At 67.6% G+C, this 55,871-nt stretch carries 55 protein-coding genes and 1 riboswitch (2 of these 56 cut by a window edge); of the genes, 32 read left to right on the top strand and 23 right to left on the bottom strand.

Annotated elements, in window-relative coordinates; all coding sequences use genetic code 11:
* A protein-coding gene (locus AC5Y36_RS00860) for an SDR family NAD(P)-dependent oxidoreductase (RefSeq protein ID WP_500038975.1) crosses the window boundary here: on the bottom strand, nucleotides 1-124 show its 5' portion. 578 nt of this gene lie to the left of the window's left edge; 124 of the gene's 702 nt are visible here — the first part of the coding sequence; its start codon is at nucleotides 122-124; its stop codon lies off the left edge, out of view.
* A 241-nt stretch (nucleotides 125-365) separates the two neighbouring features.
* Between AC5Y36_RS00860 and AC5Y36_RS00855 the strand changes: the two genes are divergently transcribed.
* The 10 genes from AC5Y36_RS00855 to AC5Y36_RS00810 all read left to right on the top strand — a co-directional run bounded on the left by AC5Y36_RS00855 (nucleotide 366) and on the right by AC5Y36_RS00810 (nucleotide 12,660).
* Entirely contained in the window at nucleotides 366-1,868 is a 1,503-nt protein-coding gene (locus AC5Y36_RS00855) for an aldehyde dehydrogenase family protein (protein WP_500038974.1), read from the top strand.
* Nucleotides 1,865-3,070, top strand: coding sequence for a CaiB/BaiF CoA transferase family protein (locus AC5Y36_RS00850; protein ID WP_500038973.1), 1,206 nt, complete (start codon nucleotides 1,865-1,867; stop codon nucleotides 3,068-3,070). Before AC5Y36_RS00855 ends, AC5Y36_RS00850 begins: the two co-directional genes overlap by 4 nt.
* A 196-nt stretch (nucleotides 3,071-3,266) precedes the next feature.
* Nucleotides 3,267-4,079 (top strand): MlaE family ABC transporter permease, encoded by an 813-nt coding sequence (locus AC5Y36_RS00845; protein ID WP_500038972.1) that lies wholly within the window; start codon nucleotides 3,267-3,269, stop codon nucleotides 4,077-4,079.
* A 4-nt stretch (nucleotides 4,080-4,083) separates the two neighbouring features.
* A complete protein-coding gene (locus tag AC5Y36_RS00840) occupies nucleotides 4,084-4,941 on the top strand; it encodes an MlaE family ABC transporter permease (RefSeq protein ID WP_500038971.1) in 858 nt (285 codons plus the stop codon).
* Between the two features lie 8 nt (nucleotides 4,942-4,949).
* Nucleotides 4,950-6,230 (top strand): MCE family protein, encoded by a 1,281-nt coding sequence (locus tag AC5Y36_RS00835; RefSeq protein ID WP_500038970.1) that lies wholly within the window; start codon nucleotides 4,950-4,952, stop codon nucleotides 6,228-6,230.
* Complete coding sequence (locus AC5Y36_RS00830; RefSeq protein ID WP_500038969.1) at nucleotides 6,227-7,255, top strand: MCE family protein; 1,029 nt, start codon at nucleotides 6,227-6,229, stop codon at nucleotides 7,253-7,255. Before AC5Y36_RS00835 ends, AC5Y36_RS00830 begins: the two co-directional genes overlap by 4 nt.
* Entirely contained in the window at nucleotides 7,255-8,370 is a 1,116-nt protein-coding gene (locus AC5Y36_RS00825) for an MCE family protein (protein WP_500038968.1), read from the top strand. The genes AC5Y36_RS00830 and AC5Y36_RS00825 overlap by 1 nt, the downstream gene beginning before the upstream one ends.
* Nucleotides 8,370-9,803 (top strand): MCE family protein, encoded by a 1,434-nt coding sequence (locus AC5Y36_RS00820; protein ID WP_500038967.1) that lies wholly within the window; start codon nucleotides 8,370-8,372, stop codon nucleotides 9,801-9,803. Before AC5Y36_RS00825 ends, AC5Y36_RS00820 begins: the two co-directional genes overlap by 1 nt.
* Entirely contained in the window at nucleotides 9,800-11,047 is a 1,248-nt protein-coding gene (locus AC5Y36_RS00815) for an MCE family protein (RefSeq protein ID WP_500038966.1), read from the top strand. The genes AC5Y36_RS00820 and AC5Y36_RS00815 overlap by 4 nt, the downstream gene beginning before the upstream one ends.
* A complete protein-coding gene (locus tag AC5Y36_RS00810) occupies nucleotides 11,047-12,660 on the top strand; it encodes an MCE family protein (protein ID WP_500038965.1) in 1,614 nt (537 codons plus the stop codon). Before AC5Y36_RS00815 ends, AC5Y36_RS00810 begins: the two co-directional genes overlap by 1 nt.
* Before the next feature lie 13 nt (nucleotides 12,661-12,673).
* On the opposite strand, the gene AC5Y36_RS00805 is transcribed toward AC5Y36_RS00810, so the two are convergent.
* The 4 genes from AC5Y36_RS00805 to AC5Y36_RS00790 form a co-directional block, all read right to left on the bottom strand.
* Entirely contained in the window at nucleotides 12,674-13,192 is a 519-nt protein-coding gene (locus tag AC5Y36_RS00805; protein WP_500038964.1) for an Rv2253/PknI dimerization domain-containing protein, read from the bottom strand.
* A 111-nt stretch (nucleotides 13,193-13,303) separates the two neighbouring features.
* Nucleotides 13,304-13,753, bottom strand: a complete 450-nt coding sequence (locus AC5Y36_RS00800) for a cupin domain-containing protein (RefSeq protein WP_500038963.1) — start codon at nucleotides 13,751-13,753, stop codon at nucleotides 13,304-13,306.
* 29 nt (nucleotides 13,754-13,782) lie between these two features.
* Complete coding sequence (locus tag AC5Y36_RS00795; protein WP_500038962.1) at nucleotides 13,783-14,370, bottom strand: twin-arginine translocation pathway signal; 588 nt, start codon at nucleotides 14,368-14,370, stop codon at nucleotides 13,783-13,785.
* The gene (locus AC5Y36_RS00790; protein ID WP_500038961.1) at nucleotides 14,367-15,122 is read right to left on the bottom strand and encodes an Rv1363c family protein; all 756 of its coding nucleotides are present in this window, start codon (nucleotides 15,120-15,122) and stop codon (nucleotides 14,367-14,369) included. The genes AC5Y36_RS00795 and AC5Y36_RS00790 overlap by 4 nt, the downstream gene beginning before the upstream one ends.
* A gap of 251 nt (nucleotides 15,123-15,373) precedes the next feature.
* On the opposite strand from AC5Y36_RS00790, the gene AC5Y36_RS00785 reads away from it, so the two are divergent.
* Nucleotides 15,374-15,751, top strand: a complete 378-nt coding sequence (locus AC5Y36_RS00785; protein WP_500038960.1) for a hypothetical protein — start codon at nucleotides 15,374-15,376, stop codon at nucleotides 15,749-15,751.
* 3 nt (nucleotides 15,752-15,754) lie between these two features.
* Here AC5Y36_RS00785 and AC5Y36_RS00780 read toward each other — a convergent pair whose 3' ends face one another.
* A complete protein-coding gene (locus AC5Y36_RS00780; protein ID WP_500038959.1) occupies nucleotides 15,755-16,177 on the bottom strand; it encodes an Rv2576c family protein in 423 nt (140 codons plus the stop codon).
* A gap of 99 nt (nucleotides 16,178-16,276) precedes the next feature.
* Here AC5Y36_RS00780 and AC5Y36_RS00775 point away from each other — a divergent pair, with 99 nt between their 5' ends.
* From AC5Y36_RS00775 to AC5Y36_RS00765, 3 genes are all read left to right on the top strand, one after another.
* A complete protein-coding gene (locus AC5Y36_RS00775; RefSeq protein WP_500038958.1) occupies nucleotides 16,277-16,885 on the top strand; it encodes a TetR/AcrR family transcriptional regulator in 609 nt (202 codons plus the stop codon).
* Between the two features lie 90 nt (nucleotides 16,886-16,975).
* On the top strand, nucleotides 16,976-18,166 hold the full coding sequence (locus tag AC5Y36_RS00770) for an amidohydrolase family protein (protein ID WP_500038957.1): 1,191 nt from the start codon (nucleotides 16,976-16,978) through the stop codon (nucleotides 18,164-18,166).
* Between the two features lie 3 nt (nucleotides 18,167-18,169).
* Nucleotides 18,170-19,837, top strand: coding sequence for an AMP-binding protein (locus AC5Y36_RS00765; protein WP_500038956.1), 1,668 nt, complete (start codon nucleotides 18,170-18,172; stop codon nucleotides 19,835-19,837).
* A gap of 82 nt (nucleotides 19,838-19,919) precedes the next feature.
* On the opposite strand, the gene AC5Y36_RS00760 is transcribed toward AC5Y36_RS00765, so the two are convergent.
* Complete coding sequence (locus tag AC5Y36_RS00760) at nucleotides 19,920-21,323, bottom strand: short-chain fatty acyl-CoA regulator family protein (protein ID WP_500038955.1); 1,404 nt, start codon at nucleotides 21,321-21,323, stop codon at nucleotides 19,920-19,922.
* A gap of 122 nt (nucleotides 21,324-21,445) precedes the next feature.
* Between AC5Y36_RS00760 and prpD the strand changes: the two genes are divergently transcribed.
* Genes prpD through AC5Y36_RS00745 form a run of 3 tightly spaced genes read left to right on the top strand, consistent with a single transcriptional unit; the run spans nucleotide 21,446 to nucleotide 24,986 of the window.
* Nucleotides 21,446-22,951, top strand: coding sequence for a 2-methylcitrate dehydratase PrpD (gene prpD / locus AC5Y36_RS00755; protein ID WP_500038954.1), 1,506 nt, complete (start codon nucleotides 21,446-21,448; stop codon nucleotides 22,949-22,951).
* On the top strand, nucleotides 22,948-23,865 hold the full coding sequence (prpB, locus tag AC5Y36_RS00750; RefSeq protein ID WP_500038953.1) for a methylisocitrate lyase: 918 nt from the start codon (nucleotides 22,948-22,950) through the stop codon (nucleotides 23,863-23,865). The genes prpD and prpB overlap by 4 nt, the downstream gene beginning before the upstream one ends.
* Complete coding sequence (locus AC5Y36_RS00745) at nucleotides 23,865-24,986, top strand: bifunctional 2-methylcitrate synthase/citrate synthase (RefSeq protein ID WP_500038952.1); 1,122 nt, start codon at nucleotides 23,865-23,867, stop codon at nucleotides 24,984-24,986. Before prpB ends, AC5Y36_RS00745 begins: the two co-directional genes overlap by 1 nt.
* Before the next feature lie 87 nt (nucleotides 24,987-25,073).
* Here AC5Y36_RS00745 and AC5Y36_RS00740 read toward each other — a convergent pair whose 3' ends face one another.
* Both AC5Y36_RS00740 and AC5Y36_RS00735 read right to left on the bottom strand, forming a co-directional pair.
* A complete protein-coding gene (locus AC5Y36_RS00740; protein ID WP_500038951.1) occupies nucleotides 25,074-26,351 on the bottom strand; it encodes a cytochrome P450 in 1,278 nt (425 codons plus the stop codon).
* Nucleotides 26,352-26,620: 269 nt separating this feature from the next.
* Nucleotides 26,621-28,300, bottom strand: coding sequence for an alpha-keto acid decarboxylase family protein (locus AC5Y36_RS00735; RefSeq protein ID WP_500038950.1), 1,680 nt, complete (start codon nucleotides 28,298-28,300; stop codon nucleotides 26,621-26,623).
* Between the two features lie 81 nt (nucleotides 28,301-28,381).
* Between AC5Y36_RS00735 and AC5Y36_RS00730 the strand changes: the two genes are divergently transcribed.
* The 3 genes from AC5Y36_RS00730 (at nucleotide 28,382) to AC5Y36_RS00720 (ending at nucleotide 29,839) form a co-directional block, all read left to right on the top strand.
* On the top strand, nucleotides 28,382-28,819 hold the full coding sequence (locus AC5Y36_RS00730; protein WP_500038949.1) for an SRPBCC family protein: 438 nt from the start codon (nucleotides 28,382-28,384) through the stop codon (nucleotides 28,817-28,819).
* Between the two features lie 88 nt (nucleotides 28,820-28,907).
* Nucleotides 28,908-29,366: an SRPBCC family protein gene (locus AC5Y36_RS00725; protein ID WP_500038948.1), complete on the top strand. Its 459-nt coding sequence runs from the start codon at nucleotides 28,908-28,910 to the stop codon at nucleotides 29,364-29,366.
* Nucleotides 29,366-29,839 carry an SRPBCC family protein gene (locus AC5Y36_RS00720; RefSeq protein ID WP_500038947.1) on the top strand — a complete coding sequence of 158 codons (474 nt, stop codon included), beginning with the start codon at nucleotides 29,366-29,368 and terminating at the stop codon, nucleotides 29,837-29,839. Before AC5Y36_RS00725 ends, AC5Y36_RS00720 begins: the two co-directional genes overlap by 1 nt.
* A gap of 4 nt (nucleotides 29,840-29,843) precedes the next feature.
* Here AC5Y36_RS00720 and AC5Y36_RS00715 read toward each other — a convergent pair whose 3' ends face one another.
* Entirely contained in the window at nucleotides 29,844-31,016 is a 1,173-nt protein-coding gene (locus tag AC5Y36_RS00715) for a pyridoxal phosphate-dependent aminotransferase (RefSeq protein WP_500038946.1), read from the bottom strand.
* A 183-nt stretch (nucleotides 31,017-31,199) separates the two neighbouring features.
* Here AC5Y36_RS00715 and AC5Y36_RS00710 point away from each other — a divergent pair, with 183 nt between their 5' ends.
* From AC5Y36_RS00710 to AC5Y36_RS00700, 3 genes are all read left to right on the top strand, one after another.
* Nucleotides 31,200-32,411 carry an acetyl-CoA C-acetyltransferase gene (locus AC5Y36_RS00710; RefSeq protein WP_500038945.1) on the top strand — a complete coding sequence of 404 codons (1,212 nt, stop codon included), beginning with the start codon at nucleotides 31,200-31,202 and terminating at the stop codon, nucleotides 32,409-32,411.
* Nucleotides 32,412-32,449: 38 nt separating this feature from the next.
* Nucleotides 32,450-34,585 carry a 3-hydroxyacyl-CoA dehydrogenase NAD-binding domain-containing protein gene (locus AC5Y36_RS00705; RefSeq protein ID WP_500038944.1) on the top strand — a complete coding sequence of 712 codons (2,136 nt, stop codon included), beginning with the start codon at nucleotides 32,450-32,452 and terminating at the stop codon, nucleotides 34,583-34,585.
* A 74-nt stretch (nucleotides 34,586-34,659) separates the two neighbouring features.
* Nucleotides 34,660-34,914, top strand: a complete 255-nt coding sequence (locus AC5Y36_RS00700; protein ID WP_500038943.1) for a hypothetical protein — start codon at nucleotides 34,660-34,662, stop codon at nucleotides 34,912-34,914.
* Between the two features lie 5 nt (nucleotides 34,915-34,919).
* On the opposite strand, the gene AC5Y36_RS00695 is transcribed toward AC5Y36_RS00700, so the two are convergent.
* From AC5Y36_RS00695 to AC5Y36_RS00670, 6 genes are all read right to left on the bottom strand, one after another.
* Nucleotides 34,920-35,525, bottom strand: coding sequence for a class I SAM-dependent methyltransferase (locus AC5Y36_RS00695; protein ID WP_500038942.1), 606 nt, complete (start codon nucleotides 35,523-35,525; stop codon nucleotides 34,920-34,922).
* 103 nt (nucleotides 35,526-35,628) lie between these two features.
* Complete coding sequence (locus AC5Y36_RS00690) at nucleotides 35,629-37,242, bottom strand: FAD-binding protein (RefSeq protein ID WP_500038941.1); 1,614 nt, start codon at nucleotides 37,240-37,242, stop codon at nucleotides 35,629-35,631.
* Nucleotides 37,243-37,380: 138 nt separating this feature from the next.
* The gene (locus AC5Y36_RS00685; protein ID WP_500038940.1) at nucleotides 37,381-38,334 is read right to left on the bottom strand and encodes an LLM class flavin-dependent oxidoreductase; all 954 of its coding nucleotides are present in this window, start codon (nucleotides 38,332-38,334) and stop codon (nucleotides 37,381-37,383) included.
* Nucleotides 38,335-38,340: 6 nt separating this feature from the next.
* Nucleotides 38,341-39,090, bottom strand: a complete 750-nt coding sequence (locus tag AC5Y36_RS00680; protein WP_500038939.1) for an SDR family NAD(P)-dependent oxidoreductase — start codon at nucleotides 39,088-39,090, stop codon at nucleotides 38,341-38,343.
* 73 nt (nucleotides 39,091-39,163) lie between these two features.
* Entirely contained in the window at nucleotides 39,164-40,408 is a 1,245-nt protein-coding gene (locus AC5Y36_RS00675; protein WP_500038938.1) for an MBL fold metallo-hydrolase, read from the bottom strand.
* Complete coding sequence (locus AC5Y36_RS00670; RefSeq protein WP_500038937.1) at nucleotides 40,405-41,670, bottom strand: sulfotransferase family protein; 1,266 nt, start codon at nucleotides 41,668-41,670, stop codon at nucleotides 40,405-40,407. Before AC5Y36_RS00670 ends, AC5Y36_RS00675 begins: the two co-directional genes overlap by 4 nt.
* A 59-nt stretch (nucleotides 41,671-41,729) precedes the next feature.
* Here AC5Y36_RS00670 and AC5Y36_RS00665 point away from each other — a divergent pair, with 59 nt between their 5' ends.
* Nucleotides 41,730-42,632 carry a helix-turn-helix domain-containing protein gene (locus AC5Y36_RS00665; RefSeq protein ID WP_500038936.1) on the top strand — a complete coding sequence of 301 codons (903 nt, stop codon included), beginning with the start codon at nucleotides 41,730-41,732 and terminating at the stop codon, nucleotides 42,630-42,632.
* Entirely contained in the window at nucleotides 42,629-43,639 is a 1,011-nt protein-coding gene (locus AC5Y36_RS00660; protein ID WP_500038935.1) for a zinc-dependent alcohol dehydrogenase, read from the top strand. Before AC5Y36_RS00665 ends, AC5Y36_RS00660 begins: the two co-directional genes overlap by 4 nt.
* Nucleotides 43,640-43,730: 91 nt before the next feature.
* Here AC5Y36_RS00660 and AC5Y36_RS00655 read toward each other — a convergent pair whose 3' ends face one another.
* The 3 genes from AC5Y36_RS00655 to AC5Y36_RS00645 are packed head-to-tail and all read right to left on the bottom strand — an operon-like array spanning nucleotide 43,731 to nucleotide 48,070.
* A complete protein-coding gene (locus AC5Y36_RS00655) occupies nucleotides 43,731-45,383 on the bottom strand; it encodes a DNA repair helicase XPB (RefSeq protein ID WP_500038934.1) in 1,653 nt (550 codons plus the stop codon).
* Nucleotides 45,384-45,423: 40 nt separating this feature from the next.
* Nucleotides 45,424-45,807: a DUF1801 domain-containing protein gene (locus tag AC5Y36_RS00650; protein ID WP_500038933.1), complete on the bottom strand. Its 384-nt coding sequence runs from the start codon at nucleotides 45,805-45,807 to the stop codon at nucleotides 45,424-45,426.
* A 4-nt stretch (nucleotides 45,808-45,811) separates the two neighbouring features.
* Nucleotides 45,812-48,070 carry a helicase-associated domain-containing protein gene (locus AC5Y36_RS00645; protein WP_500038932.1) on the bottom strand — a complete coding sequence of 753 codons (2,259 nt, stop codon included), beginning with the start codon at nucleotides 48,068-48,070 and terminating at the stop codon, nucleotides 45,812-45,814.
* A gap of 108 nt (nucleotides 48,071-48,178) precedes the next feature.
* Here AC5Y36_RS00645 and AC5Y36_RS00640 point away from each other — a divergent pair, with 108 nt between their 5' ends.
* Genes AC5Y36_RS00640 through AC5Y36_RS00625 form a run of 4 tightly spaced genes read left to right on the top strand, consistent with a single transcriptional unit; the run spans nucleotide 48,179 to nucleotide 49,785 of the window.
* A complete protein-coding gene (locus AC5Y36_RS00640) occupies nucleotides 48,179-48,379 on the top strand; it encodes a hypothetical protein (protein WP_500038931.1) in 201 nt (66 codons plus the stop codon).
* A 13-nt stretch (nucleotides 48,380-48,392) separates the two neighbouring features.
* On the top strand, nucleotides 48,393-48,875 hold the full coding sequence (moaC, locus tag AC5Y36_RS00635; protein ID WP_500038930.1) for a cyclic pyranopterin monophosphate synthase MoaC: 483 nt from the start codon (nucleotides 48,393-48,395) through the stop codon (nucleotides 48,873-48,875).
* A complete protein-coding gene (locus tag AC5Y36_RS00630) occupies nucleotides 48,875-49,357 on the top strand; it encodes a MogA/MoaB family molybdenum cofactor biosynthesis protein (protein ID WP_500038929.1) in 483 nt (160 codons plus the stop codon). The genes moaC and AC5Y36_RS00630 overlap by 1 nt, the downstream gene beginning before the upstream one ends.
* Nucleotides 49,354-49,785 carry a molybdenum cofactor biosynthesis protein MoaE gene (locus AC5Y36_RS00625; RefSeq protein ID WP_500038928.1) on the top strand — a complete coding sequence of 144 codons (432 nt, stop codon included), beginning with the start codon at nucleotides 49,354-49,356 and terminating at the stop codon, nucleotides 49,783-49,785. Before AC5Y36_RS00630 ends, AC5Y36_RS00625 begins: the two co-directional genes overlap by 4 nt.
* A gap of 23 nt (nucleotides 49,786-49,808) precedes the next feature.
* On the opposite strand, the gene AC5Y36_RS00620 is transcribed toward AC5Y36_RS00625, so the two are convergent.
* The 4 genes from AC5Y36_RS00620 to AC5Y36_RS00605 form a co-directional block, all read right to left on the bottom strand.
* The gene (locus tag AC5Y36_RS00620; RefSeq protein WP_500038927.1) at nucleotides 49,809-50,675 is read right to left on the bottom strand and encodes a transglycosylase family protein; all 867 of its coding nucleotides are present in this window, start codon (nucleotides 50,673-50,675) and stop codon (nucleotides 49,809-49,811) included.
* A gap of 9 nt (nucleotides 50,676-50,684) precedes the next feature.
* Nucleotides 50,685-50,857: riboswitch (cyclic di-AMP (ydaO/yuaA leader) on the bottom strand.
* Nucleotides 50,858-51,107: 250 nt separating this feature from the next.
* A complete protein-coding gene (locus AC5Y36_RS00615; protein ID WP_500038926.1) occupies nucleotides 51,108-51,368 on the bottom strand; it encodes a MoaD/ThiS family protein in 261 nt (86 codons plus the stop codon).
* 1 nt (nucleotide 51,369) lies between these two features.
* The gene (gene moaA / locus AC5Y36_RS00610; RefSeq protein ID WP_500038925.1) at nucleotides 51,370-52,452 is read right to left on the bottom strand and encodes a GTP 3',8-cyclase MoaA; all 1,083 of its coding nucleotides are present in this window, start codon (nucleotides 52,450-52,452) and stop codon (nucleotides 51,370-51,372) included.
* Nucleotides 52,449-52,844, bottom strand: coding sequence for a YccF domain-containing protein (locus AC5Y36_RS00605; RefSeq protein ID WP_500038924.1), 396 nt, complete (start codon nucleotides 52,842-52,844; stop codon nucleotides 52,449-52,451). Before AC5Y36_RS00605 ends, moaA begins: the two co-directional genes overlap by 4 nt.
* A gap of 153 nt (nucleotides 52,845-52,997) precedes the next feature.
* Between AC5Y36_RS00605 and AC5Y36_RS00600 the strand changes: the two genes are divergently transcribed.
* The 3 genes from AC5Y36_RS00600 to AC5Y36_RS00590 all read left to right on the top strand — a co-directional run.
* On the top strand, nucleotides 52,998-53,405 hold the full coding sequence (locus AC5Y36_RS00600; protein WP_500038923.1) for a cold-shock protein: 408 nt from the start codon (nucleotides 52,998-53,000) through the stop codon (nucleotides 53,403-53,405).
* Nucleotides 53,406-53,606: 201 nt separating this feature from the next.
* A complete protein-coding gene (locus AC5Y36_RS00595; RefSeq protein WP_500038922.1) occupies nucleotides 53,607-55,553 on the top strand; it encodes an acyl-CoA dehydrogenase family protein in 1,947 nt (648 codons plus the stop codon).
* Between the two features lie 61 nt (nucleotides 55,554-55,614).
* Nucleotides 55,615-55,871, top strand: partial view of a glutathione S-transferase family protein gene (locus AC5Y36_RS00590; RefSeq protein WP_500038921.1) — the start only. 760 nt of this gene lie beyond the right edge of the window; only the first 257 of its 1,017 coding nucleotides appear in the window; the start codon lies at nucleotides 55,615-55,617; the stop codon falls past the right edge of the window.

The following is a 55,871-nucleotide window of genomic DNA, read 5'->3' as shown; positions in this document are numbered from 1 at the left end:
ACGACGAGGAGTCTTCGGATGGGTTGAGGTCGATGACGGCGACCTGGTGGCCGTCGGTGCGGAGCCGGTTGACGACGGCCGCGCCGATGCCTGAGGCACCCCCGGTTACGACAGCTGTTCTCACGAGCAGGCCGTCTCGGTCACAAAGAATCTCCCTTCCGAATATGAGAACCATACTCTCATAGCTGTGGTTCTGGCAAGGATGCCGCGAAACCGCGCTCAACTGCGCAGAAGCGGTGCCGACGGCTGTTGACGTACCGGATTCCCAGATCAGACGGGTTTGTCGATCCGCTTGAGTTCTCGTTGTCGGAATGTATGATTTGCCGCAGATGAGAATGAAATTACCAACCCCGGTAGGAGGCTGAATGCGTGCGCAGGACACGGCGGCGACCATTGCGGGCGGGAACGGAGCGTCCCCGGCAGGGCCGGCTGTGGACCGGCGGCTGCTCATCGACGGCGAGCTGATCACCACCCACGCCGTCTTCAGCTCGCTGAACCCCGCCACCGGGGAAGTCCTGGGGTATGCGCCGGACGCCGGCGTCGGCGAAGCCGAGGCGGCCATCGCCGCGGCGCGCCGGGCCTTCGACACCACCACCTGGTCGACCGACGTCGACCTGCGGATCCGCTGCATGGACCAGTTGCACCGGGCGCTGCTCGCGCACCGCGATGAACTCGCCGCCCTGACGATCGCCGAAGTCGGCGCCACCCCGGCCCTGACCCAGGGCGCCCAACTCGACCAGCCGATCGAGATCGTTCGCTTCTACGCCGACCTGCTCAAGGGCTACCCGATGACCGAAGACCTCGGGAACATCGAAAGCCGCGGAATGCAACACCACCGGTGGGTGGAGAAAGAGCCCGCCGGTGTGGTGGCCGCCATCATCGCCTACAACTACCCCAACCAACTGGCGCTGGCCAAGCTGGCCCCGGCGCTGGCCGCCGGCTGCACGGTGGTGCTCAAAGGGGCCCCGGACACCCCGCTGGTCACATTGGCGCTCGGCGAAATCATCGCCCGGCACACCGACATCCCCGCCGGGGTGGTCAACGTGCTCAGCTCGTCGGACCCGGCGGTCGGGGCCGCACTGACGACCAGTGCCGACGTGGACATGGTCACCTTCACCGGATCCACCCCCACCGGACGCGCCATCATGGCCGCCGCCAGCGACACCCTCAAGCGGGTGTTCCTGGAACTCGGCGGCAAGTCGGCGGCGATCGTGCTGGACGACGGCGACTTCAACACCGCGGCGGTGTTCTCGGCGTTCTCGATGGTCACCCACGCCGGCCAGGGCTGCGCGCTGACGTCGCGGCTGCTGGTCCCCAACAGCCACCACGACCAGATCGTCGAGCTGATCAAGGCCAACTTCGGTCATGTCCGCTACGGCGACCCGAACGACCCCAAGACCTACATGGGTCCGTTGATCAGCGAGAAGCAGCGCGACAAGGTCGACGCCATGGTGAAACGGGCGGTGGCTGCGGGAGCCACCCTGGTCACCGGCGGTGAAAAGGTCGACCCGGGCTACTTCTATACGCCGACGCTGCTGACAGGCGTCGACCCGGACGCTGAGATCGCCCAGGAAGAGGTGTTCGGGCCGGTGCTGGCGGTGATCGGTTACGACGATGACGACGACGCGGTGCGCATCGCCAACAATTCGATCTACGGACTGTCCGGCGCGATCTTCGGCAGCCAGGACCGGGCGCTGGCCGTGGCCCGTCGGATCCGGACCGGAACGTTCTCCATCAACGGCGGAAACTACTTCAGCCCGGACGCGCCGTTCGGCGGCTACAAGCAGTCCGGCATCGGCCGCGAGATGGGTGTCGCCGGGCTGGAGGAATTCCTGGAGCGCAAGACCTTCGCGGTGGTGGTGGGATGAAGCCGCTGGAGGGAATCCGGGTCCTGGAAGTCGCGATGTACGGGTTCGTCCCGTCCGCCGGGGCGGTGCTCGCGGAGTGGGGCGCCGACGTGATCAAGGTCGAGCATGCGGTGACCGGCGACCCGCAGCGCGGGCTGCGCCAAACCGGCATGCTGCGGGTCGAGGGCGACCCGAACCCGAACATCGAGCACGCCAACCGCGCCAAACGCAGCATCGGCCTGGACATGTCGGTGCCGGAAGGCCGCGAGGTGCTCTACGAGCTGGCCCGCCGCAGCGACGTGTTCCTCACCAGCTTCCTGCCCGGGCACCGGCGCAAATTCGCCATCGATGTCGACGACATCCGCGCGATCAACCCGAGCATCGTCTACGCGCGCGGAAGTGCGCTGGGCCCGCGCGGAGCGGAAGCGGAAAAGGGCGGCTACGACATGACCGCGTTCTGGTGCCGGGCCGGCACCGCGGCCACCATCACCCCGGCCGGGATGGACGGCATGATCGGCCCGCCCGGACCGGCGTTCGGCGACACCATCTCGGGCACCAACCTGGCCGGCGGGATCGCGGCGGCGCTACTGAAACGGGAGCGCACCGGCGAACCGTCGGTGGTGGATGTCTCGCTGCTGGGCAGCGGCCTGTGGGCGATGGGGCACACCGTGGCCGTGACGACCCACCTGGGCCAGCGGATGGAGGCGCTCCCGCCGGGCATCCACGGGTCGCCGATCAACCCCCTGGTGGGGCTCTACCCGACCGCCGACGGTCGCTACATCTCGCTGGTGATGATGCAGCCCACCAAATTCTGGGCCGACGTGTGCCGGCACATGGACCTCGACGACCTGATCGACGACCCGCGGTTCGCGACCGTTGAGGACATCGCCGCCAACACCCCCGCGGCGGTGGAACTGCTTACCGCGGCGATGGCCCAGCGTCCGCTGGCCGAGTGGAGCGAACGGTTCGCCACGCTGTCCGGGCCGTGGGCACCGGTGCAGGACACCCTGCAGGCGGCGGCGGACACCCAGGTCCGGGCAAATGAATACGTCGTGCAGGCCGGTGAACTCGAATTGGTCGCCAACCCGGTTCAGTTCGACGTCGCCGCCCCCGACACCGCGGCCGCCCCCGGCTTCGCCGAGCAGACCGAGGAGATCCTCGCCGAACTGGGTCTGGACTGGGACCGCATCATCGAACTCAAAGCCGCCGGCGCGGTCACCTGAGCTCGCGGGAGAATCGATGCCCCTACGCCGCAGTGGCCGCCGGTGTTGCGCCGAATCGCTGTGTGATCCGGCGTTCGGCGCTACGGTTATGCCTTCGAACCCGAGGGGTCCGAGGGGGTGCCGGCGTGACTAAGGCGGCCGCTGTGGGGTTTGACGAGACGGGCACGACCACCTGGGCCGAAAGGTCCGGGAACTGATGGGTATCAGGACGGTCGTGGACCGCTGGACGCCGGGCATTTCGATTCCGCGCGACTTCTCCGGGTCGATGCAGGCGATCGGCGGGCTGTTCGCCATGTCGGCCGACGCGGTGAAGTTCTTGTTTCGCCGCCCGTTCTATGGGCGCGAGTTCCTGGATCAGTCCTGGTTCATCGCGCGGGTCTCGTTGGCGCCCACGCTGTTGGTGGCGATCCCGTTCACCGTGTTGGTCAGCTTCACCCTCAACATCCTGCTTCGTGAACTCGGCGCCGCCGACCTGTCCGGCGCCGGGGCGGCCTTCGGCGCGGTCACCCAGGTCGGACCGATGGTGACCGTGCTGATCGTGGCCGGCGCGGGCGCCACCGCGATGTGCGCGGACCTGGGATCGCGCACCATTCGCGAAGAGATCGACGCCATGGAGGTGCTCGGCATCAACCCGGTGCAGCGTCTGGTGGCGCCCCGCATCCTGGCGGCCGGGCTGGTGGCACTGCTGCTGAACAGCCTGGTCGTCATCATCGGCATCGTCGGCGGCTACACCTTCTCGGTGTTCGTCCAAGACGTCAACCCGGGCGCGTTCGCCGCCGGCATCACGCTGCTGACCGGGGTCCCCGAGGTGATCATCTCCTGCGTCAAGGCGGCACTGTTCGGGGTGATCGCCGGGATGGTGGCCTGCTACCGCGGCCTGACGATCTCCGGCGGCGGCGCCAAGGCGGTGGGCAACGCGGTCAACGAAACGGTGGTGTACGCGTTCATGTCGCTGTTCGTGGTCAACGTGGTGGTGACCGCCATCGGTATCCGGATGACGGCCAGGTAGCGCCATGGGCAACCGCGTCACCATCAAAGCCGCCTATCCGCGCGTCGTGCGGGAGTTGCGTCGGCCCCGCAACGCGCTGGGCCGGCTCGGCGACCACACCCTGTTCTACGGCCAGTCGATCGCCGGGGCGCCGTTCGCGGCCACCCATTATCGCCGGGAGATCATCCGGTTGGTTGCCGAAATCAGTATGGGCACCGGCACTTTGGCCATGATCGGCGGAACGGTCGTGATCGTCGGGTTCCTGACGTTGGCGACCGGCGGCACCCTGGCAGTCCAGGGCTACAGCTCGCTGGGCAACATCGGTATCGAAGCGCTGACCGGCTTTCTGGCGGCCTTCATCAACGTGCGTATCGCCGCCCCGGTGGTCGCCGGCATCGGCCTGGCAGCCACCTTCGGTGCCGGGGTGACCGCGCAACTGGGTGCGATGCGGATCAACGAGGAGATCGACGCGCTGGAGTCGATGGCGATCCGTCCGGTGTCCTACCTGGTGTCGACCCGGATCGTGGCCGGCATGATCGCGATCACCCCGCTGTACTCGATCGCGGTGATCCTCGCGTTCATCGCCAGCCGATTCACCACCGTCGTGCTGTTCGGGCAGTCCGCCGGGCTCTACGACCACTATTTCCGAACCTTCCTGAACCCGATCGATCTGCTGTGGTCGTTCCTGCAGGCCATCCTGATGGCGCTGACGATCCTGCTGATCCACACCTATTTCGGTTATTTCGCCTCCGGCGGCCCGTCGGGCGTCGGGGTGGCGGTCGGCAACGCGGTGCGCACCTCACTGGTGGTGGTGGTCTCGGTGACGCTGCTGGTGTCGCTGTGCATTTACGGTTCCAACGGAAACTTCAACCTGTCGGGGTAGGGGGTGCAGTGACGGGAAACTTCGGGTCCGGCGGCGCGCACAACCGCGCCGGTCGTTCTGCTGCGCCGGAGCAGAAGTCGTCCACCAAACGTCGGGAGACCCCGGGCTGGGTGCGGCCCACGCTGGGGCTGGTGACCATCGTGGTGATCGCCGGGATCGTGGTGTTCGCGGCCGGCATGTTCAGCGGAAGTTTCACCACCACCATCCCGGTGACCGTGCTGTCGCAGCGCGCCGGGCTGGTGATGAACCCCGACGCCAAGGTGAAGATGCGCGGCGTGCAGGTCGGCAAGGTCGAGTCCATCGACAGGCGGCCGAACGGCGATGCCGAGATCCGCTTGGCGATGGATCCCAAACTGCTGCACCTCATCCCGGAGAACGTGCTGGTAGACATCGCATCCAGCACGGTGTTCGGCGCCAAATTCGTTCAACTCATCCCGCCAGCGCACCCGAGCGCAAAGCCGTTGCGGGCCAAGCAGGTTCTCAGTGGCGACCATGTCACCGTCGAAATCAACACCGTCTTCCAGCAGCTGACCGCGGTGCTGGCCAAGATCGAGCCCGCAAAACTCAACGAAACGCTGGGGGCGCTCGCGCAGGGCGTCAACGGGCGCGGCGAGAAGTTCGGCCAGATGCTGCTCGACCTGGATCATCTGCTGGCCACGCTGGATCCCAGTTTGTCCACGCTGCGCCACGAACTCTCGGTGGCTCCCGACGTGACGCGCGCCTACGGCGACGCCGCACCGGACCTGTTCGCCACCGTCGAGCATGCGACGTCGATCAGCCGGACCTTCGTCGAGGAGCAGAACAACCTCGACGCGGTGTTGGTCAGCGCCATCGGGTTGGCCGACATCGGGAACGACGTCATCGGCGGCAACCGGCAGGCACTGACCAACGTGATCCAGATGCTGACCCCGACCACCGATCTGCTCAGCCAGTACAGCGAGGGGATCAACTGCGCGCTGATGGGCATGATGCCGTTAATGAAGACCCCGCCGTCGCCCGAACCCGGCATCTACGTATCGGTGGCGCTGCCGATGGCAGCCGAACGTTACCGCTACCCGGGCCACCTGCCGAAGGTCGCCGCAACCGGCGGACCGCACTGCACCGACATGGGGCTACCCACGCTGCCCTCGGGTTTTATCCCGCCATTCCTGGTCACCGATGACGGCGCCAACCCGTCGCAGTACGGAAATCAGGGGATCGTGCTCAACTCCGACAGCCTCAAGCAGCTGCTGTTCGGGCCGATCGACGGGCCGCCGCGTAACACCGCGCAGATCGGGCAGCCGGGATGAGCGGGTCACGGTACGGCACCGCCATCAAGTTCGGCATCTACGCCACCGTCATGGTGGTGCTGACGGCTTTCCTGTTCTTCATCTTCGGGCAGTACCGCACGGGCGCGACACAAAAGTTTTCGGCGGTGTTCAACGACGCATCGCGACTGAAATCCGGGGACTCCGTGCGCGTGGCCGGAATCCGGGTGGGCACCGTCAACGGAGTCAAGCTGCGTCCGGACAAAAAAGTCGTGGTGAATTTCGACACCGACCGCGGCATCGTGCTCACCACCGGGACCAAGGCCGCGGTGCGGTACCTCAACCTGGTCGGCGACCGATACCTGGAGCTCGTCGACGGTCCGGGGTCGACGAATCGCTTGGCGACCGGTTCGCAGATCCCGCTTGATCACACCGTTCCGGCGCTTGACCTCGACCTGCTGTTGGGTGGCCTCAAACCCGTCATCAAGGGCCTCAACGCGCAGGACGTGAACGCGCTGACTTCCTCGCTGGTGCAGATCTTCCAGGGCCAGGGTCCGACGCTGGAGTCGTTGTTTGCCAAGACGTCGTCGTTCTCGACGTCGCTGGCCGACAACAACGAAACGGTGCAGGCCCTCATCGACAACCTGAAGACGGTGTTGGCCACCATCTCCCAGGACGGTCAGAAGTTTTCCGGTGCGGTCGACAAACTCCAGACGCTGATCTCTGGGCTGTCGCAGGACCGTGATCCGATCGGGGCGGCGATCGAGTCGCTGGACCGGGGCACCGCCTCGCTGGCCGACCTGCTCGGCGCGGCGCGAGGACCGTTGGCCGGCTCGGTCGAACAGCTGAGCAGGGTGGCGCCGCTGATCGACAAGGACAAGGACCAGCTCGACGAGGCACTGCGCAGAGCCCCGGAGAACTACCGCAAACTGACCCGGCAGGGCGTCTACGGCAGCTTCTACCAGTACTACCTGTGCGGGGTCAGTTGGCGCGCGACCGACCTGCAGGGCCGCACCGTGTTCTTTCCCTGGATCAAGCAAGAAGGCGGGAGGTGCGCGGAGCCGTAATGCTGAAATACCGCGGAACTCATCTCATCCGGGCCGGTTTCATCGGCCTGGTGCTGATCGTGCTGGTGATCGCCATCGGTCTGCAGCCGGAAAGGCTCGTGGAACTGGCGACCTCGGTGCGCTATCAGGCGTTGTTCTCCGAAGCCGGCGGCCTGGCGGTCGGCAATGACGTCACGGTATCGGGCATCAAGGTTGGTGCCGTAACGGAGGTCCAGCTGCACAACGGTGACGCCCTGGTGACGTTCACCGCTCCCGGCAGCGTCGAACTCGGCTCCGACAGCACTGCGCGGATCCGGACCGGTACGTTGCTCGGCGAGCGGGTGTTGACGCTGGAATCGGCCGGCGCCAACCGGATGGCCCCCAACACCGTCATCCCGCTGTCGCGCACCTCCTCGCCGTACTCGCTGACCGACGCCGTCAGCGATCTCACTGCGAGCAGCCGTGACACCGACACCGCCGAACTCAACCGGTCGCTGGACACATTGTCGGCCACCATCGACCAGGTCGCCCCCCAGCTGGGTCCGACGTTCGAGAGCCTCACCCGCATGTCACGCTCGCTGAACGAACGCAACGCATCACTGAGCGAGCTGTTCAAAGCCGCCGGTGATGTCACCGGCGTGCTTTCGGAACGCAGCCAACAGGTCAATCAGCTGCTGCTGGGCGGCAACGATCTGCTGGGTGTGCTTTCGGCGCGGCGCCAGGCGATCGTGAACCTGCTGGCCAACACCTCGACGGTGGCGCGACAGTTGTCCGCCATGGTGCATGACAACGAGTCGAAACTCGCTCCGGCACTGGAGAAAATCAACTCGGTGACGGCGATGCTGGAGAAGAATCGCGACAACATCGGCAAGGCGCTGCCCGGGCTCGGGAAGTTCGAAACCACCCAGGGCGAAGCGGTCTCCAACGGCTTCTACTATCAGGCCTACATTCCCAACCTGATAGTCCCCCAGGTCTTCTTGCAGCCGTGGTTCGATTACGCGTTCGGGTTCCGCCGCGGTGTCAATGCGGGTCAGCCGCCCGACAATGCCGGGCCTCGCGCTGAGTTGCCGTTCCCGTACAACGGCATTCCACAACCGGGTGACCGCCCGTGGTTCGACAACCCAGGAGGGCGCTGATGGCGCGCAGGCGTATCGCGGCCGCCGGGGCGGTGGTGCTGGTCGTGCTGCTGTTCTGTGGTGCGGCACTGCTCATCCGCAATGCCTACTTCAAGCCCAATACGTTCACCGCATATTTCACTACCGCAACAGCGATCTATCCGGGCGACGAGGTGCGGGTGTCCGGGGTCAAGGTCGGCAAGATCACGTCCATTACCCCGCGGGGGACCCAGACGGAGTTGACATTGAGCGTTGACCGTGACGTCCCCATCCCTGCCGATGCGAAGGCGGTGATCGTTGCGCCGAACCTGGTCGCTGCCCGCTACGTCCAGCTGGCGCCGGCCTACCGGGACAGTGGTCCGAAAATGACCGACGGCACGACCATACCTCGGGAACGTACCGCCATCCCGGTCGAGTGGGACGAGGTGAAAAGCCAATTGATGCGGCTGGCAACGGATCTGGGACCCAGCGGCCAGGTGTCGGCCACCTCGGTGGGCCGCGTCATCGATAGCGCCGCCGGCGCGCTGGACGGTAACGGCGACAAGTTGCGCCAGACCCTGTCCCAGCTTTCCGGTGTCGGGCGGATCCTGGCCGACGGCAGCGGAAACATCGTCGACATCATCAGCAATCTGCAAACCTTCGTCACCACCCTGCGGGACAGCAACACCCAGATCGTGCAGTTCCAAGACCGCCTGGCCAGCTTGACCAGCGTGGTCGACGACAGCCGTTCCAGTCTCGACGCCATGCTCAAGGAGCTGTCGGTGGCCGTCGACGATGTCCAGCGCTTCGTCAACGGGAGCCGCAGTCAGACCGCTGAGCAGGTGCAGCGGTTGGGTAATGTCACCCAGAACCTGGTCGAGCACCAGAAGGACCTCGAGCAGGTGCTGCACGTGTCGCCCACCGCGTTCGCGAACTTCTACAACATCGTCAGTCCCAACACCGGTAGTCCACTCGGTGCGTTCACCCTGGCCAACTTCCAGAGTCCCGTCGGGGCCCTTTGCGGGATGGTCGGTGCCATCGAGAACGTCACCGCGCTGGAGAGCTCGAAGCTGTGTGCGCAATACCTCGGTCCGGCGTTGCGGCTGCTGAGCTTCAACGAGGTGCCCATCCCGTTCAGCCTGTTCCTGACCCCCGCCGCCACCCCGGACAAGTTGGTCTACAGCGAGGACCGGCTACTCCCCGGGGGTACCGGGCCGAGGCCGATACCGGCAGAGATACCGCCCTCGGTGTCGGCGTACACGGGGTTGCCGGGTGTCGATCCGGTAGGGCCGGAACCGCCGCCGCCGCCGGCACGTATCCCGGGGGTCGCGGTACCGGTGCCCCCGCCTTCGACCGGAACCGGGTTCTTCCCCGACCAACTCACTCCCGCGGACCGGGCATTGCTGCCGTCCCCCGCCCCGGCGCCCGGCAACGTGCCGGATCTGCTGCTCCCCTCCGAAAGTCCGGCGCCGTGATCCGCAAACTGCTAACGATGAGCGCCATCGCGGCCCTGATGTCGGGATGCGCCTTCCAGGGGCTGAACTCGCTGCCGCTGCCCGGAACCGTCGGGCACGGGAAGGGCGCCGCCGTGTATCACGTCCAGGTCGCCAATGTGGGTACCCTGGAGTCCAATTCGCCGGTAATGGTCGACGACGTCGTGGTCGGCAGCGTCGGCAAGATGACCGTGCAGAACTGGCATGCCGAGGTTGAGGTATCCGTCGAGCCCGGGGTGGTGGTACCTGCCAACGCGGTGGCCACGGTCGGACAGACCAGCTTGCTGGGTTCGATGCACCTGGCACTCGACCCGCCGGTGGGGCAGGCGCCGCACGGGAAGCTGGCACCGGGGGCCACCATCGGGCTGGACAAGTCGTCGACCTATCCCTCTACCGAGCAGACGCTCGCATCGTTGTCGGCATTGGTCAACGGCGGTGGGCTCGGGCAGATCGGCGATGTCATCCACAACTTTTCCGCTGCGCTGTCCGGTCACGAAACGCAGGTGCGCGACCTGCTGACCCGCTTAGACGATTTCGTCGGCTTGCTCGACACCCAGCACGACGACATCATTGCCTCGATCCAGGAGTTGAACCGGGTCGCATCCACCTTCGCCGGTCAGCGTGACGTGCTCACCCAAGCGCTGCAACGGATCCCGCCGGCTCTCGATGTTCTGGTCCGGGAGCGGCCGACATTCACCACGGCGCTGCAAAGGCTGGGTACGTTCAGCGACACCGCCACCCGGCTGATCAACGACACCCAGGGCTATCTGGTACGTAATCTGGCGAACCTGGAACCGGCCCTCAAAGCGCTGGCCGATGTCGGGCCTGACCTCGATACCGTGTTGGCGTACCTGACCACATTCCCCTTCCCGCAGAGCCTCATTGATCGGGGTGCTCGCGGCGATTACATGAACCTCTATGCGATCGTGGACATCACGGTTCCGCGACTCAAGCGCACGCTGATGCTGGGCACCCGGTGGGGTGAGCCGGGCGCGGCGCAGGTGCCGGCACCCGGCGATCCGTGGTACCTGAACTACACCTACGACCCGCTCAGCGTCGGTGTGCTGCCGTCGCGCCCCGGCCCGCCGCCTGCCGGTGCGCCGGGGCCGGGACCGGTTGCCCCTGCACTGCCGGGCCCGGCGCCGGCGGCGCCGGGACCACCTCCAGTCGCTGATCCCGGTGCCGCACCGCCGCCGGCGGCAGTACCGAGCGATGGGGACGGCTGATGCTGACACGTTTCGTCCGAATGCAATTGGCGGTGTTCACCATCGCGTCGATCGTCGGCGTGCTGGTGATGGTGTTCGCCTACATCCAGGCACCGATGCTGCTCGGCGTCGGCCGGATGACGGTCACCCTCGAACTGCCCGCGACCGGCGGCTTGTACCGGTTCTCCAACGTGACGTATCGGGGCGCGCAGATCGGCAAGGTCACCAAGATCGATCTAACCGAGACCGGTGCGAGGGCGACGCTCTCGTTGGACACCTCACCGAAGATCCCGGCCGACGAATTGCAGGCCAAGGTGCTCTCCGTCTCGGCGGTGGGCGAGCAATACGTCGAGTTGCTACCGCAAACCGACGCGGCACCGTATTTGCGCGACGGCTCGACGATCACCATGTCCGACAACGACATCCCGCAGCAGGTCGGGCCGATGCTGGATCAGGTCAGCGCGCTGATCAACAGCATCCCCAAGGACCGGCTGTCTGATCTGCTGGACGAGTCGTATCGGGCCCTCAACGGCGCCGGCTTCGACCTCGAGTCGCTCAGCGACGCGTCGGCGAAAGTCGCTGCCGACGCCGACCGGATCGCCGAGCGGACCCGTGCACTCATCGACGACAGCAGCCCGCTACTGGACGGGCAGGCGCAAACCGCCGACGAGATCCGCACCTGGGCGCGCAGCCTGGCGCATGTGACCGGAACCGTAGTCGACGATGACCGTCAGGTACGCACCCTGCTGACCACCGGCCAGGTGGCCGCCAACGAGGCGTCCGCGTTGCTTCAGCAGATCAAGCCCACGTTGCCGGTGCTGCTGGCCAACCTGACCACCGTGGAGGAGACCCTGGTGGTCTACCGGCCCGCGGTCGAACAGTTGCTGGTGCTGCTGCCGCCGACCGCGGCGGCATATCAGTCGTTCGGGCCTACCACCAATGCGACCGGGGTGACGGCGGGTGACTTCGTCTTGTCGGTCTCCGATCCGCCGGCCTGCACCGTCGGGTTTCTGCCGCCGTCGCAGTGGCGGTCGCCCGCCGACACCACCACCATCGACACCCCGGATGGTTTGTACTGCAAGCTGCCTCAGGATTCACCGCTGAATGTCCGCGGCGCCCGCAACCTTCCCTGTATGCGCCATCCCGGCAAACGGGCGCCGACGGTGGCGATCTGTGACAGCGACAAGCCGTTTGTGCCGCTGGCGATGCGCCAGCACGCCACCGGCGCCATGCCCTTCGACCCGAATCTGATCGCGCAGGGCATCCTGCCCGACGACCGGGCCACCTTCAACGACCAGATCTACGGACCACGCGAGGGCACCCCGTTGCCGCCGGGCGTGGTTCCCGGGCCTGCGGCGGCCCCCGGACCGCCGGGTGCGCCGGCGACCACCGACAGCCTGCTGCTGCCCCCGGTGCCGCCGCCGGCCGACGATGCAGCCGCCCCCGGCGCCGCAACGCCGGGGATGGCGCCAAGCGCATACGGACGCAACGAGTCTGAATCCGGCCCATCGGTTGCCATCGCTCAATACAACCCGAAGACCGGTGTCTACATGGCGCCGGATGGCAAGACGTTCCAGCGATCCGACATCGTGTCCGGGAAGCCGAAGTCGTGGAAGGAGATGCTGCCCGCCTGAGGCGAGGCCGCGCTCACGCCACCTTGCGCATGGTGAATGGCATCCGGATGGTGAGCCACTGGTTCACACCGCATGCCCCGCTTTGCGCGACCGTTCGGTCTTCGCCGGCGAACTGGATGGCCTCGGATTGGCGAATCATCACCATGCCGTTCTCGTCTACGCCGTAGAAGCGGATGGTCTGCTCACCGGGGAACGTGGCCCCGTCGTCGCACCGTTCCCAATCAGGGATCAGGCGTTTGACTTCCCACTGGCCGGCGAACCGGATCAGCGGCACCGTCCAGCCCGCGTCGCTGCTGACCTGTCCGGTACAGGTCGACGGGGCACTGCACGTCGAGCTGATGGTCCAGGTGCTGGTGACGGTCGGCTCGTTGTGATAGGACTCACGGGTTTTCGCCCAGTCGCCCATGGAGCGGGCGATGAACGTCCCATTGATCGGCATCTCGTCGGTGATGGCTCGGGCTTGTGGGTGGGCCGCTGTACCGGGCAGGGTCAGGGCGACAATCGCGCCGGCAATCACTCCACGTGCGCGCATCGCAGGCTCCTTACGGGTGCGAACGGAGGCAGCCGCTGGATAGCGGGATTCTCAAACTAGGAGAATAACACTTCGATGACTTTGCCGGACCGGGAATCTCGGTCCGCCCCGCTACATCCGCGACAGCGAGAAGGGGTAGGTGGTGGTCCCGCCCGGCCCGCCGTCACAACCCGTCTCGGACACCGAGTCCATGGCGCCGGTCAACGTCGCCGCATCCCAGGAGTAGGTGTCGTGGGTGACGTAGGCGGGGCCGTAGTAGACGCCGCCGCAACGCAGGCCGTAGGGGTCCTCGACGGTCATGGTGTAGCGGCCGTTGGCCAGGTGGGCGTAGCCGTCCCAGGTGTCGGCTTTGGCGTTGGGACGGGGGATCTGGCTGACCTGGACGCAACCCTTCTCCGATGGGCAGGGCGAGATCTTCCACACCATGGAATGGAAGTCGTACCGGTCGGGGATGGACAGCTCGTAATTGCCGACCACCATGTCGGCGTGGGCGAGCGGGGCGAGCGCCATTGCGACCGACGTGGCCGCCGCCGCCGCGAGACACCGTGCTACCTGGTTCATATGGCCTCCGTCCGCTTGCCCAGACCGGTCTAGACCGGCTCGAATTTTGAGATCAACCAGGAGTCTTTGATTTTCGTCAGCGTTACCCGCACGCCGCTCGCCGCGAATCCAGGCTCCGGTCGCTCGCTGCTCGCATTGGTCTGGTCGACGAATAGCAGTACGGTCGCCGAGCGCGGGCGCAGTTCTGACACGGCGCCCCGTACCAGCCTGGCGCTGGCGTGCACGCCGCGCTGCTTGACCGCGGGTCCCATGACCTCGTCAGTGAATCGGCCGTAGTAGGTGAGGAACTCCCCGGTGAGATGCGATTTCGCCGTGGCCATCTGGGCGTCGAAGGTGTCCGGGGTGTAGGTAAGCAGTGCCAGTGTGCCATCCTCGGCGGCCGCGAGCACCGCCTTGGACGCCGCGTCGTCAGTCTGCTGGTCGGGGCGGTACTGCAGGAAGAAGTAGCCGACTGCGAACCCCACCGCGGCCACGGTGATCACGGCCAGCGTGAGCAGCCGCCAGCGAGGCGCGCGGCGTGGGCCCGGTGTGTCGGTGTCGGTCCGGGCACCCCCAGCATTGCCGGCGGAGATGTCGTCTTCTGGGGTGTCGGCCAGAACCGGTTCGTCGGCGCTCATTGGACGAACTCGACATCGGCGATCTTGAGCTGCCCGCCATCGCGGGACAGCGTCATGGCGATCCGCCAGAGCCGCGGCTGCTGCGGCGCCCCTTCGGCGTTGGTGCCTTCGGTGCGCGCGGCGACCAGCGCGACGGCCGAGTCCGCGCTCACCGATTCGACGGCGACATCGGTGACCGCCACCCGGGTGACGACCTTCGACTTCTCGAGGTCCGCGACCAGTTCCTTTGCGCCCGCCAGGTAGTGGTCCTTGAACTTGCCGGTCGAGTGATCGATCAGGCCCTGTGTATCGGCTTGGGCGGTAGCGTGATCCAGGGTCATCAGGATCTCGGTGTTCTCGCGTGCGGCCGTGGCGACTTCGGCCGTTTGCCGGGAGTCCCGGGCCGATATCCAGTGCCGCCACCCCATGTAGCCGGTCGCGGTGAGTGAGCAGCAGAGCATCAGGACGAGCGCCGCGACGGTGACGGTCACCCGAGTGGGCAGTCGAAACCTGCGCCGCTTGTTGGCGCGCTCGGCGAAATCCGCGGCGTCGCCTGCGGCTTGCGGTGGTGCGGTGTCGTCGGATGCCGTCGCGATCTCGGTGGTCTCGGACGTCGCGGCTTTGGCCTGCTGGCGTGCACGTTCGGCACGGGCACGGGCAGCCTCGGCGCGGGCCTCCGCCTTGGCAGCTGCGGCCTCGGCCTCCTGCAGATCGTCGGCGGTCTCGCCGGCGTCGGAGTCCAGTGCAGTCGAGGGACGATCATTGGTCGACACCGCCACCTCCTTACGCGCCGGACGGGTTGAGGAGAACCACGTTATCAGTCGGGCGGGCGGGCCGGCCGGTGGTGCACCGGCCGATCCTCGGATCACCGGATTTACCTGCGTAAATAGTGTTTCCGCGGGAGGCGATTCCGGGCCCGATAGGGAGGGCGCCGTGCGGCTCGTGCACCGCGATCCGCGACTTGCGCCGAAGTAATCTTCTCCGACAGTGAGAATTCGCTTTCCGGATGTGGCAGAGTGGGGCGGTGCGATGGAGGGTGGCTGCTGCCACGGTGCTGGTTGCCGCTGCGGAATGGTCGGCGCCGATCGCCGCGGCGGAGCCGACGGCGTGCGACAACCCGTTCTGCACTCCGGGGATTGCCGGGGGAGTGACGCTCGGCGCCCCCTGCGACAACCCCACCTATTTCGTCTTCGGCACGACGGACTGGGGCCGGCTGGTGTTCTGTGGGTCGCCTCGTCGGTATGAGCCGAGATACTTCCGGTCCCCGCCGATGGTGGGGATCAAGGAGGAAGGCGCCAACTGCAAGCAGTATCCGAACTACGTCGCCCAGGCCCCGGATGGTCTGTTTCTCACCTGCACCGTTGCGCACGGCGAGACTGTTTGGGTCCGAGGCGACCTCTAGCCCTTACCAACTCCGCAGCGAGCACAGCGTGCCCTTGGGGCCGTTGCTGGACTTCACCACCACCCCGTCGACGGCCAGTTGGCATTGAAAACCGGTGGTGACGTTGGAATCTCCGCTGGTCGCCGTGACCATGGCCCACTGGTCGGGGTCCTGCAAGGTGACATCGAGCACCCAGGGCTTGCCCGGTCCGATGTCGGCTTCGGTGCGGGGGCTGTAAACGTACGGGTCGTGGCTGTAGTCGGCGAACGTCGGCGGGTCGGTGTCGCGGTAGTAGATGTAGGCGTACACCGGCGTGCTGGCGGTGACGGTGTAGCGGACCTGGTGCGGCCCGGCGTGCGCGGGCGCACTCATCGCCAAACCGGACGACGCCACCAGCGCAACCGCCATGGCGCCCAGGGCCCGTGAGCGTAGACGTGAAAGCGTCATCTCCGAATACTAGAACGCCGTTTCCGGACGCTGCGCGGATATCTGCGATTCGGACCTCGCCCGGCGTTCGACCGACGCTACGATATCGGTCGAACGCCTATGTCCCAGTCAGTTAATCGGCCCCGCCGGATCGGCGCGCCGGACGCCAAGAACCGGGCACTGCTGTTGGACGCCGCCGAGCAGTTGATGCTGGAGGAGGGCTACCCCGCGGTCAGCTCGCGACGGGTGGCCGAGAAGGCCGGTCTCAAGCATCAACTGGTCCACTATTACTTCCGCACCATGGACGACTTGTTCTTGGCGGCGTTCCGTCGGCGCGGTGATCAGGGGCTGGAAGATCAGGCGGCGGCGCTGAAATCCCCCAAACCGCTGTGGGCATTGTGGCGGTTCAGTACCGATCCGGCCGGGGCCGCGCTGACCACGCAGTTCATGGCGTTGGCCCACCACCGCAAGGCGTTGAAGGCGGAGATCGCCCGCTATGCCGAGCAACTGCGCGCCGAACAGTGCAAGGCGGTCGCCGAGCTACTCGAACAATCCGATCTCGACACCGAGGAGTGCCCGGCCGAGGTGATGATGGTCCTGATGACCAGCCTGTCGCGGATGCTGGTGATGGAGGAGGAGGCGCTGGGGATGACCTCGGGCCATGCCGAGACAGTCACCTTCGTCGAGCGCTGGCTGCACCGGTTGGAGGGCGAGCCGCCGGCGTCGTAGCCGCAGATCTGCCCGCGACAAGTCCGACGTGCGCATTGCGGCATCCGCGAAAAGAGAATACCCTTCTCATGAACTGAAAAGGAGCATCTCATGGGTCAGCTGTCGCACCGGGTCGACATCCCGTTTCCGCTGTTCGACGCGGACAACCACCTCTATGAGCCGCCGGAGGCGATGACCAAGTACTTGCCCAAGGAGTACAAGGACGTCGTCCAGTACGTCGAGATCAACGGCCGCACCAAGATCGCCATTCGCGGCCAGATCAGCGAGTACATCCCCAACCCCACCTTCTCCGTGGTGGCCAAGCCGGGTGCCTGGGAGGAGTACTTCAAGTTCGGCAACCCCGACGGCAAGAGCAAGCGTGAGCTGTTCGGCGAGCCGATGAAGTCGATTCCGGCGTTCTTCGAGCCCGCGCCGCGCCTCGAGCTGATGGACGAGCTCGGCGTCGAGCGTTCGCTGATGTTCCCGACCCTGGCCAGCCTGATCGAGGAGCGGCTGCGCGACGACCCGGTCGCGATCCACGTCATCATCCACTCGCTCAACCAGTGGCTCGACGAGGTCTGGGGCTTCAACTACAAGAACCGGATCTTCACCACGCCGGTGATCACCCTGCCCATCGTCGAGAAGGCCATCGAGGAGCTGGACTGGGCGGTCAAGCGCGGTGCTCGCGCGATCCTGATCCGCCCGGCGCCGGTGCCCGGCTTCCGCGGGCCGCGGTCCTTCGCACTGCCCGAGTTCGACCCGTTCTGGCGCAAGTGCGTCGAGTACGACGTGTTCGTCGGGATGCACTCCTCGGACAGCGGCTACTCCCGCTACACCTCGGAGTGGGACGGCGCCAGCCAGGAGATGCTGCCGTTCCAGACCAATGCCATGTCGATCCTCAACGAGTGGCGCCCGATTCAGGATGCGGTGGCCTCCTGGGTGATCCACGGAGCGCTGTTCCGCCACCCCAAGCTCAAGGTGGGCATCGTCGAGGCCGGCTCGAAGTGGATGTTCCCGCTGCTGGACTCGATGACCGAGGTGTACAAGAAGGCGCCGGAAGCCTTCTTGGGCAACCCGATGGAGGAGATCAAGAACCGCATCTACGTCAGCCCCTTCTACGAGGAGGGCATCGACGACCTGATCAACCTGATCGGTGTGGACCAGGTGCTCTACGGCTCGGACTGGCCGCACCCGGAGGGGTTGGCCGAACCCACCCACTACGTGACGGCGTTGTCGCATCTGCCGGTCGAGGACCAGGCCAAGATCATGGGCGGCAACCTGGGTCGCCTCGTTACCCTCTAAGGGGTGCAGCGTTGGCAGACCATCCCCGAGATGGTCTTGAGCGCCGGCGACCGCTTCGGTGCCGCCGAAGCGGTCGCCGACGGCCCGCTGCGGTTCAGTTTCGCCGAGCTCGCCGAGCGGGTCCGGTGTGCGGCAGGGGCATTCGCCGCAGCCGGTATCGAGAAGGGTGACCGGGCGGCGATCTGGGCGCCGAATTCCGCGGAGTGGATCATCGCCGCGTTCGGTCTGTTGACCGCCGGGGGTGTGCTGGTTCCGGTCAACACCCGCTTCAAAGCGGCCGAGGCGGACGACGTGATCCGCCGCAGCGGATCCAAGCTGGTTCTGGTCGAGAAGGGTTTCTTGGGGCTGGATTTCACCGTTCCGCCGGGCGTCCCGGTGATCGACCTGAAGTCGGATTTCCTGGCCAGCGGCCCGCCGCTGTACCGCCCGGTGGACGGCACCGCGATCGCCGACATCATCTTCACCTCGGGCACGACCGGCCGGCCCAAGGGCGTGATGATGAACCACCTGCAGAATCTGCGGGGGTACGCCGACTGGTGCGACCTCGCCGACCTCCGCGAAGGCGACCGCTATCTGATCGTCAACCCGTTCTTCCACACCTTCGGCTACAAGGCCGGGTGCATCGCCTCCTGCATCCGGGGCGCCACCATGCTGCCGGTACGGGTGTTCGACGTCGCGGCGGTGCTGGAACTCATTGAGGCCGAACGGATCACCATGCTGCCCGGGCCGCCGACGCTGTACCACTCCTTGCTGGCGGCGCAGGGGGAGCACGACCTGTCGTCGCTGCGGGCCGCCGTCACCGGGTCCGCCGACATTCCGGTGGAGCTGATCCGCCGGATCCGCAACGAACTTCCCTTCCAGTCGATCATGACCGGTTACGGCCTCACCGAAGCAGGTACCGTGACGGCCTCCCGGCGCGGCGACTCCTTCGAGGACATCGCCACCACGGTGGGGCGGGTGTGCGATGACCTGCAGGTGCGCATCGACGGTGGTGCCGAGGCCGGTGGTTCAGCGAGGCTCGCCGGAGGTGAGGCGAAGCTGGAACCGCCGCATCAATCTGGTGGTTCAGCGAGGCTCGCCGGAGGTGAGGCGAAGCTGGAACCGCCGCATCAATCCGGTGGTTCAGCGAGGCTCGCCGGAGGTGAGGCGAAGCTGGAACCGCCGCATCAATCTGGTGGTTCAGCGAGGCTCGCCGGAGGTGAGGCGAAGCCGGGATCGCCGCATCAATCCGGTGAACTGCTGGTGCGCGGCTACAGCGTGATGCAGGGCTATCTCGACGACCCGGCTGCTACCGCCGCGGCGATCGATCCCGACGGCTGGCTGCACACCGGTGACCTGGCCAGCATCGACGACGCCGGGCGGGTGCGCATCGTCGGGCGGATGAAGGACATGTTCATCGTCGGCGGTTTCAACGCCTATCCCGCCGAGATCGAGGGCTTCCTGCTGGAGCATCCCGCCGTGCGGCAGGCGGCGGTGATCGGGGTGCCCGACGAGCGGCTGGGACAGGTGGGCAAGGCCTTCGTCGTCGCCGAAAGCCCGGTTTCCGAGCAGGATCTGATCGCCTGGAGCCGGGAGCGGATGGCCGGGTTCAAAGTGCCGCGGTCCGTGCAGTTCGTCGCGGACCTGCCGCTGAACGCCACCGGCAAGGTTGACAAAGCCCAGCTGCGGTGAGCATTCCGGGCGCGAGCAGACGTAAATGTGCCCTTTGGGGGGCGGATTGGGCACATTTGCGTCTGCTCGCGGGTGATGGCGCCTAGCTCGCCGGCGGATACGGCAGATTGCTGCTGGTCTGCGGATCGACCTGAACCGGACGGCCCAGATACGGGAACGCACGTTGCGGGCAGGCCGGCCGATCGCAGATCCGGCACCCCGCGCCGATCGGTACCGTCGCGGCGGCGTCGCTGAGATCGATGCCGATCGAGTAGACGAGTTTGTCGGCGTGCGCCAGATCGCAGCCCAACCCGATGGTGAAGCTCTTCGGCGTCCCCAGATAGCGGCTCGGGGTTGACACCGACGTCTTGGCCAGCCAGAAATAGCTACGGCCGTCGGGCATCTGCGCCACCTGGGTGAGGAATTCGCCGGGGCGGGACAGGGCGTGGTGCACCACCCACAGCGGACAGTTGCCGCCCACCCGGGAGAAGTGAAAAGCGGTGGCGGACTGGCGCTTGGAGATGTTTCCGGCGCTGTCGGTCCGTACGAAGATGAACGGCACACCGCGCGCGTCCGGGCGCTGCAGCGTGGACAACCGGTGGCAGATGGTCTCGAAACCGACCTCGAATCGGCGGGCGAGCTGGTCGATGTCGTAACGCAACTCGGTGGCAGCGGACAAGAACGGCCGATACGGCAACAGCAGTGCGCCGGCGAAATAGTTGGCCAGCCCGATGCGTGCCACATCGCGGGCTTCGATGCTCAATCGGTCGTCGCCGGCCACGATCGTGTCGATCAGGTCGGTGTGCAGCAGCAGCGCGAGCTGGGTGGCGAGCTGGAAGGCCCGCTGTCCGGGCAGCAGCCAGCGCGCGAGGTAGAGCACCTTGGCGTCGCGGTGATAGCGGCGTTTGACACCTGCGCCCAGCGCGTCGCCGTCATCGATGACCACGGTGATGCCGAACCGTTCGGTCAGCAGCCGGGCCAGTTGGCCGTCGAGGCCGCCGACGCGTAGCCGCTGGGTGGAGAACAGCTCTTCGGCCGCCCGATCGAGTGCGTCGATGTAGTTGCGACGGTCGTAGAAGAAGTCGCGCACCTCCTCGAACGGCATCGGTGGTTGCGTTCCGGTCTGGGCGTTCAGGGCGGCCCGGCCGTGAACGGATTCGAGTTCGGCGGTCGCGTCATGCAGGCGCCGGTGCAGGCTCACCATCGCCTGGCCGACATCGGGCATTCGGGCGATCAGTTCCTCGATCTGGGCCGCCGTGACGTCCGGTAGCACCTCGCGCAGATCGGCCGCCAACCGGGCGTCGGCATCCGGCGCGAAGTAATGGGTGGGCAGGTCGAACCGGTCCGACAGGGCGAGCAGGACCGGCACCGTCATCGGGCGCTGATCGTTCTCCAGCTGGTTGACGTAGCTCGTGGACAGGTTCAGCGCACGCGCCAGCGCGACCTGTGTCAGGCCTTTCTCATCGCGCAGCCGTCGAAGGCGAGCGCCCGCGAATGTCTTCGCCACCGTCACCGGACTCTACGCCACCTGCGTTACACAAAATTCGCAAACGTGCATCGCTGAGGACGCATAATTACGCAGATACAGGTACTTTCCCGGATGGCGTCGGACTGAGTAGCCTGCGGATTATGCGTAACTACGACGTCAGGACACGACGCAGCGCCGACGATTTCCCGCCTACCGAGCACTTGGCCTACAGGATCGCGCAGGTCGCCGCGGACCCGGTGGCGGTCCCCGCGGAGACCGAGGCGATGGTGATCAACCGCATCATCGACAACGCCGCGGTGTCGGCGGCCGCGGTGACCCGCCGGCCGGTCACCGTCGCGCGGGCGCAGGCCCTGGCGCACCCGAACCGGCACGGCGCGGCGGTATTCGGCGTGGCCGGCACGGTGTCGGCGGAATGGGCCGCCTGGGCCAACGGTGTGGCCGTGCGTGAACTGGACTTCCACGACACCTTCTTGTCCGCCGAGTACTCCCACCCGGGCGACAACATCCCGGCGTTGGTGGCCGTCGCACAGCAACTAGGCGTGCGCGGGTCGGATCTGATCCGCGGCATCGCCACCGCCTACGAAGTGCAGATCGATCTGGTCAGGGGAATCTGCCTGCACGAGTACAAGATCGATCACGTCGCCCATCTGGGCCCGTCGGTCGCCGCCGGACTGGGCGCCATGCTGCGATTGGATCCGGAAACCATCTACGACGCGATCGGCCAGGCGCTGCACCTGACCACCGCCACCCGCCAATCCCGCAAGGGCCGCATCTCCAGCTGGAAGGCCTTCGCCCCGGCATGGGCCGGCAAGGTGGCCATCGAGGCCGTCGACCGGGCGATGCGCGGCGAGGGATCGCCCGCGCCGATCTGGGAGGGCGAGGACGGTGTCATCGCCTGGCTACTCGGCGGGCCGGAGCGCAGCTACCAGGTTCCGCTTCCCGAACCAGGTGAGCCCAAACGCGCCATCCTGGACAGCTACACCAAGGAGCACTCCGCCGAATACCAGAGCCAGGCCCCCATCGACCTGGCCCGGCGGCTGCGGGAACGCATCGGCGACCTCGATGAGATCGCCTCGATTGTGCTGCACACCAGCCATCACACCCACGTGGTGATCGGTACCGGCTCAAACGACCCGCAGAAGTTCGATCCCGATGCGTCCCGCGAAACGCTGGACCACTCGGTCATGTACATCTTCGCGGTCGCCCTGCAGGACGGTGGTTGGCATCACGAACGGTCCTATGCGCCCGAGCGTGCCCACCGGCCCGATACCGTCGCGCTGTGGCGCAAGATCTCCACCGTCGAGGATCCGGAATGGACCCGGCGTTACCACTCGAATGATCCCGCCGAGAAGGCATTCGGCGCCAAAGCCGTCGTCACGTTGCGCAGCGGCGACACGATCGTCGACGAGCTCGCGGTGGCCGACGCACACCCGTTGGGAGCGCGCCCATTCGAACGCCCGCAGTACATCGCCAAGTTCGCCGAACTCGCCGACGGTGTGGTGCAAGCCGGGGAACAGCAGCGGTTCCTGGCAGCCGTCGACGGCGTCGCCGATCTCAAACCCGGCGGCCTGGATGCGCTGAACCTCCGCGTCGACACCCGTGTGCTGGACCAGGCGCCCAGCGTTCCGGCCGGGATATTCCGATGAGCACCGGTCTTTTTGGTGCGACGACGCCGGCGTCGGAGAAACGTCGCTGCTTCCGCGCCGGGCTGGAATCCGGTCGGCTACAACGCCTCCCGGGCGCCTTCTCGCCGCTGGTGGCCAAGCTGATCGCCGAGCTCGGATTCGACGGCGTTTACGTCTCCGGCGCGGCGCTGTCGGCCGATCTGGGCCTGCCCGACATCGGCCTGACGACGCTGACCGAAGTGTGTGCCCGGGGCCGGCAGATCGCCGCCGTCACCGATCTGCCGACACTGATCGACGCCGACACCGGTTTCGGCGAGCCGATGAGCGCAGCCCGCACGGTGACGCTGCTCGAAGACGCGGGGCTGTCCGGACTGCATCTGGAAGATCAGGTCAACCCGAAACGCTGCGGGCATCTCGACGGCAAGGCTGTGGTTGCGGCCGCGGACATGGTCAAGCGGCTGCGTGCGGCCGTGTCGGCGCGGCGTGATCCGAACTTCATCATCTGCGCGCGCACCGATGCCGTCGGCAGCGAGGGGATGTCCGCCGCGATCGATCGGGCCAAGGCCTACGCCGACGCCGGAGCCGACCTGATCTTCACCGAAGCGCTGGGCACCCCGGCTCAATTCGAACGGTTCCGCGCGGCGCTCGACACCCCGCTGCTGGCCAACATGACCGAGTTCGGCAAATCCGACCTGCTCACCCGCGCCCAGCTGGCCGATATCGGCTACAACGCGGTGATCTACCCGGTGACGACGTTGCGGCTGGCGATGTACGCCGTCGAGGCCGGCCTCCGCGAAATCGCGGACACCGGAACGCAATCCGGATTGCTGGGCCGGATGCAGCACCGCAGCAGACTCTACGAGCTGCTCCGCTACGCCGATTACGGGCAATTCGACACCGACGTCTACAACTTCGGGTTACAGGGAGTGCGCTGATGACCGCCGCCATGGATGGACGTGTTCACAAGGGTCTGGCCGGGGTCATCGTGGACACCACCTCGATCTCCAAGGTGGTGCCGGAAACCAACACCCTGACCTACCGCGGCTACCCGGTCCAGGATCTGGCCGCGCACTGCAGCTTTGAACAGGTCGCCTACCTGTTGTGGCATGGCGAGCTGCCCACCGATCACCAACTGGCGCTGTTCAACCAGCGGGAGCGCGCGTCTCGGCGGCTCAACCGCTCCCTGCTGTCGTTGCTGGCCAAGCTGCCCGACACGTGCCACCCGATGGATGTGGTGCGCACCGCGATCAGCTATCTGGGCGCCGAAGATCCCGACGAGGATGACAGCTCGGTGTCGGCGAACTACGCCAAGGCGCTTCGTATGTTCGCGGTGCTGCCGACGATCGTGGCCGCCGACATGCGCCGCCGCCGCGGCCTGGACCCGATCGCCCCGCACAGTCACCTGGGCTACGCCCAGAACTTCCTGACGATGTGTTTCGGTGGGCTGCCCGAGCCGGAGATCGTGGTGGCCTTCGAGCAGTCGATGGTGCTCTACGCCGAGCACAGCTTCAATGCGTCGACCTTCGCCGCCCGTGTCGTCACGTCCACCCGTTCGGACATCTACAGCGCGGTGACCGCCGCGATCGGTGCGCTCAAGGGGTCACTGCACGGCGGCGCCAACGAGTCGGTGATGCACGACATGCTCGAGATCGGCGCCGCGGATCGTGTCCCGGAATGGCTGCACGGCAAGCTGTCCCGCAACGAGAAGGTGATGGGCTTCGGGCATCGGGTGTACCGCAACGGGGATTCGCGGGTACCCACCATGAAGGCGGCGTTCGAGCGTGTCGCGGCCAACCGCGACGGGCGCCGCTGGCTGGACATCTACCGCCGGCTGGAGCAGGACATGTTCGCGGCGACCAAGATCCAACCCAACCTGGACTTCCCGACCGGGCCGGCCTACTACCTGATGGGTTTCGACATCGCCAGCTTCACACCGATCTTCGTGATGAGCCGGATCACCGGGTGGACGGCGCACATCATCGAGCAGGCGGCATCCAACGCCTTGATCCGGCCGCTCAGCCAATACACCGGGCAGCCTCAACGCGCGCTGGTGTAGCCGCCAACCGGCGCGAGCAGTCGCAAATGTGCCCTATTGAGGCCCGAATTGGGCACATTTGCGACTGCTCGCCGGAGATGGGTCGTGCTAGCCGACCGGGGTGTATTTCAGGTGCAGCTCGGTCAGCCCGCGCAGGATATAGGTCGGCTCAAAGCTGTAGGCGCGGTTGTCGGCCGGACCGTGCTTGTCCTCGTTGATACGGATGTCGGCCATCCGGTCCAGCATCCGGTTGAGGCTGACCTTGCCCTCGACCCGGGCCAACGGCGCGCCCGGGCAGGAGTGCACGCCGCGGGCGAACGCGATGTGCTCGCGAACGTTCTTGCGGTCGAGCTGGAACTCGTGCGGGTTGTCGAATCGGCGCGGATCCCGGTTGACCGCCCCCGGCAGCACCATCACCACGGTGCCCGCCGCCAGCTCGAGGTCACCCAGGGTGGTGGACTTGCGGACCAGCCGGGAGTCGCTTTTGACCGGGCTCTCCATCCGCAGCGATTCCTCGATGAACGCGGGGATCAGGCTGCGGTCGTCGCGCAGCGCCTGCTGGATATCGGGCCGGTCGCCGAGCGCCTGCAGGGCGGCGGAGAGCAGCTTGGCGGTGGTCTCCTGGCCGGCGGCGAACAGGAACGTCGCCGAGCGCACCACGTCGATGACCTCCGGGGTGGCCCCGTCGGGGTACTTGGCGGTCGCCAACGCGGTCAGCACGTCGTCGCGAGGGGTGCTGCGCCGGTCCTCGATGTAGGAGCAGAAACGCTCGTCGAGCCACTCCAGCGGATTGATGCCGACGGTCTCGTGGTCGAGGGCACCGACCCGCGCACCCGGGCGGTCGGCGCCGAGCACACTGCGGAACTGTGTGTGGTCTTCGGCCGGCACACCGAGCAGGTCGGCGATCACCAACGTCGCGAACGGCTTGGAGTACTCGGCGATGAACTCGCATGCGCCGTTGGCAAGGAACTCGTCGAGCTGCTGGTCGGCCAGCCGCCACATGAACTCCTCGTTCTCCTTGAGCCGGGCCGGGGTCAGTAGCCGGCTCAGCAGCGAACGGGCCTGGGTGTGCTCCGGCGGGTCCATGGTGACCATGTGCTCGAACATCGGGAACGAGGTGCGGTGGGCGTCGATCTGGGCGCTGATGTCGTCGCCGTCGGGTTCGAACGGCAGCGGCGGGAACGGCCCGCCCAGCGCAACGCAGTTGGAGAAGGTCTCGGGGTCCCGGTAGACCGCGGCCGCCTCCTCGTATCCGGTGACCGCGACGACGCCGTAGTGCGGCAACCGCAATACCGGGTTCTTGGCGCGCAGGTGGTCGAAGTAGGGGTGAGGATCGGGCACCAGCGAGGGATCGGTGAAGAAGTCGATGGTGTCGAAGTCGCTCATGACACGTCTCCCAACGCGTAGGTGTGACCGGCCGATGCTGAGCACCTGCTTAGCACGATGCCTTCTGGATGGTCAAGATCAATCGAAATGGAAACGACGTTATCGCAGGTCACCATGGATGTTCTGGATCATTCAGGAGGTGTTGCGGGCTGGTAGTGCATCCCAATGATAACGGCATTCTCGCTGCGGGGACAGACCGGTGCGGACGCGTCGCGTTGATCCTGCGTGCACCAGACAAAGGGCCCGAGCGGTGTCTGGTAGCCGCAGCGTCAGTGCCCAGGGGTGGGTGGCGCCATCGATCCGGCCAGTTCACGCAGCAGCACCGGGACATCCATCCGCGGCACGACGGCTTCCACCAGCACCATCCGGTCGGGATGCTGGGCGGCGGCGGTGAACGCGTCGTCGAGTTCGCCGTAGGTCTGCGCCCGGAACATCAAATGGCCGCGCACCCCCAGCGCGACCGGGATGTCGCGCCACTTCCAGGCCACGATGTCGTTGTAGTAGGCCGTCGGCCCGTGGATGGCGCGTTCCACGGTGTATCCGTCGTTGTTCACCACCACGATCACCGGCGCCAGCCCCTCGCGGGAGAACGACCCCAGCTCCTGCACGGTCAATTGCGCCGCGCCGTCGCCGATCAGCAGTACCGGGCGGCGGTCCGGGTGCGCCAGCCCGGCCCCGAACGCGGCGGGCAACGTGTACCCGATCGACGCCCACAGGGGTTGGCCGATGAACGTCACGCCACGCGGCAGGCGATGGTCCGCCATGCCGTAGAACGCGGTGCCCTGGTCGGCCAGCACGATATTGCCCGGCGTCAACGCGTCGGCCAACCTGTTCCACAGCATCTCCTGGGTCAGGGGAGCATCCCGGTCCGGCGCCGCGGGCGGCGCCTCCGCGGCACCGGAGGCGACCGCGACAGAGGTGACTTCACGCCGGACCAGGATTCCGGTCAGTGCCCGCAGCGCCGCGTCGAGATCCAGCGGCGCGAAAACCTGTCCGGCCACCGTGCTCTGGTTGACGCCGACGTCGATGGTGCGGGCCGCGTCGATGTGTTGGCTGAAGAACCCGCTGACCATGTCGGTGAACATCACCCCGGCCGTCACCAGCACCGGTGCCTGTTCGATGGCCCGTCGCACCGGGTCGGCGCTGGCCGCACCGGCGTAGATGCCCAGGAAGTTGGGAGAGCTCTCGTCGACCAGGCTCTTGCCCCACATCAGCGTGGCGTGCGGTACCACGTCAGCGGCCAGCAGGGCTTCCAGTTCGGCGACTGCTTCCAACCGGTGGACCAGGAAGTCGGCGAGCACGGTCAGCTGATGGTCGGCGATGAGTTCGGTTGCGGCGGCGGTGAACAGCGCCAGCGCCCGCGGGCTGGTGCCGCCGGCGTGGCGGGGCAGCGGGGCCTCGGGCGGTTCGGCGGGGAAGCGCGCCACATCGGTGGCCATCAGCAGGTAGCCGGGCCGCCTGAACTCACGCACCTCCGTGAGGACCCGGTCGATCTCCCGTGTGGCCGTCGCGGGTGTGAGATTGCTTTGTGTGCAGGTGATTTCACGACTCATGCGGAAGAAGGCCTCGAACTCGCCGTCGCCGAGCGAGTGGTGCAACGGCTGCCGCGCGGCTTGAGCGTCCTTGGCCGGACCGCCGACGATGTGAACCACCGGAACGTACTCGGCGTAGGCGCCGGCGATCGCGTTGGCCGCCGACAACTCGCCCACCCCGAACGTGGTGACCAGCGCTGCCATGCCGCGCAGCCGACCGTAGCCGTCGGCGGCGTAGCCGGCGTTGAGTTCGTTGGCCGCACCGACCCACCGCAGCCGCGGATGGTCGATGACGTGGTCGAGGAACTCCAGGTTGTAGTCGCCGGGGACGCCGAAGATTTCGGTGACGCCCAGTTCGGCGAGGCGGTCCAGCAGGTAGTCGCCGACGGTGTACGCGGCCGCGGGGGTGGCAGGCACGATCCCGACGCTACGGCGTTTGTCAGCGTGGCGCAGCGCAAATACCTGCGGGCCGGACCCCGCCTGGCTAGGGTGCCAGCCATGGCAACCAAGGATTCCCGCGAAGTGGTCATCGAAGCGAGCCCGGAGGACATCATCGACGTCATCGCCGACGTCGAGAACACCCCCAGCTGGTCGCCGCAGTACCAGAGCGCCGAGATACTCGACACCCACGACGACGGCAGGCCGCGGCGGGTGAAGATGAAGATCAAGGCTGCCGGGCTCACCGACGAGCAAATCGTCGTGTACAGCTGGACCGCGGACAGCGTGAGCTGGACGTTGGAGTCCGCGGGGCAGTTGAAGGCCCAGGATGCGAAGTACACCCTGACCCCGCAGGGTGACAAGACGAAGGTCCGCTTCGACATGGCCATCGACCCGTCGGTGCCCATCCCGGGTTTCCTGCTGAAGCGGACGATGAAGGGCGGCATGGAAACCGCCACCGACGGCCTGCGCAAACAGGTGCTCAAGGTGAAGGGCTGAGGCCCGCGCACCGGGTCGGTTCGCAACACCGGGCGGGAACCGCGAATATGCGTGGCGAAACCTGTCTGGGTCATTAGCCTGGTAGGCAGTGGCTATACGGGCATCGCGGGAGATTGTCATCGACGCGCCGCCGGAAGCGATTCTGGACGCGCTCGCCGATATCCCCACTGCGCCGTCATGGTCCTCGGTGCACCGGCGTGCCGAGATCGTCGACCGCTATCCGGACGGCCGGCCGCACCACGTGAAGGTGACGGTCAAGGTGCTCGGCCTGGTGGATCAGGAGATGCTGGAGTACCACTGGGGCCCGGACTGGGTGTGCTGGGACGCCGACAAGACCTTCCACCAGCACGGACAGCACGCCGAGTACACGCTGCGACCCGAGGGGGTCGACACCACCCGGGTCCGGTTCTCCATCACGCTGGAACCCTCGGCGCCGCTGCCGGCGTTCCTGCTGGAGCGAGGACGCAAGAAGGTGCTCACGTCAGCGACGGAGGGGTTGCGGCGGCGCGTCATGGCCGCGCTGGGCGCCGAGCGGATGGGGTCGTAATGGCGGTACGGGTATCGCGGGAGATCGTCATCGACGCACCGATGGCCACCATCCTGGACAAGCTGGCCGACGTCAGCGCGTTGGCGTCGTGGTCTTCGGTGCACAAGCGGATCGAAGTGTTGGACAGTTACGCCGACGGCCGCCCGCATCATGTGAAGGCCACCATCAAGGTGCTCGGCCTGGTCGACAACGAGATCCTGGAATACCACTGGGGCCCGGACTGGATGTGCTGGGACGCCCAGGCGACCTTCCAGCAGCGCGGGCAGCACGTCGAGTACAACCTCAAACCCGAGGGTGTCGACAAGACCCGGGTGCGCTTCGACATCACCGTCGAACCGGCGGGTCCCATCCCGGAGTTCATCGTCAAGCGGGCCAGCATGATCGTGCTGGAGTCGGCGACCAACGGTCTGCGCGAGGCGGTCATGGGCGCCTCAGACAGCGCAGACGACTCGGACTCCGATCAGCCGCACTAGCCGGTCACCGTAGTGCGCCCAACCGACGGATCGCTTCCTCAAGGGTGTCGTCGCGCTTGCAGAAGGTGAACCGCACCAGGTGATTCCACAGCTCGGCGTGCGGGGCCTTCGGGTCGCAGAACGCCGACATCGGGATGGCGGCGACGCCGACCCGGTGCGGCAGCTGCGCGCAGAACTCCGCGCTGTCCGGGTAGCCGAGCGGCCGCGGGTCGGCGCAGACGAAATAGGTGCCGAAACTGTCGTGCACCCCGAACCCGATCTCCCGCAGTGCTGCCGACAGCCGGTCGCGGCGTGCCTGCAACGACGTGCGCAGCCCGGCCACCCAGGCGTCCTGGGTATCCAGCGCCAACGCCACCGCCGGTTGGAACGGGGCGCCGCCGACGTAGCTCAGATACTGCTTGGCCGCCCGCACCCCGGCGATCAGCTCGGCGGGCCCGCACGCCCAGCCGATCTTCCAGCCGGTGCAGTTGAACATCTTGGCGGCACTGGAGATGGTGACGGTCCGCTCGGCCATCCCGGGGTAGCTCGCCAGCGGCCGGTGGTGATGACCGTGATCGGGGTACACCAACTGTTCGTAGACCTCGTCGGTGATCACCAGCAGGTCGGCCTCGACAGCGATGTGCGCGATCGACGCGAGTTCGGCATCGGTGAGCACCATGCCGGTCGGGTTGTGCGGTGAGTTGACGATCAGCGCCCGCGTCCGCGGGGACACCGCGCGGCGTAGCGCATCGGCGTCGAGGGCGAACCCGGCGCCGTCTGGCACCAACGGCACCGCGACCCGCCGGGCACCCGCCATCGCCACCACCGGGGAATACGAGTCGTAGAACGGCTCGATCAACAGCACCTCGGAGCCGGGCTCGACCAGGCCGAGCACGGCCGCGGCGATCGCCTCGGTGGCGCCGACGGTGATCAGCACCTCGGTATCCGGGTCGTAGTCGATGCCGTAATGGCGGCGGCGCTGGGCGGCCACCGCCTGGCGCAACGCCGGTATCCCGGGTCCCGGCGGGTACTGGTTGACGCCGTCGGCGATGGCGTCGCGGGCCGCGGCCAGCATCGCCGGCGGCCCGTCCTCATCGGGAAAGCCCTGCCCGAGGTTGACCGCTCCGATGCGGGCGGACAGCGCCGACATCTCGGCGAACACCGTGGTGGCATAGGGCCGCAGTCGCGACACGGTCATAGCCGTCGAGCCTAGAACGTGTCCAGCGTGAAGCCAGCTTCACGCTCGGCGGGCGTGGGGCGATTCGGGCCTGCCATCGCCGTCCCAACCAACAGGTTGGCCGGGTGCACTGTTAGGGTGGTCGCCAGGGGATTACTCTCCCATCTGACGGGACCGCCTGCCGATACTGAAGAGGAACGAGCCATGTCCGAAGAAGCCTTCATCTACGAGGCCATCCGCACCCCGCGCGGCAAGCAGCGCAACGGATCATTGAACGAGGTCCAGCCGCTCAATCTGGTTGTGGGCCTGATCGAGGAACTGCGTCGCCGATCTCCCGATCTGGACGAAACCCTGATCAGCGACGTCATCCTCGGCGTGGTCGGGCCGGTCGGTGACCAGGGCGCCGACATCGCCCGCACCGCGGTGCTGGCCGCCGGCATGCCGGAGACCACCGGCGGCGTGCAGCTCAACCGGTTCTGCGCCTCCGGCCTGGAGGCCGTCAACATGGCCGCCCAGAAGGTGCGCTCGGGCTGGGACGACCTGGTGCTGGCCGGCGGGGTCGAGTCGATGAGCCGGGTGCCGATGGGCTCCGACGGCGGCGCGATGTTCTCCGACGTCGCCTTTGTCTACGACAACTACATCGCACCCCAGGGCATCGGCGCCGACCTGATCGCCACCATCGAGGGGTTCTCCCGCGACGACGTCGACGCCTACGCGCTGCGCAGCCAGCAGAAGGCCGCCGCCGCCTGGTCGGGCGGCTACTTCGCCAAGTCGGTGATCCCGGTGCGCGACCAGAACGGCCTGCTGATCCTCGACCACGACGAGCACATGCGCCCCGACACCACCGCCGAAGGCCTGGGCAAGCTGAAGACCGCGTTCGACGGCATCGGCGAGATGGGTGGCTTCGACGATGTGGCGCTGCAGAAGTACCACTGGGTCGAGAAGATCAACCACGTCCACACCGGCGGCAACAGCTCCGGCATCGTCGACGGCGCCGCACTGCTGCTGATCGGCACCGAGAAGGCCGGCGCCTCGCAGGGGCTGACGCCGCGGGCCCGCGTCGTCGCGACCGCCACCAGCGGTACCGACGCGACGATCATGCTCACCGGGCCGACCCCGGCCACCCGCAAGGTGCTGGATCGCGCCGGACTCACCGTCGACGACATCGACCTGTTCGAGCTCAACGAGGCGTTCGCGTCGGTGGTGCTGAAGTTCCAGAAGGACCTGAACATCCCGGACGAGAAGCTCAACGTCAACGGTGGCGCGATCGCGATGGGCCACCCGCTGGGCGCGACCGGCGCCATGATCACCGGCACCATGGTCGACGAACTCGAGCGCCGCGGCGCCCGCCGCGCGCTGATCACGCTGTGCATCGGCGGCGGCATGGGCGTGGCCACCATCATCGAGCGGGTCTAGCGCGAGTCCTCGACTCCCGGAAGGAAAGCGAACAAGTCATGGCAGAGAACACCATCAACTGGGACCAGGACGCTGACGGCATCGTCACGCTGACCCTCGACGACCCGACCGGGTCGGCCAACGTGATGAACGAGCACTACAGCGAGTCCATGCACAAGGCGGTAGAACGCCTTGTCGCGGAGAAGGATTCGATCACCGGTGTCGTCATCACCAGCGCGAAGAAGACCTTCTTCGCCGGCGGCGACCTCAAGGCGATGATCAACCTGGGTCCGGAGAACGCCGGTGAGGCCTTCGACCAGGTCGAGTACATCAAGAAAGACCTGCGTGCCCTGGAGACGTTGGGCAAGCCGGTCGTCGCCGCCATCAACGGCGCCGCACTCGGTGGCGGTCTGGAGATCGCGCTGGCCTGTCATCACCGCATCGCCGCCGACGTCAAGGGCAGTGTGCTCGGTCTGCCCGAGGTCACCCTGGGCCTGCTGCCCGGCGGCGGCGGGGTCACCCGCACGGTGCGCATGCTGGGCATCCAGAACGCGTTCATGAGCGTGCTGTCCCAGGGCACCCGGTTCAAGCCGGGCAAGGCCAAGGAGATCGGTCTGGTCGACGAGGTACTTGGCACCGTCGAGGAACTGGTGCCCGCCGCGAAGGCCTGGATTAAGGCCAACCCGGACTCGCACACCCAGCCGTGGGATGCCAAGGGCTACAAGATGCCCGGCGGCAGCCCCAGCAGCCCGGCGCTGGCGGCGATCCTGCCGTCGTTCCCGGCCTTGCTGCGCAAGCAGCTCAAGGGTGCGCCGATGCCGGCGCCGCGGGCCATCCTGGCCGCGGCGGTCGAGGGCGCGCAGGTGGACTTCGACACCGCCAGCCGCATCGAGAGCCGGTACTTCACCTCGCTGGTCACCGGCCACGTCGCCAAGAACATGATCCAGGCGTTCTTCTTCGACCTGCAGCACATCAACGGCGGCGGCAGCCGTCCCGAGGGCATCGCCAAGACCCCGATCAAGAAGATCGGTGTGCTCGGCGCCGGCATGATGGGCGCCGGAATCGCCTATGTGTCAGCCAAGGCCGGCTACGACGTGGTGCTCAAGGACGTGTCGGCGGAGGCCGCGCAGAAGGGCAAGGGCTACTCGGAGAAGCTGGAAGCCAAGGCGCTGTCCCGGGGCAAGACCACCGAGGAGCGCTCCAAGGCGCTGCTGGACCGGATCACCCCGACCGGCGACCCCGCCGATCTGGCCGGTGTCGACTTCGTGATCGAGGCGGTGTTCGAGAACCAGGACCTCAAGCACAAGGTGTTCCAGGAGATCGAGGACGTCGTCGAGCCCGACGCGCTGCTGGGGTCGAACACCTCGACCCTGCCGATCACCGGTCTGGCGACCGGGGTCAAGCGGCAGGAGGACTTCGTCGGGATCCACTTCTTCTCGCCGGTCGACAAGATGCCGCTGGTGGAGATCATCAGGGGCGAGAAGACTTCCGATGAGGCCCTGGCCCGGGTGTTCGACTACACGCTGGCGATCGGCAAGACCCCGATCGTGGTCAACGACAGCCGCGGCTTCTACACCTCCCGCGTCATCGGCACCTTCATCAACGAGGCGATCGCCATGCTCGGTGAGGGCGTCGAGCCGGCCAGCATCGAGCGGGCGGGCAGCCAGGCAGGCTACCCGGCACCGCCGCTGCAGCTGTCCGACGAGCTCAACATGGAGCTGATGGCCAAGATCGCCGCCGCGACACGTAAGGCGGTAGAAGATGTGGATGCCGTCTACACGCCTCACCCGGCCGAAGCCGTGGTGGACAAGATGATCGAGCTGGGCCGCCCGTCGCGGTTGTCCGGCAAGGGATTCTACGAGTACTCCGACGGCAAGCGGACCGCGCTGTGGCCCGGGCTGCGGGAGACGTTCAACTCCGGCTCGTCGGAGCAGCCGCTGCAGGACATGATCGACCGGATGCTGTTCGCCGAGGCGCTGGAGACCCAGAAGTGCCTCGACGAGGGCGTGCTGACGTCGACCGCCGACGCCAACATCGGCGCCATCATGGGCATCGGCTTCCCGCCGTGGACCGGTGGCACCGCGCAGTACATCGTCGGCTACCCGGGCGGCAAGGACGGGTTCGTGGCGCGCGCCCGCGAGCTGGCCGCCAAGTACGGCGACCGGTTCAACCCGCCGGAGTCGCTCACCTCCTAGCGCGAAAAGACGCAAAAGTGCCCCAAATCGGCTACTTTGGGGCACTTTTGCGCCTGCTCGCCCGAGGGTTCGACGTGCTGCGGCGCGTGTTGAACCACCGGGTCAGCGTCGCGGCACTCATCGAGATCGCGCTGTGGCTGGCCGTGCCCTACCTCACCCTGGGGCTGGCGTGGTCCTTCTTCCATCCCGACGTCGTGCAGCGCGTGCAAACCCAACTGCAGCAGCAGTTGCACATCCCGGAGGGCAGCGACTACGAGGTGGCGGTCGGCGGGGCGATCCTGCTGTGGCCGATGGTGCTACTGCTGCCCACCGATACCTGTAAGCGCTGATTCGTTCAGGACCGGCGCACGAGCAGGTAGTGGTGCATGGGGTGATCACCGTTGGCGGGCCGATAGTCGGGCTCGTGTCCGGTGGAAACCAACTCCCACTCCGAAGCGAAGCGGCGTTCGATCTCGACTTGGTCGATTCCACGCACGCCATACGAGCCGCCGGGGACGAATCCGATGATCAGCAGCCGCGCATTCGGTGCTGACACCGCGGTGATCTCGCGGACGTAGGCTGCCCGGTCATGTCCGTTCATGCCGTGCAGACAACCGCTGTCCACGATCAGGGTGAAGCCTCCGCCTACGCCCGCTGCACCGAGTCGGGTGACATCGGCGTGCACGTAGTTGATCGCAACGTTGTTGGCGGTGGCCTTGACCCGAGCCTGCTCCAGTGCCCTGGGCGTAAAGTCCACGCCCGTGACCTGCCACCCCTGCTGTGCGAGGTAGACGGCATTGTCGCCGGTACCGCACCCGATGTCCAAAGCCGCCCCGGGTGGTAGCGGCAGTGAACCGTTGCCCTCGAACAGGTTCCGCAGGCCGCGGGCCAGCGGATGGCCATCCCATGGCGTCAAACCGAGCCGATACATTGCGCGGAACAGCAGGCGCTTCGCCCCCATGACGTCAGACTAACGCATACGGTTGACGGATCCCGGCGGCGAGCAGACGCAAAGATGCTCCAAAACGGTTGATTTAGGGCATGTTTGCGACTGTTCGCCGAGGTTACTGCGGCGGATGCTGGGCGGCGGCCGTTCCGGCGCGCCGGCCGGCGAACACGCAGTCGGCGATCGAGAGCCCGCTGACATAGGACTGTGAGCACACGCCGACGGCGGTGCGGCCCGCGCTGTACAGGCCGGGAATCGGTTCGCCTGCCGCGGTGAGGACGGCGCCGGTGTCCTCGCACACCTTGACCCCGCCGAGGGTGAGCATCGGGGTCGGGTAGAGCACGTTGGGCCGGACCGAGATGTTCATCAGGGTGAACGGCCCCTGGTCGATGCGGCGACAGAAGTCGGCGGGCTTGCCGACGGGATCCGTTGCGCCGGCGTCGATCGCGTCGTTGTGCGCAGCCACCGTGGTGGCAAGGCCGTCGGCGTCGACGCCGGCCTTGCGGGCCGCCTCGGACAGCGAGGCGCCCCGCGCCGAGCTGGCGAACATCAGCATCGCGGCCTGCGCCTGCTGGAACCACAGCGGCTGGGTGACCAACTGCCTTTTGGCCTCCGCCATCAGTTTCGCGTCGGCGAGCATCCACGCCTTGCCGCCATGCTCCTTCACCATCGCCCGCCCGAGGGCCGCACCGTAGCGGCTCTCGTCGATGATCCGTCGGCCCTGCTCGTCGACGACGATCGAGGAGATGAATGCGCTGGGCGGCGTGATGAACCGCCACACCGACACATTGTCCATGTGGTCGGTGACCGCGCCGGCGCTCTGGGCCAGCGCGATGCCGCTGCCGTCGTCGCCGCTGGTGCCCAGCGGCAGGCCATGCACGAACTCCGGTGCATACCGTTCCCGCCACCCGTGGTTGGCGATGAAACCGCCGGCGCAGATGATCACCGCACGTCGCGCCACGATCCGGATCGGCTGTGCGTAGCGGCGCTCCAGCTTCTTCAGCCGACGCTCCATGGCACTGCGCAACGGCGGGTAGTACACGCCGGGTTTGGATGACAGCGCGGCCATCGCCGTGTAACGGCGCCGGATGCGTTGCGGCGCATCGCTCATGCTCAACGCCTCCACCCCGGTCACCCGGCCGGTGGGATCGTGGAGCAGCTGGGTGACGCGGGTGTGCGGACGGAAGTCCACGCCGAGGCGCTGCGCCGCCGCGGCCAGCGGCCGGTAGAGCTTCTTGCCCGACGTGCCACGACCCTTGAACCGGTGGCCGCGCTGTACCGGTGGTGTCTTCGCGCGGAACGCACCGGCGTTCTCGCTGCCGGAGTGATACAGGTAGTACCGGTTGTTCGGAAACGACGTCTTGTACGGACACACCGACGCGTCGAACGGCACTCCATGCCCCTGCAGCCAGTCGACGGTCTCCGAGCTGGTCCGCACGAACCGCTCCAGGGTCGACGGGCTTACGGCGTCTCCGACCTCCAGGCGAAGGTAGTCCAGCATCTGCTCGGGGGTGTCGTGGATACCGGCTTGACGCTGCACCGACGTCCCGCCGCCGGCGTAGAAGATTCCGCCGGAGATCGCGGTGGCACCCCCGCCGTTGGCCCGGTCCAGTGCGATGACCTGCGCGCCCTGCTCGCGGGCGGTGATCGCGGCGCTGGTGCCGGCGGCGCCGAACCCGACGATGACGACATCGGTGGTCACGGTGCGCGGTGTCGATGATGTGTGAGACATGAGGTGCCATCCCCTGATCGGTTGAACTCAGCGGCTATAATGTAACAGCTTCTAGTTCGATATCAGCGGCGATGAACGGCGGAAATGTCAGTACGATCGGCATAATAAGAACACGTTCTACTGCGCCGGCGGAGGCAATCAGTCCAGCGCGGGCAGTACCTGATCGGTGAGCAGTTGCACCGACTTCCAGGCCTCCTCGACCGGCATGGCGCCGACCAGCGGGTGCATCACCAGCGGGCCGTAGTGATCATCGGCGCGGATCTCGGCAATCAGCTGTTCGGGTGTCACGAACCGGTAGCGTCCCGACGCCCGTACCTCAGAGAGTCTCTGAACCCCGGGCAGATGCATCAGTGAGCGTTGGTCGCTCGACCACCCGCCATAGGTGATCGCTTCCCAGAGGATGTGGTCGCCGAGCTCGGCCCAGGCGCGCTCCGGATCCTCGTGCAGGAAAACCATTCCCCGACCCGCCGCGGGCATCAGGATCAGCGGCGGGATGCCGGCCGCAGCGCACAGCTCGCGGTAGTAGGCGGCGATATCGGGCAGGTGGTCGGCCAGGCTCAAAGGCAGCCCGAACCGCGCCGCCCGGCGTGCGGTGGGCCGGGACCCGCCACCGACATACAGCGGCGGGTGTGGCCGCGTCCAGGTACCCGAGCAGGCATCTCCCGACCAGGACGACAGCATGCTCTCGATGGTGCGGTCCATGAGTTCCCCGCGCCGGCTGAAATCGACTCCCAGGGCCTCATATTCACTCCGGCGGTAGCCCAGGCCGACCGTGGTGTGCAGCCGGCCCCGGCTCAGGTTGTCCACCAGCGCGATGTCTTCAGCCAGCCGCACCGGATTCCACAGCGGCCCCAGCGCACAGTCCACGCTGGCGATCAGCGTGGAGGTTCGGGCCAGGAACATGGCCGCCGCCATGATCGGGTTGGGGCTCCAGCCATGCCCGGTGACGTGGTGCTCGTCGATGCTCACCGAGGTGATGCCCCGCGATTCCCCCCACTGTGCCAGCTCCAGCGCCGCGGCCAACAGCCGACTCTGGGTGCGTGGCTCTCCTTGCGGGGACGCGAAATTGAAGCGCAGTACGGTCAGCAACATGGCGGCTCAGACACAGTCCGACGCGCCGTCGACGACGAACACCGCGCCGGTGGTGTAGCTGCTGTGTTCGGTGCACAGGAACGCGATCGTGTGCGCGATCTCCTCGACGGACCCGAATCGTCCCAGCGGGATGTGCGCCACCTCGGCGTCGAGTAGTTGCGGGGCGAACTGCATGGGAGCCGTCATCGGGGTGTCGATGGCGCCCGGGGCGACCGCGTTGACCCGGATCCCGTCGGCCGCCCATTTGACGGCCAGATTTCGGGTGACACAGATGACACCGGCTTTCGCGGCGCCGTACCCGGGTACCAGGGGAACCGCGCGCAGCGCCGACATCGAGGCCAGATTGACCACGCTGGCGCCGCCGGTCGCGGTCGAGGCCGTCAGGGCGGAATGCAGGCCGATCGACAAGCGATAGGGACCCGTCAGATTCAGTGCCACCGACGCGTCGAACCCGTCCGGCTTCGACTCATCAAGCCCGCCCGGGAAATTCGCGCCCGCATTGTTGATCAGCACATCGAGGCGGGTGAAACGCTGCACCAACGTATCCACCTGGTCGTTGTCGGTTATCTGCAGTCGCTGATAGCTCATGCCGGCCAGGTCCGTGTCGTATTCCGACGGATCGGCCCGGGTGCCGGTGACGGTGACATCCGCCCCGGCGTCGCGCAGCAACGTCGCAGTGGCGTAGCCGATCCCGCTGGTGCCGCCGGTGACCAACGCAACGGTCCCGGTGAAGTCGAAACTGATCCGGGCGGTCATCGTTGCACCGCCTCTCCCCCGCAAGCGGGAGGTGCCCCCACCTCGTCGCTGCGTTCTGCATCGTCGGCGGTGGTCATGAATACCTCGCTATCTGTTGGCGCAACCAGGCGGATTCCCAGAAGTTCACACTGGCGGACAGCAGGTGCTCGTGAGCGTGCTTGAGCACCTCGCGTGCCGCTGGGTTGTCCGGACCGACCAACTCGGCAAGGTGCAGGGCCTGCACGGGACGATCGGCCGCCAGATGTGCGCGGGCGCTATCCAGCAGGGCGTCGGCGCCGGCCAGGTCCACCACATCGGCTGCGACGGAGTCGAATCCGACCGGATACAACTCGGTGCTCGAGCGATGATGAAACCAGCCCGAGTAGTTCTCCCAGATGGCGCGCACGTCCCAGCTGACTTTTCCGTATCCCTGACCGACCTCGTATTCGTCGGGCAGGGTGATCTCGCGCATCAGGGTGTAGACGTCCTTGCCGGCGTTCATCCCCGCGACGGTCTGATCGTGAACGTGTCGGACCGCGTCCCGCAGCCGGCTCAGTTCGGCATCGATGCGGTCGCGCCCGGTGATCGGCTCGAAGTGGCCGGTCACCAGCAGCTCGGGCCGCAGTTCACGCACCCGCTCGATCGACTCGATGACCGTCAGGGCGTCGCGGTAGCGATCGCCGCGCATCGTGACGAGGTTGGGGATGTGCCCGAATAGGGCGCCGAACGTATTACCGGACAGGCAGATCCGTTCCTCCGGCAGCCACACCACCAGCGAGTCGGTGGTCTCGCCGCCCGGCACCGAGATCAGCTCCAGCCGCCGTCGCCCCACCTCGAGTGGCAGCGTGTCCCGGAAGTCCAGGTCCACGGCGGGCACGCTTTGGCCGGGCAGCCGGGTGCGGCCCAGTCGTTGTTGAATCGCGCCGATCCCGGCCGTCAGGGTGTCCGCGAACGCGAACGCGCTGCGGCTGGCCCGATAGGGGATGAGCCGATCGTTGTCGTCGCGCCACCTCGTCCAATCCGACTGTGCAACAACGGTGGTGCCGGGATCGCGCAGGCTGTCGATGCCGCCGACATGATCGACGTGGCCCTGGGTGATGATGATGTAGCGCACCGGCGAGGAGTCGACGGCGTCGAAGTTGGCGCGGTGCACCGGCCCTTCGAAACCCATTCCGGTGTTGACGATCACCCGGCCCGCGTCGGTGGTGAGCAGATAGGCGTTCGACAGGCCCGGTGAGCACCACAGCCCCGGCGCGATCTGCTCGGCCGCGTCGGCGGACGCCGGGCGGATCGCGTCGGCTCCTGGTCTGCTGCGGTAGACCGGCTCGGCGTCCGTCATGCTGCATCCTCCGGTCGGACGTCGAACCTGTCGAAGTAGAACCGGAACCGGTCGCGCAGGTCGTCGGGCGAGACGTCGAAGTTGCGGGCAAGGTCGTAGCGCAGCCGGCCGTGCCTGCCCCGGGGGTTGGTGTCCAGGTAGCTCTGAAAGTGCGCGCGCACCTTCGGTGTGAGTTCGGTGCCGCTCCGGGTGTACAGCTCGTCGAGCACCGTCATCTCGTTGCCGCCCAGCTGGTGAAAGCCGATGTCGAGGCTGCGTTCGTCGGGCACGAGTTCCCGGTCGCGCACACAGGCCTGCAGCAGTCGCGCAACGCGGTCACTCCAGTAGTCGAACAGCCAGCCGGGATCGATGACGGTGCGGCGCATCCGGTCGGAGTAGGCCATCATCGTGATCGCCGACGCGATCACCGCCACCGGGTCGCGATGGGTGAAGGCGACGGTCGCATCCGGGAACGTCGCCATCAGCGGGCCGAGCTGTTCGCAGTGCTGAGGACTCTTGAGCACCCAGGTCCGCGGGCCGCGCAGGAACGTCAGCGCCTGCAGCACCCGCTTGAGGTAGCCGTAGTGGCGGGTCTGGTCGAGTCCCAGGTAGTAGTCGCGCCAGTCCGGCACCCGGGCATGCCATTCCAGCACGTAACTGGCCAGGTCGAGGTCGAGGAGCTCCACCTCCTCCTCGATCGCCTCCGGGAATCGGTCGTGCATCGCGGCCACGATCGGGGTGCTGGCCATCAAGGCGTCGTGTTCGGCCTTGGCCCGCGCGTAGCGGGGATCGACGCCGAAGATGTCGGGCCCCTGGCCGAGTGCCGGGATCGGGTCCTGGCTCTCCCAATACGGCAGCGCCCGCCGGCGGGGATCGGCGGCGACCAGGTTCACCAGGTGGGTGGTCCCCGAACGCGGCAGTCCGACGACGATGATCGGCCGCTCGATCGGGATCGATTCGATCTCGGGATAGCGCGCGATCAGATCGGTCAGTGACAGGCGATTACGCAGCAGCCGGACGATCCTTTGGCGCAACGTCATTCGGGTCAGCTGGGTCAGGCCGTCGTCGGCGTCGATGGCCGCCACGTGCGCGCGCAGCCGGTCAGCGAAGCCGTCGGTGTCGGCCAGATCATCCACGCCGGCCCGGGCGACCGCCTCGGACAGCATGGGCTCGATCGCCAGGTCGACCCGCCGGGCCTCGGTGTGCTCCAGAATCTGTCGCTGCAGCTCGGTGAGCTGCGGGGCAGCCAGGTCGTCGAACTCGATGACGTCGCCGGCGCTCATCTGGTCTCTCCCGATCCGAGGCTTGTGTGTGTCGATTATTCGACGTACCGTTCGGAAATATGACGCTGAAGGTAGACCGGCGCGACGCTGCCCGTCAAGGGGCGCGTCGGGTGCCGTCACCGCCCACCGAGCGGGTGATCGCGGTGATGCAACTGTTGGCCGCCGACCTGGACCAGACCTTCTCGCTGGCCGACATCTCCCGACGGCTCGACATCAGCCGCGCCACCGGCCACGCCATCCTCTCCACGCTGGTCGACCACCAGTGGGCGGTGCGTGACGCCGGGGGCTATTCGTGTGGGCCGGCGGTGGCAGCGCTGGCCCGGCCGGGCAATGGCCGCGCGTTTCGGCCGATCCTGGGCGAGCTGGCCCGCTCGGTCGGCGCACGCACATTTCTGGCGCGCCGCGACGCGACGTCCCTGGTGGTGGTCGACGCCGCCGGGGAGACCCTCACCGCGCCGCGGATCGGCGACGGATTCCGGATGCCGCTGGTGGCGCCGTTCGGCCGGGACTATCTGGCGTGGACCGCGCCGCAGGCGCAGCAGTCATGGCTGGACGGGCTGGGCGACCCGTCGCCCAAGCTGCGGCAGCGCCTGGAAGCGGTGCTGGTCGAAGTACGCAGACGCGGGTATGTGATCGAGCGGCTCAGCCCGGAGTATGTCCGGGTGTACTCGGCGCTGCGCGCCCTGGCGATCGACGGTGAACCCGACGCCATCACCCGGCGGCTGGCGCGGGCCTTCGCCGACTTGACCCTGGTCGACTACCTTGCCGATGAGCTCACCGAACCCGGCCCGCACCGGATCGCGACGGTGTCGGCGCCGATTCGCGACGCCGATCACCTGGTGACGATGTCGATCACCGTCGCACCGTTCGCCGACCTCAGCAGTGCCGCGGTGGCCATCCTCGGTGCCCAGGTATGCCAGGCCGCACGCCGGATCGAGGAAATGCAAGGAGTGACGCCATGAAGGTGGCTGTTGTGACCGGACCCGGCCAGACCGGTGTCATCGAAACCCCGACCCCCGAGGTCGGACCCCGCGACGTCCTGGTGAAGATCCGCGCCTGCGGCATCTGCGGCAGCGACGCCCTCTACATCGCGCTGGGTGGCCTGCCCCCGCATCAGGGCCGGATGCCGCTGGGGCACGAACCGGCCGGTGAAATCGCCGCGGTCGGTGATCAGGTCGCAGACCTGAAGGTCGGCGACCACGTCGTCGTCAACCCGATGGCATGCGCAGGCGACATCATCGGCAACGGTGGCGGTCGCGGCGCGTTGGCCGACTATCTGCTGATCCCCGACGCGGTGCGCGGCATCGACGTCGAAACCGTGCCGAAGCACATCCCGTTCGAAGTGGCCGCCCTCAACGAACCGATGGCCGTCGCCCGCCACGCCGTCAACCGGTGCCGGCCGAAACCGGGCGACAGGGTGCTGATCTTCGGTGCCGGGCCGATCGGACTCGGTGCGGTGCTGGCCTTCAAAAAATCGGGGGTGCAGCACGTCGCGGTCGCCGACATCCTCGCCGCACGGTTGGACACTGCGCTGGAGATCGGTGCGGATGCGGTGATCAACTCCGCCGAGCAGGACCTCACCCAACAGCTCATCGACCTACACGGCGCGGGCGAGGCGATGTTTCCCGGCCGCGCCGGCACCGACATCTACCTGGACGCCGCCGGTGTGCCCGCGGTGATCCAATCCGCGGCGGCACTGGCCAAAAACGGCGCCACGATCGGGGTCGTCGCCGTCCATAAGCAACCGGTGCCGGTCGACTTCCTTTCCCTGATGAGCAACGAGATCACGATCGTGGGATCGATGGGCTACCCGAGCGAAATCTTCGAGGTGACCGAGGATCTCAGCGCGCAATGGGAGAAGTACGCCCGGATCGTCAGCCACAGGGTGCCGTTCGACCGCGTCGGCGAAGCGCTGGCGACCGCGGCGACGCCGGGCGCCGCCGACAAGATCGTGGTGACCTTCGACTGAGGGCGCCGACGCCACACTCGCCGAGACTGCACACAGGTACACACCTACTCGTACTTTTCGTCCCACGATGCAATCTCGCGGCACAAGGGCGCTAGACCGCCGGGCCGAGCAGATCGTCGGCGTCGCGGATGATGTAGCCGTAGCCCTGCTCGGCCAGGAATCGCTGCCGATGCGCGGCGTACTCGGCGTCCAGGCTGTCGCGGGACACCACCGAGTAGAAGGTGGCACCGCCGCCGTCGGCTTTGGGCCGCAGCAACCGGCCGAGGCGCTGAGCCTCTTCCTGGCGTGACCCGAACGTCCCGGAAACCTGTACCGCCACCGCGGCTTCGGGAAGATCGATGGAGAAATTGGCCACCTTGGACACCACCAGGGTGGATACCTCGCCGCGCCGGAAGGCGTCGAAGAGTGCTTCGCGTTCGGCGTTCTTGGTCGAACCCTGGATCACCGGGGCATCCAGTTGCTCACCCAACTCCTCGAGCTGGTCCAGATACGCGCCGATCACCAGCGTCTGCTCGCCGGGGTGCTGTTTCAGGATCGACTTCACCACAGCGATTTTGGTGTGCACCGTCGAACACAGCCGGTAACGCTCCTCGGGTTCGGCGGTGGCGTAGAGCATCCGTTCGTTGTCGGTCATCGTGACCCGCACCTCGACGCATTCGGCCGGCGCGATCCAGCCCTGGGCCTCGATGTCCTTCCACGGCGCGTCATACCGCTTCGGTCCGATCAGACTGAACACGTCACCTTCGCGGCCGTCTTCGCGGATCAGCGTCGCGGTCAGGCCCAGCCGTCGCCGCGACTGCAGATCGGCCGTCATCCGGAACACCGGGGCCGGCAGCAGGTGCACCTCGTCGTAGATGATCAGCCCCCAGTCGCGGCTGTCGAACAGCTCCAGGTGCCGGTATTCACCTTTGGTGCGACGGGTGATCACCTGGTAGGTCGCGATGGTGACGGGCCGGACCTCCTTGCGCTCACCGGAGTACTCACCGATCTCGTTCTCGGTGAGCGAGGTGCGGGCGATCAGCTCACGTTTCCACTGCCGGCCGGCGACGGTGTTGGTGACCAGGATCAGCGTGGTGGCGCCGGCCTTGGCCATCGCAGCCGCGCCGACCAGCGTCTTGCCGGCACCGCAGGGCAGCACCACCACACCCGAGCCGCCCGACCAGAACGAGTCGGTCGCCATCTGCTGGTAGTCGCGCAGCTGCCAGCCGTCCTGGCGCAGGCTGATCGGGTGCGCCTCACCGTCGACGTAGCCGGCGAGATCCTCGGCGGGCCAGCCGATCTTGAGCAACATCTGCTTGACCCGACCGCGCTCGCTGGGATGAACGACGACGGTGTCCTCGTCGAGGCGGGCGCCGAGCATCGGCGCGATCTTCTTGTTCCGCAGCACCTCTTCGAGCACCGCGCGGTCCAGGCTGACCAGGGTCAGCCCGTGAGCGGGACTCTTGACCAGCTGCAGTCGTCCGTAGCGGGCCATGGTGTCGACGATGTCGACCAGCAGGGGTTGCGGCACCGCGTAGCGCGAGAAGCTGACCAGCGCGTCGACCACCTGCTCGGCGTCGTGTCCGGCCGCGCGGGCGTTCCACAACGCCAGCGGGGTGATCCGGTAGGTGTGAATGTGCTCGGGTGCGCGTTCCAACTCGGCGAAGGGTGCGATGGCGGCCCGGGCTGCTCCCGCCTGCTCATGCTCGACTTCCAGCAGCAGCGTCTTGTCGGACTGCACGATCAACGGGCCATCGGTGCTCATGGCGTCCATTATCCGGACCTCGCCGACACCGGCATCCCGCCTACGACGCGTTGAGCGCGGCGGCAGCGTTGATCAGTCGCATGAAGGCCGGCGCGTCGATGGTGTCACCCTGCGCCAGGTCGATGCCGCGCCGGACCTTCCCGTCGAGGCTGGCATTGAACAGCCGGTCGGGATCTTGCAACGCGGCGCCCCGAGCGAAGGTGAGTTTGACCTTGTTGCGGTAGACCTCGCCGGTGCAGATGATGCCCCGGTGGCTCCACACCGGGACACCGAGGGGATTCGACGGCTTCTGCCATTTGATCTCTTCGATCACCTCGGGCTCGGCCTCGTTGATCAGGGCGCGGATGCGGGCCAGCAGCTCGCCGCGCCAGTCGCCGAGTCTGTCGATGATTTGGTCGATGACCCGTTCGGGGCTGTCGGACATGACGTCATTCTCCCAGGTCCGGGGCAGCCACCACCGATGTCACCCGGTGGACGGTGAACTCCCGCAGCCGCCCCGACGCCGAGTCGAAGGCCACCAGCTGCCCACCGTGCACGGTGATCGGGGAGACCACCCGCTGGGTGGCCACCCCGGCGGCGTCGACGTAGCCGATCATCACCGTGAGCTGCTGATCGGCGGCGTGCTGCAGCAGCATTCGCGCCGTTGCCGGTTCGACGCGGGCGTCGTCGAACGGCAGCGTGGTCACCTTGCGCAACACCGCGACCAGCGCGGCGAGGTTGGCGTTGCCGGGCTGCGGGGCCGAGCGATACGGCCGACGCTGTTGCGGGACGGGAACCCGAGCACCGCCGGAGCGCAGGTCCACGATCGTCCCGGAGGCGTCTTCGGCGGCCGGGGCGAAGCCGGCGTCGCGCAGCACCGCCAGCAGGTCGGCGATCGGCGCCTGTGACACCGCCACCGTCGGCGCCAACACGCGCAGTCCCAGCCTTTCGGCTGCGGGAACCGCGACCGCCTGGGCTAGCAGCGTCGCATCTTCGCAGCGCACGAACGAGGCCGCGATACCGATTCGTAGTTGTCCGTGCCGGCGGGCGACATCGTCGATCAGATAGCTGAGGCCCTGCGGCACCGGAGTTTTGGAGTACTTGGCGAAGAACGCGTGCAGGCCGGCGGCGGTCCGCCCGATGTCCAGCGCGTGTCGGATGGTCTGCTCGCTGACCCGGTAAACCATTGCGGCGCCCGCCGACTCGACGGCGGCGACGGTGGACAGTTCGGCGGCCAGGTCACGTTCCAGTGGCCCGGGCACCACCACGGTCAAGTCTGCCTGGACCAGGAAGTGATCAAGCGGCGCCGGCAGCGCGCGGGCCATTGCTTCGGCGACGACGCTGTCGGCAGACCCGTCCAGCAGCACCCGGCCGGGGCTGCTGATGGCGCCGCGGCCCACCAAGCCAAGTGCATGCGCCTCCTCTAGCAGGTCCGCCACCGGCCCCTGCTGCAGCCGGGTGGACCAGCGCGGCCGGCGCCACACCAGCGCCGCCGAGGCCGACGCGGCGTCGACGGCGGCGCCCGGCGGCAAGCCGGCCAGCATACCCAACAGCAGCCGACGATCCAGCGGTGCCGCCGTGGAGTACAGCGAATGCGACAGGGCGCCATAGGGTTTGGCGTCGGGTCCGCGGGTGCCGATCAGGCTGGGCCGGGCCGGCAACTCCAGCCAGGTATCGGCCAACAGCTGCCAGCGCTGGGCGGGAAGTGTCTCCGTGAACCGGTCGGCGGCCACCGTCGGCGCCCAGAACGGACCGTCACCCTCGGGCGGTTCGGGGTCGGGGGTACCGGCGGCGATCAGCCCGGCGGCCGCGGCGAGCTGCAGGATCAGCCCCAGCCTCGGCTCGGTGATGCCGGTCGCCTTGGCCAGCCGTTTGACTTCGCGGACGCCGAGGCCGCCGCTGCGCAGCTCGGCGACCGGGGCATCACCCAGCGCATCGAGCAGCACCTCGAGTTCGCGGAGCAGGTCGATGACCGCCCCGGCCGCCGCGGCGTCGGCATCGCGGGCGGTGGTGGTCGCCACCACCGGATCGGGTGCCGTCAGCTGGGTGGGGCCGGGGTTCTCGCCGCGCAGCACCTGCCCGACCTGCCGCGGCAGGATCACCGTCTCGTCGTCGATCTGGCGCAGCAGCCCAGCCGCCAGCAGCCGTGGCACCGGATGGTCTGCCGGGGCGCCCGGGCCCGCGTCACGGGTGCGGCCCAGCGGCGAGGTGCGCACCAGCCGGTCCAGCAACTCCGATTGTGCGTCGTCGAGGCCGTCGATCAGCTCGGCGATCTGCTCGCCGGTGCGTGACGTGTCCTCCACCGTCACCTGGCCCGGGTGCCAGGGCAGCGCGGCACCGGCGTCGCCGGCGACCCGGACCTCGGACTCGCCCCAGACCAGTGCGCGCTTGGCCAGGTCGTCCAGGGCAGCCAGCACATCGGCCTCGGGTGCGCGGGTGCCGATCAGCGCGACCAGCTTGGTGACCGGCACCGGGGCGGCCTCGGCCCGCAGCACCAGCAGGGCGTCGAGCACCGCCAGCCGCAGGAAATCCAGGTCGTCGGCGGCCGCCTTGATCGACTGGCGGGCCTGCGCGCGCGCCGCGAGCGCCGCGATACTGCCCGGTGGCGGTTGCGCGAGGTCCGGGCGCAGCTCCAGCAACCGGATCAGGCGCTCGTCGGGCAGCTCTGCCAGCCAGGAGCCCAGCGGGGTGCCCTTGCGATTGGTCATCGCTGACCAGGGTAAAGCAGCGGGGAGACAGCCGGCCTGGGCCGCTGCCGGCGGTCGAGACGCACCAGTGCATAGCCATCGCAACCAGCCGGCCCAGGACCTGTCAGAATGGGGAGCGTGGCTGACAACAAGGCGCAGAAGAGCAGGTACGTCGACAACGGCTGGCCGGCGACGGGCCCGGACGACCATGCGGTGAGCGAACTGGCCACCGACCGAACCGGTGCGCTGTCCCCGTTCGGCGAGGTGGAGTTCCCGCAGCCGTCCGAGAACCTGCCGTACCTGCACCCGGTCACCGTCGTCAACCGTTAGCGGAGGAGCGGCCATGTCGGCGCCGTCTCCGGGCCCGCTGTCCCACATCGATGAGCGGGGAGCGGCGCACATGGTGGACGTCAGTGAGAAGCAGACCACCAAACGCACCGCGGTGGCGGCCGGCACGTTCCGCACCCGCCCGGACGTGGTGGCGCTGATCTCTGCCGGCGGGCTTCCGAAGGGCGATGCGCTGGCCACCGCGCGCCTGGCGGGCATCCTAGCGGCCAAACGCACCCCTGACCTGATCCCGCTGTGCCATCAGCTGGCGCTCACCGGCGTCGACGTCGACTTCAGCGTCGGCGAGTCGGACGTCGGGATCACCGCGACGGTGCGCAGCACCGATCGCACGGGGGTGGAGATGGAAGCGCTCACCGCGGTCAGCGTGGCCGGCCTGACCCTGTTCGACATGGTCAAGGCGGTGGATCCGGCGGCCCGCATCGACGACATCCGGGTACTGCGCAAAGAAGGCGGCAAGACGGGGAGTTGGGTGCGCTGATGGGCGAACGGTCGGCACGAATTGTCATTGCCTCCACCCGCGCCGCCGCCGGTGCCTACGACGACCGGTCGGGCCCGATCATCGCCGACTGGCTGGCCGAGCGCGGATTCCGCACGGTGCAGCCCGTGGTGGTCGCCGACGGCGCCCCGGTCGGGCAGGCGTTGCGCGACGCGGTCGCCGACGGCGTCGACGTCGTCATCACCTCCGGCGGCACCGGCATCACCCCGACCGACGACACCCCGGCCCAGACGGCGACGGTTCTGGACTACGAGATTCCCGGGCTGGCCGACGCGATCCGGCGCTCCGGTCTGCCCAAGGTGCCCACCTCGGTGCTCTCCCGCGGGCTGTGCGGGGTCGCCGGCCGCACCCTGGTCATCAACCTGCCCGGATCCACCGGTGGCGTGCGCGACGGGCTCGGGGTCCTGGCCGACGTGCTCGACCACGCCCTGGATCAACTCGCGGGCGGGGATCACCCGCGATGAGCCGCGCCGAGGTGCTGCGTGCGGCGCTGACCGAACAGCCGATCGTCCTGGCCGAACACGAAGACCTGGTCGGGCATCGCGCTGCGGGCGCAGTCGTCGGCTTCGTCGGTGTGGTCCGCGACCACGACCACGGCAATCAGGTGCTGCGGCTGGAGTACTCCGCGCACCCCTCAGCCGCGCAGGTGATGGCCGAGGTGCTCGACGAGATCGCCGCGTCGTGCGACGGCGTGCGGGCGATCGCGGCAAGTCACCGGGTCGGCACCCTGCAGATCGGTGACGCGGCGCTGGTGGCCGCCGTGGCCGCCGATCACCGGCAGGCTGCCTTCGCCACCTGCGCGCGATTGGTGGACACCATCAAGGCCCGGCTACCGGTGTGGAAGCACCAGTACTTCGGCGACGGCACCGACGAATGGGTCGGCTCCGCGTGACTGCCCGCCGCTGACGGGCGCGATCAGGCGAGCGCGAACGCGGCCAACGCGTCGTTGCCGGCCACGTTCTGCGACTGAATCTCCTGCCACAACCGCTGCGTGTAGCCGGCCGTGGACGCCGACGGGGCGTTCTGCTCGGACGGCTCGGTCGCCGCCTCGGCGGGGGCTTCCGACTCGGTGGTGAAGTCCGTCGCGACGATCTTCCCGTTGTCTCCGGGCGCGGCCTCGTCGGCCGGCGCGGAGGCCTCCTCCGGCGCGGGCGCCTGCTCGACCGAAGCCGGGGCCGCCTCGGCCGGGGCCGGTGCCTCTTCGACGGGAGCCGGCGCTTCCTCGGCGGGAGCCGGGGCCTGCTCGACGGGGGCCGGGGCCTCCTCGGCAGGGACCGGGGGCAGCTCTTCGGCGGGCGGAGGCAGTTCCTCCGGCGGTGCCGGCAGCTCCTCGGGCGGCATCGGGTTGCTCAGCGCGGCCGGCTCGTCGTTGGGCGCCGGGTTCTCGGCGGGAGCCTCGGCCGGGACCTCGCGGGGCGTCGACGCGCCCAGCCCGCGGCCGCACACCGGCCAGGCACCGCGGCCCTGGGTGGCCAGCACGTGCTCGGCGATGGCGATCTGCTGGTCCTTGCTGGCCATGTGCGCAGACGGGGCGTACTGGCCGCCGCCGTGGGCGCTCCAGGTGCTCGGCGAGAACTGCAGGCCACCCTGGTAGCCGTTTCCGGTGTTGATTCCCCAGTTGCCGCCGGACTCGCAGCGGGCGACCTGGTCCCATTCGCCGTCGGTGGCTGCCAGCGCGTGGCCTGCCAGGGCCAGGCTGCCGCCACCGAGCACAGCGCCGGTGAAGGCGATCTTGGCGACGTTCATGTTCGACTGGGTGGGCTTGCGGTGCCGTCCACTCATAGGTCGGTGATGTCCTCTCTGTCCACGCCCGCGAGGTCAGCTGTCGGGTTCGGGCTGGAGAGGCTGCCCGGCCGGTATCGCCGCGTGCGACGACATCGACTTCACCCCAAGGAGCCGCGTACGGCTCCGGGTCCACTCGGTGGACCCAATGGGTCCCCCGCCTCCATCCGCAATGTTTTCCGTTGGTGTCCCCGCCCGTCGGATGGAGCTCGGCGTTACGGGCGGGACAGGCTCGCCGGACAACGCAGTCCGGCTAGCTCGAAGAGGAACGGTAACCGGAAATTGCGGCCCCGTCATCTTTGGTCTCATTCGGCGTTGCGACGAGCAGCGCTGCAGAAACCGCCAGGAAACGACCCGGTTCGCGCTGGTCAGAATCTTGCTAACGCGGCCGTTGCCAAGTCGTGATCAATTCGTTATGTGACCAGAATCACGTCAGCCGCCGGCGAAGGGCGGCAGCACATCGATCGTGTCGCCGGTGCGAAGCGCGTTCTGCTGGTCGCGGACCGCGATCCCGTCGCACAGATAGGAGCATCGCTGCAGCACGGTGGCGAGTCGGGTGTCGCGGCCGGCGAGGTCCTGCACCAGGGTGGCCACCGTGGCGCCAGAGGGCAGGCTGAGCGACTCGGAGTCGAGGCCGGCGGCCGCCCGGGCGGCCGCGAAGTACCGCACGGTGATCTGCAGCTGGTCGGACACCTCAGCCTCCGATCGCGCTCATCGGGCGGTCCGGCTGGATGAAGCCCGGATCGTTGATGCCGTGCCCGGGCAGCTTGCGCCACATCGCCGCGCGCCAGGCGGCCTCGACGGCGTCGTCGTCGGCGCCGCCGCGCATCAGGACCCGCAGATCGGTCTCCTCCCGGGCGAACAGGCAGTTGCGGACCTGGCCGTCGGCGGTCAACCGGGTGCGGTCACAGGTGGCGCAGAACGGGTGCGACACCGACGCGATGACACCGAACTTTCCGGCCGGGGTGTCTGGGCCTTCATCGACCAGCCACAGCTGCGCGGGAGCCGAGCCGCGCGGCTTCGGGTCCGGACGCAGCTGAAAGTGCGGCTGCAGCGCCGCCAGGACGTCGTCGGCGCTCAGCGCGGCCCCGCGCTGCCACTGGTGGCCGGCATCCAGCGGCATCTGCTCGATGACCCGCAACTGGTAGCCGTGTTGCAGGCAGAACCGCAGCAGATCCACCACGTCGTCCCGCCCGGTGGTCGGATCCAGCACGGCGTTCACCTTGACCGGCCCCATGCCCGCCTTCTTGGCCGCCGCCAGGGCGTCAAGGACTTCGGGTAGCCGGTCCCGGCGGGTGATCGCCGCGAAATGGGCGCGGTCGATGGTGTCCAGCGAGACGTTGATCCGATCCAGGCCGGCCGCCACCAGCGCGGCCGCCCGGTGCACCAAGCCCAGGCCGTTGGTGGTCAACGCGATCTCCGGACGAGGCTGCAACGCGGCGGTGGCGGCCACCACGTCCTCGAGGTGGCGGGCCAGCAGCGGCTCACCACCGGTGAACCGCACGCTGGTGATGCCCAGGCGGGTGACCCCGATGCGGATCAGCCGGTTCAGCTCGTCGGGCTGCAGCAGATGGTCGCTGGGCAGCCAATCCAGGCCTTCGGCCGGCATGCAGTAGGTGCATCGCAGGTTGCACCGGTCGGTCAGCGAGACCCGCAGGTCGGTCGCCACCCGCCCGAATGTGTCGAGCAGCGGACCCGACCCGGGTGCCTCGCTCGGGGTGGGGGCGCCGCGGTCGCGCTTTGGCATCCCCGGAAAGCCCAGGGTGGTCTGTGTCATGCCGACACCCGTTCCACCTGGTCGACCGGCACGATCTGCTTGCCGAGCGGCATCAGCGACACCGGGATCAGTTTGAGGTTGGCCAAGGCCAACGGGATGCCCACGATGGTGACCGCCATGGCCAGCGCGGTCACCAGGTGGCTGATGGTCAGGCCGATACCGAACAACAGAATCCAGATGATGTTGCCGACCAGCGCTCCGGGCCGGGTGCCGGGCTTGTCGACGACGGTGCGGCCGAACGGCCACAGCGCGTAGGACGCGATTCGCAGCGCCGCGAAGCCGAACGGGATGGTGATGATCAGCACGAAACTCAAGAGTGCGGCCAGCAGGTATCCCAACGACAGCCACAGCCCGCCGAAGACCAGCCAGATCACGTTCAGAACTAGGCGCATTTCTCCTCCACCAGTGCGACCAGCCTACCGAGTAACCAGGATGCTCGGACGGCCGCCAGCCGAGTAGGATCAGCAGTCATTGCGTCCTGCGCAGGCGGGGCGCTTCATTATGTTGCCCACAGATGTGGCCCGTGAGACAAGCAGGTGAGACCAGTGCCGACCGGCAAGGTGAAGTGGTACGACGCCGAGAAGGGATTCGGCTTCCTATCGCAAGAGGACGGCGAGGACGTCTACGTCCGGTCATCTGCACTCCCTGCAGGCGTCGAAGGCCTCAAGGCGGGCCAGCGCGTCGAGTTCGGCATGGCCGCCGGTCGGCGCGGACCGCAGGCGTTGAGCGTCAAACTGATCGACCCGCCGCCCAGCATCACCCGACCGCGCCGCGAGGCGCCGGCCGAGCACAAGCACAGCCCCGATGAACTGCACGGCATGGTCGAGGACATGATCACCCTGCTGGAAGGGGCGGTGCAGCCGGAGCTGCGCAAGGGGCGCTACCCGGACCGCAAGACCGCCCGGCGGGTGTCCGAGGTGGTCAAGGCGGTCGCGCGGGAACTCGACGCCTAGTTGTCCCGGCTGGCTGCTGAGATCGACGTCCAAATTGACTCACAGCCCCGAAAATCGGCGGTTTGCGAAATTTGCACGTCGATCTCAGCGGACATCGCGGTGCCCCGCGCCGTCCTTCGGCCGCCGATGGTTTGATTTGGGCCCCACCGGTCAATTCGGGAAGGAGCGATCCTCAACGATGGCCGGTTAGGGAGGTGTCCGATGACACAGCAGGCGCAGGTCAGCGAGGAGCAAGCACGAGCCGTCGCCGAGGAATCACGCGAAAGCGGTTGGGACAAGCCGTCCTTCGCCAAGGGGCTGTTCCTCGGGCGGTTTCCGTTGCCGCTCATTCACCCGTTCCCGCGGCCGTCGGATGCCGACACCGCCCGCACCGAGGAGTTCCTCGGCCGGTTGCGGGAATTTCTCGACACCGTCGACGGGGCGGTCATCGAACGTAACGCCCAGATCCCCGACGAATACGTCAAAGGCCTCGCCGACCTCGGTTGCTTCGGGCTGAAGATCCCGGCCGAGTACGACGGCCTGAACATGTCGCAGGTCGCCTACAACCGGGCACTGGTGATGGTGTCCAGCGTGCACCCCAGCCTGGGGGCGTTGCTGAGCGCGCATCAGTCGATCGGCGTGCCCGAACCGCTCAAGCTGGCCGGCACCGACGAACAGAAGAAGAGGTTCCTGCCGCGCTGCGCCACCGGGGCCATCTCGGCGTTCCTGCTGACCGAACCCGATGTGGGTTCCGATCCGGCGCGGCTGGCGTCGACCGCCACTCCGGTGGAGGACGGTGCGGCCTACGAGTTGGACGGGGTGAAGTTGTGGACCACCAACGGTGTGGTCGCCGAACTACTGGTGGTGATGGCCCGGGTGCCCAGCGGCGAGGGGCACAAGGGAGGCATCAGCGCCTTCGTGGTGGAAGCCGATTCGCCGGGGATCACCGTGGAACGCCGCAACAAGTTCATGGGTCTGCGGGGCATCGAGAACGGCGTGACCCGGCTGCACCGGGTCCGGGTGCCGGCCGAGAACCTCGTCGGACGCGAAGGCGACGGCCTCAAGATCGCCTTGACGACACTGAACGCCGGGCGGCTGGCCATTCCCGCGATGGCCACCGGGTCGGCGAAGTGGTCGCTGAAGATCGCCCGGGAGTGGTCCCGGGAACGGGTGCAGTGGGGCAAACCGGTCGGCGCGCATGAGGCCGTCGCCAAGAAGATCGCGTTCATCGCCGCAACCAGCTATGCGCTGGAAGCGGTCCTGGAGCTTTCGGCGCAGATGGCCGATGAAGGCCGCAACGATATCCGAATCGAGGCGGCGCTGGCCAAGCTGTGGTCCAGCGAGATGGCCTGCGTCATCGCCGACGAGTTGTTGCAGATCCGCGGCGGCCGCGGATACGAAACCGCCGAGTCGCTCGCCGCGCGCGGAGAGCGGGCGGTACCGGTCGAGCAACTGGTGCGGGACCTGCGGATCAACCGCATCTTCGAAGGGTCCAGCGAGATCATGCAGCTGCTCATCGCGCGTGAGGCCGTCGACGCCCACCTGACCGCCGCGGGTGAGCTCGCCAATCCCAAAGCCGACCTCCGCCAAAAGGCCAAAGCAGCAGTCGGCGCCAGCAGCTTCTACGCAAAGTGGTTGCCACAACTGGTGTTCGGCGACGGCCAACGGCCCACCGCATACCGCGAGTTCGGCACATTGGCGGCGCATCTGCGGTTTGTCGAGCGAAGCTCCCGCAAGCTGGCCCGCAACACGTTCTACGGCATGGCCCGCTGGCAGGCCGGCATGGAGCGCAAGCAGGGATTCCTGGGCCGGGTGGTGGATATCGGCGCGGAGCTGTTCGCCGTGTCCGCGACATGCGTGCGGGCCGAAGCGCAACGGGTGGCCGACCCGGCCGAGGGGGAGCAGGCATATCAGCTGGCCGACGCCTTCTGCCGGCAGGCGAGTCTGCGCATCGAGTCGCTGTTCGCCGCACTGTGGACCAACACCGACAGCAGCGATATCCAACTGGCTCGCAACGTCCTTCAGGACGACTACACCTGGCTGGAGAGCGGCATCCTCGATCAGTCCGAGGGCACCGGGCCGTGGATTGCGCATTGGGAGCCGGGCGCCTCGACCGAACCCAATCTGGCGCGGCGAATCCTCGGCGACTCCGCGGCCTCGCGGCTGTGAGCCGCTGCGCGCCGCGCCGGAATGACTCACAGCGCACAGCTTCGACTGGCACCCTGGTGACATGGCCTCCTATGTCGCCGGCGCTGGCGAATTCCAGCGTGACACCAACTACATCACCACCCGGATCACCGCCGACGGACGCGACGGGTATCCCGTCGAGGCGGGCCGATACCGACTGGTGGTCGCCCGGGCCTGCCCGTGGGCCAACCGCACCATCATCGTGCGGCGGCTACTCGGACTGGAGCAGGCGATCTCCATCGGGTTCTGCGGGCCCACCCACGATCAGCGCAGCTGGACCTTCGACCTGGACCCCGGCGG

The organism is Mycobacterium sp. NGS50, from assembly GCF_059812545.1.
This window is presented reverse-complemented; position numbering and strand designations above follow the sequence as displayed.

Coding starts and splice junctions, on each gene's coding strand:
- AC5Y36_RS00800 (WP_500038963.1), bottom strand. CDS start 13,753: ATGAACCAGGTAGCACGGTGTCTCGCGGCGGCGGCGGCCACGTCGGTC.
- AC5Y36_RS00705 (WP_500038944.1), top strand. CDS start 32,450: ATGGCAGAGAACACCATCAACTGGGACCAGGACGCTGACGGCATCGTC.
- AC5Y36_RS00650 (WP_500038933.1), bottom strand. CDS start 45,807: ATGTCCGACAGCCCCGAACGGGTCATCGACCAAATCATCGACAGACTC.
- AC5Y36_RS00805 (WP_500038964.1), bottom strand. CDS start 13,192: ATGCGCGCACGTGGAGTGATTGCCGGCGCGATTGTCGCCCTGACCCTG.
- AC5Y36_RS00595 (WP_500038922.1), top strand. CDS start 53,607: ATGACACAGCAGGCGCAGGTCAGCGAGGAGCAAGCACGAGCCGTCGCC.
- AC5Y36_RS00655 (WP_500038934.1), bottom strand. CDS start 45,383: ATGAGCACCGATGGCCCGTTGATCGTGCAGTCCGACAAGACGCTGCTG.
- AC5Y36_RS00645 (WP_500038932.1), bottom strand. CDS start 48,070: ATGACCAATCGCAAGGGCACCCCGCTGGGCTCCTGGCTGGCAGAGCTG.
- AC5Y36_RS00630 (WP_500038929.1), top strand. CDS start 48,875: ATGGGCGAACGGTCGGCACGAATTGTCATTGCCTCCACCCGCGCCGCC.
- prpB (WP_500038953.1), top strand. CDS start 22,948: ATGAGCACCGGTCTTTTTGGTGCGACGACGCCGGCGTCGGAGAAACGT.
- AC5Y36_RS00640 (WP_500038931.1), top strand. CDS start 48,179: ATGGGGAGCGTGGCTGACAACAAGGCGCAGAAGAGCAGGTACGTCGAC.
- AC5Y36_RS00670 (WP_500038937.1), bottom strand. CDS start 41,670: ATGAGCGCCGGCGACGTCATCGAGTTCGACGACCTGGCTGCCCCGCAG.
- AC5Y36_RS00685 (WP_500038940.1), bottom strand. CDS start 38,334: ATGTTGCTGACCGTACTGCGCTTCAATTTCGCGTCCCCGCAAGGAGAG.
- AC5Y36_RS00605 (WP_500038924.1), bottom strand. CDS start 52,844: ATGCGCCTAGTTCTGAACGTGATCTGGCTGGTCTTCGGCGGGCTGTGG.
- AC5Y36_RS00745 (WP_500038952.1), top strand. CDS start 23,865: ATGACCGCCGCCATGGATGGACGTGTTCACAAGGGTCTGGCCGGGGTC.
- AC5Y36_RS00795 (WP_500038962.1), bottom strand. CDS start 14,370: ATGAGCGCCGACGAACCGGTTCTGGCCGACACCCCAGAAGACGACATC.
- AC5Y36_RS00665 (WP_500038936.1), top strand. CDS start 41,730: ATGACGCTGAAGGTAGACCGGCGCGACGCTGCCCGTCAAGGGGCGCGT.
- AC5Y36_RS00820 (WP_500038967.1), top strand. CDS start 8,370: ATGGCGCGCAGGCGTATCGCGGCCGCCGGGGCGGTGGTGCTGGTCGTG.
- AC5Y36_RS00780 (WP_500038959.1), bottom strand. CDS start 16,177: ATGACGCTTTCACGTCTACGCTCACGGGCCCTGGGCGCCATGGCGGTT.
- AC5Y36_RS00850 (WP_500038973.1), top strand. CDS start 1,865: ATGAAGCCGCTGGAGGGAATCCGGGTCCTGGAAGTCGCGATGTACGGG.
- AC5Y36_RS00730 (WP_500038949.1), top strand. CDS start 28,382: ATGGCAACCAAGGATTCCCGCGAAGTGGTCATCGAAGCGAGCCCGGAG.
- AC5Y36_RS00710 (WP_500038945.1), top strand. CDS start 31,200: ATGTCCGAAGAAGCCTTCATCTACGAGGCCATCCGCACCCCGCGCGGC.
- AC5Y36_RS00845 (WP_500038972.1), top strand. CDS start 3,267: ATGGGTATCAGGACGGTCGTGGACCGCTGGACGCCGGGCATTTCGATT.
- AC5Y36_RS00620 (WP_500038927.1), bottom strand. CDS start 50,675: ATGAGTGGACGGCACCGCAAGCCCACCCAGTCGAACATGAACGTCGCC.
- AC5Y36_RS00625 (WP_500038928.1), top strand. CDS start 49,354: ATGAGCCGCGCCGAGGTGCTGCGTGCGGCGCTGACCGAACAGCCGATC.
- AC5Y36_RS00690 (WP_500038941.1), bottom strand. CDS start 37,242: ATGTCTCACACATCATCGACACCGCGCACCGTGACCACCGATGTCGTC.
- AC5Y36_RS00720 (WP_500038947.1), top strand. CDS start 29,366: ATGGCGGTACGGGTATCGCGGGAGATCGTCATCGACGCACCGATGGCC.
- AC5Y36_RS00695 (WP_500038942.1), bottom strand. CDS start 35,525: ATGGGGGCGAAGCGCCTGCTGTTCCGCGCAATGTATCGGCTCGGTTTG.
- moaA (WP_500038925.1), bottom strand. CDS start 52,452: ATGACACAGACCACCCTGGGCTTTCCGGGGATGCCAAAGCGCGACCGC.
- AC5Y36_RS00855 (WP_500038974.1), top strand. CDS start 366: ATGCGTGCGCAGGACACGGCGGCGACCATTGCGGGCGGGAACGGAGCG.
- AC5Y36_RS00770 (WP_500038957.1), top strand. CDS start 16,976: ATGGGTCAGCTGTCGCACCGGGTCGACATCCCGTTTCCGCTGTTCGAC.
- AC5Y36_RS00715 (WP_500038946.1), bottom strand. CDS start 31,016: ATGACCGTGTCGCGACTGCGGCCCTATGCCACCACGGTGTTCGCCGAG.
- AC5Y36_RS00740 (WP_500038951.1), bottom strand. CDS start 26,351: ATGAGCGACTTCGACACCATCGACTTCTTCACCGATCCCTCGCTGGTG.
- AC5Y36_RS00810 (WP_500038965.1), top strand. CDS start 11,047: ATGCTGACACGTTTCGTCCGAATGCAATTGGCGGTGTTCACCATCGCG.
- moaC (WP_500038930.1), top strand. CDS start 48,393: ATGTCGGCGCCGTCTCCGGGCCCGCTGTCCCACATCGATGAGCGGGGA.
- AC5Y36_RS00660 (WP_500038935.1), top strand. CDS start 42,629: ATGAAGGTGGCTGTTGTGACCGGACCCGGCCAGACCGGTGTCATCGAA.
- AC5Y36_RS00840 (WP_500038971.1), top strand. CDS start 4,084: ATGGGCAACCGCGTCACCATCAAAGCCGCCTATCCGCGCGTCGTGCGG.
- prpD (WP_500038954.1), top strand. CDS start 21,446: ATGCGTAACTACGACGTCAGGACACGACGCAGCGCCGACGATTTCCCG.
- AC5Y36_RS00830 (WP_500038969.1), top strand. CDS start 6,227: ATGAGCGGGTCACGGTACGGCACCGCCATCAAGTTCGGCATCTACGCC.
- AC5Y36_RS00675 (WP_500038938.1), bottom strand. CDS start 40,408: ATGACGGACGCCGAGCCGGTCTACCGCAGCAGACCAGGAGCCGACGCG.
- AC5Y36_RS00680 (WP_500038939.1), bottom strand. CDS start 39,090: ATGACCGCCCGGATCAGTTTCGACTTCACCGGGACCGTTGCGTTGGTC.
- AC5Y36_RS00825 (WP_500038968.1), top strand. CDS start 7,255: ATGCTGAAATACCGCGGAACTCATCTCATCCGGGCCGGTTTCATCGGC.
- AC5Y36_RS00775 (WP_500038958.1), top strand. CDS start 16,277: ATGTCCCAGTCAGTTAATCGGCCCCGCCGGATCGGCGCGCCGGACGCC.